The sequence below is a fragment of the Pseudomonas sp. S2_A10 genome (genome assembly GCF_054668465.1).
On sequence record NZ_CP162773.1, the window covers coordinates 2,057,501 to 2,115,171 of the forward strand.

The window sequence follows — 57,671 nt, forward strand, 5'->3', positions numbered from 1 at the left end:
AGGCTGAGATCTTAGGTAAATCCGGGATCTTAAGGCCGAGAGCTGATGACGAGTTACCCTTTGGGTGACGAAGTGGTTGATGCCATGCTTCCAAGAAAAGCTTCTAAGCTTCAGGTAACCAGGAACCGTACCCCAAACCGACACAGGTGGTTGGGTAGAGAATACCAAGGCGCTTGAGAGAACTCGGGTGAAGGAACTAGGCAAAATGGCACCGTAACTTCGGGAGAAGGTGCGCCGGTGAGGGTGAAGGACTTGCTCCGTAAGCTCATGCCGGTCGAAGATACCAGGCCGCTGCGACTGTTTATTAAAAACACAGCACTCTGCAAACACGAAAGTGGACGTATAGGGTGTGACGCCTGCCCGGTGCCGGAAGGTTAATTGATGGGGTTAGCTAACGCGAAGCTCTTGATCGAAGCCCCGGTAAACGGCGGCCGTAACTATAACGGTCCTAAGGTAGCGAAATTCCTTGTCGGGTAAGTTCCGACCTGCACGAATGGCGTAACGATGGCGGCGCTGTCTCCACCCGAGACTCAGTGAAATTGAAATCGCTGTGAAGATGCAGTGTATCCGCGGCTAGACGGAAAGACCCCGTGAACCTTTACTATAGCTTTGCACTGGACTTTGAATTTGCTTGTGTAGGATAGGTGGGAGGCTTTGAAGCGTGGACGCCAGTTCGCGTGGAGCCATCCTTGAAATACCACCCTGGCAACTTTGAGGTTCTAACTCAGGTCCGTTATCCGGATCGAGGACAGTGTATGGTGGGTAGTTTGACTGGGGCGGTCTCCTCCTAAAGAGTAACGGAGGAGTACGAAGGTGCGCTCAGACCGGTCGGAAATCGGTCGTAGAGTATAAAGGCAAAAGCGCGCTTGACTGCGAGACAGACACGTCGAGCAGGTACGAAAGTAGGTCTTAGTGATCCGGTGGTTCTGTATGGAAGGGCCATCGCTCAACGGATAAAAGGTACTCCGGGGATAACAGGCTGATACCGCCCAAGAGTTCATATCGACGGCGGTGTTTGGCACCTCGATGTCGGCTCATCACATCCTGGGGCTGAAGCCGGTCCCAAGGGTATGGCTGTTCGCCATTTAAAGTGGTACGCGAGCTGGGTTTAGAACGTCGTGAGACAGTTCGGTCCCTATCTGCCGTGGACGTTTGAGATTTGAGAGGGGCTGCTCCTAGTACGAGAGGACCGGAGTGGACGAACCTCTGGTGTTCCGGTTGTCACGCCAGTGGCATTGCCGGGTAGCTATGTTCGGGAAAGATAACCGCTGAAAGCATCTAAGCGGGAAACTTGCCTCAAGATGAGATCTCACTGGAACCTTGAGTTCCCTGAAGGGCCGTCGAAGACTACGACGTTGATAGGTTGGGTGTGTAAGCGCTGTGAGGCGTTGAGCTAACCAATACTAATTGCCCGTGAGGCTTGACCATATAACACCCAAGCAATTTGCTGACCTGAAAAGGCACCAGATTGCGGTGTGTGAAGACGAAACGAACCGAAAGTTCGAAATTCACAAACACCTAGCTGTCACATACCCAATTTGCTGAAGCGAGGCCGTCTGGTCCCGAGTCAGTACCCGAATTTCTTGACGACCATAGAGCGTTGGAACCACCTGATCCCATCCCGAACTCAGCAGTGAAACGATGCATCGCCGATGGTAGTGTGGGGTTTCCCCATGTGAGAGTAGGTCATCGTCAAGATTAAATTCCGAAACCCCAATTGCGAAAGCAGTTGGGGTTTTGTTTTAGTAGAAGTTCCTGTTTTTGCTGGCTTGTTACCGTGTTGACGGGCCAGATAAAGAATTTCTTGACGACCATAGAACATTGGAACCACCTGATCCCATCCCGAACTCAGAAGTGAAACGATGTATCGCCGATGGTAGTGTGGGGTTTCCCCATGTGAGAGTAGGTCATCGTCAAGATTGAATTCCGAAACCCCTGTCTGCTAACGCAGACAGGGGTTTTGTCATTAAAACGTGTACGAAAGATCATGCCGTTCTGCGAGTCTTGCTGTTGCGTCTTGCCTGCCACTTGCGCCACCAGATATAAACCCCCGTCCCTGACAACCCCGCAATCAACACACCCAGTACCGCGATCATTACCTGCCCTGTTACCCCGATGATCCGTCCCCCATGTATGGGCAACTGGAGTCGATAGAACTGCTCTCCAAGCGTGCCCTGTCCCGCGACCTCCTGTCCCAATAATCGGCCATCGGTACCGTGAAAGAACAACCAGGATTTACCGTGAGCGTCCGTATCGTGCTGTCCAAATCCTGCGCCGTAGAAGTTGTACTCAAAGCTGTAATACAACTCGCCGATCGCGGCCGTCAGTCCTAATCGTTCCCCTTCCTGCAATGCCCTTTCGTACGCCTGTTGATAGCTCAACTGTGTCGTCCCCAGTTGATTGGCGGGCATTCGTCCTCTGGCTTCATAAACGCTCGGCTCGATGGGCGAAAACAAAGAAACCGCAGGCTTGAACACTTGGCTCGGCAAGTTCATTGCTACGCTGCTGACGGCGATCGGTAACAGCAGTAGCCACAACCACAATCCTCCGGCGCGATGCAGGTCGAAGTTCAAGCGGTAGGCATGCCCGCCTTTGACCTTCCAAGCAGTCGCCCACTTCTTCCAGAAGGGCTTGCCGCGCGGCAAGGTCAGGAACAATGCGACAAAGCAGTCGATCACCCACGCGATCGCCACCCCACCCATCAACAGCAATCCCCAGTTACCCGGCAATGTCAGGTTGTAGTGAAACTCCAGAATGAACGGGATGAAGTTCTCCCGCTGAAAACAGCATTCACCCCAGTAGCGCGCGCCTTTTTGCTCCGCGCTGATCGGGTCCAGATAGAACACCTGATTGCGCTCATCGAACGGCTGGCCCGTCGCCGGATCTTTACGCGGAACGGCCGCCAGCAGCGCCGTATGCCCCGCCTCCTGCGGATACTCCATGTACCAGACTTGCAGTTTCGGATGTGCAGTTTGCACCGCCTCTACCAACGCGCCGGGCGGCAGGCGCTCACCCACTGACGTCGCTTTATAGAATTGCGGATTCAGCCATTCATCCAGTTCATGATTGAACGCCAGCACACTGCCTGTAAGGCCCGCCAGCAATAGAAACACCGCAATGGCCAGGCCGATATATCGATGCAATAAAACCAGAAACGCACGCATACAGAACACCCCCGAAGAAACGACAAAGCCAGCCCCTGATATCAGGGGCTGGCTTTTTTATGCACAGGACACGGCTTTAGAACTGATAGCTGACGGTCGCCGCTACGTTGCGTTCTTCGCCCATGTAGCAGAAGTTCAGACTGGCGCAGGACGCGACATAGGATTCATTGGTCAGGTTGTTCGCATTGAGCCGTACATCCACTCCTTTCAAGCCGACCTTGCCCAAGTCATAACCAATCGAGGCATCGAACAGCGTGTAAGACGGCACCTTCATTGTGTTCTCCGCATCGGCCCAGCTGTAGCCGACATAGCGCACCCCACCACCCAGGCGAAGACCATCAAGTGCGGCGCTGTCGAATTTGTAGTCAGCCCATAGCGAGGCCATGTGGCGCGGCGCTTGAGTCGGCGAGTTGCCCTTGTTCTCGATGACATCGGTCGGCGTGCTCAAGGTGCTGATCATCGATTTGGAATATTCGATGTCGGTGAAGGTGTAACTGCCGAGCACTTTCAAGTTATCGGTCAGTTGCATGTGCGCTTCCAGCTCCAGACCTTGCGAGCGTACGGCACCGACCGCGCGATAGAAGTTTTCCTGCGGCAGTTTGGTCGCGAGGTTTTCCTGGTCGATGCGGAACAGCGAGGCGGTGAACAGATTATCGGTGCCCGGCGGCTGGTACTTCAAACCGACTTCCCACTGTTTGCCATCGGTAGGAGCCAGTGGGTTGCCGGCGCTGTCGGCATAGGAGTTCGGGTTGAAAGACTCGGAGTAGCTGATGTATGGCGCCAGACCGTTATCGAACAGGTATAGCGCGCCGGCGCGGCCAGTGAGTTTCGTGCGTTGATCATTGATCTCTGTGCCAACAGGACGCCCTGCTTCAGCAATGCGGTTTTCATCGGATGTCTCGACCCAGTCCTGACGCAGGCCCAGCGAGAAGCGCCACTTGTCCATCTCGATCAGGTCTTGCAGGTACACACCGGTCTGTTCGAGGCGACGCAGATAGCTGGTGTCGCCATACATTTCGATCGCCGAGTTGCCGTATACCGGATTGAACGCATTGATCGGCGCCAGTCCACCACTGGTCCAGTCGACCACGGTTTTGCGCCGTTGATAATCCGCGCCCATCAGGACTGTGTGCTTGGTCGCGCCGGTGAAGAATTCGGCCTGCAGCATGTTGTCGACGATAAACGCATGCAGGCGCTCATCACCGCCGGTGTAATAACGGTTCAGTTCATTGCTGGTCGGAGTGGTCCAGCCATAGGCGTAGACCTGATCCATGTTCACTTTGGAATCGAGATAACGGAAATTCTGCCGCGCCGTGAAGACATCGTTGAAGCGATGTTCGAACTGATAGCCAAACGACTGCTGGTCACGGGAGTAGCCATCGATCCCCGGCTCGCCCTCGAAGAAGCGCGGTGAGATGCGCTCGCCATTGTGCTGATGGATTGTGCCGTCCGCCGGAACGCCGCCGTGATAGCCGCCGTCCGGATCGTGCTGCAGATAGGCTTGCAGAGTCAGCGAGGTGTCTTCGCTGAAATCGATGCTCAACGTCGGCGCAAGGGCGAAGCGTTTTTCCTTGTTATGGTCGAATTGCGTGTCGGACTGATCGCTTAGTCCGGTCAGACGATAGGCAATGCGCTTGTCGTCATCGACCGGACCGCTGAAGTCAAAACCAACCCCACGCTGGCCTTGCGTCCCCACCGTGGCTTGCACCTGATGGTAGGCCTCATACAACGGCTTTTTGCTGGTCAATGCGACCAGGCCTCCGGGCGAACTGCGGCCGTACAGCACGGACGACGGGCCTTTGAGAATGTCCACACGCTCAAGGAAATACGGATCGACCTGCATGGTGCTGTAGGTGCCGCTGTCGCCCATCGACTTGAGGCCGTCGAGGTAGATGTTGTCCACCGAGCCGTCGTTGAAACCGCGCATCGCCACGTAGTCGTAACGGTGCGTAGCGCCATACGGGTTGGTCAGCACGCCCGGGGCGTAGCGCATCGCTTGCGAGACGGTCTGCGAGCCTTGGTCATCCATTTGCTCGCGCGTGACCACCGATACGCTTTGCGAGGTTTCCAGCAATGCGGTACTGGTCTTGGTGGCGATCTGGCTGTGCGTGGCGTTGTAGCCGGCCATGCTGCCCAGCGCGTTGCCGAGGGCAAAACCTTTGATATCAGTGGTCGGCAAGGCCAGAGCTTCGCTTTCAGCGAGTGGGCGCAGAATGTAGCTGCTGCCGTCCTGGCTGACGGCTTCCAACCCTGAGCTGCCGAGCAAATGGCTCAAGGCCTGGTCGGTCGAATATTCACCCTGCACGCCGGGTGATTGCTGACCTTGAGTCTGTTGCGGTGTCATCGCCAGGGTGATACCGGCCTGCCGGGCAAACTGATTCAACGCCTCGCCCAATGGCCCGGCAGCAATGTTGTAGCGGTGGCTGATCTCGGTGCCGGTGTTGGCGGCCAGACTCAGGCTCGGTAACACGCTGACGCCCAGCGCGGTGGTCAGCAGTGCGGCCCGAACCGCATGGCGCAGCAGTGTCGATTCTGCAGTGAAATTCAGAGGGTTCTTACAAGTGGCGCGGACAGTCATTGTGGATTTCCGTAGGCAGTCGCGGGGGCTGAGTTGAAGTGCTTACTGACTAAGCCGGACTGCCTGCGAAAACCCGCCAAAAAATGTTCAGGCCGCACGCTCCAGAGTCACCCACCAACGGGTGCGATAACGCAATTGCACCGGCAGCGTCTGCGGCAGGACCGCCAGCAGCCTGTCGGTGTCCTCCAGACGGAACACCCCAGAGAGGCGCAAGTCTGCGATATCCGCCGCGCAACTCAGAAACCCCGGGCGATAACGGGCGACTTCAGCAAGAAAATCACCCAGGCGCATATTGCGCGTGACGATCAAACCGTCGAGCCAGGCGCCCGCATCCATATCCGGCGTAGGCGCTGCGCGCAAACCGCTTTGGTTGACCAGAAAACTTTGCCCGGCGAGCGCTTCGAGGGAATGACCGCCAGCGCGAACCAACACTCGGCCGCGGGTAACGCTGAGCCGCGTGCACTGATCGTCCTGACGCAAAATGAAACGCGCGTCGAACGGTTCATAACTCCCGTGGCGATTCTGTACGCGCAGCGGTCGATCGGATGCCGCGCCTTCGTCAGAGCCGCCGCAGGTAACGATGATTTCGCCACGGGTCAGTTTGATCAGGCGCTGCTGCGCGGTGTAATCCAGGTCCACGGCGCTGGCGGTATTGAGTTCGATGCGCGTGCCGTCGGGCAACTGGAAACCGCGCCGTTCGCCGGTCGCCGTCGCGTAGTCGGCGCTCCATTGCTGCCAAGCGGCGCTGTCCTTGGCCAGCCACGCGGCGGAGCCCATCAACAGCGCGCCCGACAACAACTTCAAGGCCTGGCGTCGGCCCAGCCCCTGCGCACTGTTTTCCAAGGTATTGAAAGCGACCTGCGCACCCGGCACGGCGCGCAGACTGGAGCTCAATTCGGCTTGCAGCGACTGTACCCGCTGCCAGGCGATTTCATGTTCGTGATGCTCGGCGCGCCACTGCTCGCATTGGCGAGTCAGCCGCGAATTGCCGTGGTTATTGCGCAGCCGCAGCAGCCAGTGAATCGCTTGCTTGACCACGTGTTGACGCGGCTCGACGCGGCGACCGAGTGAGAGATTATCCACAGGCATCAGCTTTCATATCGCAACACATAGCAGTGATACAGCGCATCGGCGACGTAGCGTTCCACTGAACGTACCGACACGCCCAACTGCTCGGCGATCTGTTTGTGAGTCAAACCTTCGCACTGCGCCAGGAGAAACGCCTGACGCACTTTCGGCTTCAAACCCTCAAGCATGCGCGCAATGCTTTCCAGCAGTTCCAGCACCAACGCGCGCGATTCGGCGTCAGGTACTTCGCCTTCAGGCAAATGAGCAATGGTTTCCAGATAGGCCCGCTCGATTTCCTCGCGACGCCAATGATCGATCACCAGGCCGCGCGCGATGGTCCGCAGGAAAGCGCGAGGCGCTTTGAGTTCGAGGCGTTCGGTGCGTTGCAGCAGGCGCAGGAAAGTGTCCTGAGCCAGATCCGCCGCATCCGCTGCGTTGCCCAGCCGCGCGCGCAGCCAAGCGTTGAGCCAGCCGTGATGACTACCGTAAAGCGCCTGTACGACCAACTCAGGTGAAGACATGACCACGCCAGCCCGAACGTCACAAATGATAATTAGTCGCATTGTCATCAAGGGTTACAGATTTTGCAACCGTCGTCCCTATGGCGGTTGTGAAAAATTCCCTCGCAGCCGCTCTGGCACGCCGTTCGGCGGGAATCCTGTCCTAAAACCGTCCATTTCTCACGCGGCCCTAAGATTTCTCCGCCGTTGGCCGACAGACTGGTGAGAAATGCGTGCACCAAAGTAGAGCGGCCAGAAGAACGCTGCCTGCGCTGTACATGGAATGTTGCAACCGGAACGCATCCCCACTTTTGGCATAAGAAGTCCCATGAAATGAATCTCAAGTTCAGCCATAAAATCCTCCTGGCCGCTTCGGGCGTCGTCGTCCTGGCGTTCGCGTTGTTCACGCTCTACAACGATTACTTGCAGCGAAACACCATTCGCCAGAATCTGCAGTCCTCTGTGCAGCAGGCCGGTGACCTCACCGCCAGCAGCGTGCAGAACTGGATGAGCGGACGGATTCTGGTGCTGGAAAACCTCGCGCAGAACGTTGCCCATCAAGGCAGGAATGCCGACTTGCCGGGCCTTGTCGATCAACCGGCCTTCACTTCGAACTTCCAGTTCACTTACGTCGGCCAGGCCAACGGTGTCTTCACCCAACGCCCCGATGCGAAGATGCCGGACGGTTACGATCCGCGTCAGCGGCCTTGGTACAAGCAGGCCGTGGCCGCCGACAAAACCATGCTGACCCCGCCGTACATGGCGGCAGTCGGTGGCCTGGTGGTGACCATCGCCATGCCGGTGAAGAAGGACGGTGAATTGCTCGGTGTGGTCGGTGGTGACCTGAGCCTGGAAACCCTGGTCAAGATCATCAACTCGGTGGACTTCGGTGGCCTCGGCCATGCGTTTCTGGTCAGTGCTGACGGTCAGGTGATCGTCAGCCCGGACAAAGATCAGGTAATGAAAAACCTCAAGGACATCTACCCGAACACCAGCGTGCGCATCGAGAAGGGCAACCAGAACGTCGTGCTCAACGGTCAGGAGCGCATTCTTTCGTTCACCCCGGTCAGCGATCTGCCGAATGCGCAGTGGTACATCGGTCTGTCGATCGATCGCGACAAGGCCTATACCGCCCTCAGCCAATTCCGCACCTCAGCGCTGATCGCGATGTTTGTCGCGGTCGCGGCGATTGCGTTGCTGTTGAGCCTGTTGATCAATGTGTTGATGCGTCCGCTGACCACCATGGGCCGCGCGATGAAAGACATTGCCCAGGGCGAGGGCGATCTGACCCGGCGTCTGGTGGTCGAGAGCAAAGACGAGTTCGGTGAACTGGGCAGCGCGTTCAACCAGTTCGTCGAGCGCATTCACGCTTCGATTTCCGAAGTGTCGTCGGCGACTCGTCACGTTCACGACTTGTCGCAACGGGTGATGGCGTCGTCCAACGCTTCGATCGTCGGTTCCGACGAGCAAAGTGCGCGCACCAACAGCGTGGCGGCGGCGATCAATCAGCTGGGCGCCGCTACTCAGGAGATCGCGCGCAACGCGGCGGATGCTTCGCAGCACGCCAGTGGCGCCAGCGAGCAAGCTGACGACGGTCGTCAGGTGGTCGAGCAAACCATTCAGGCGATGACCGAGCTGTCGCAGAAAATCAGCCTGTCGTGCACACAGATCGAAACCCTGAACGCCAGCACCGACAACATTGGCCACATTCTCGATGTGATCAAAGGCATCTCGCAGCAGACCAACCTGCTGGCGCTCAATGCTGCCATCGAAGCCGCACGTGCCGGTGAAGCCGGGCGCGGTTTTGCCGTGGTCGCCGATGAGGTGCGCAACCTTGCGCATCGCACCCAGGAATCGGCGGAAGAGATCCACAAGATGATCACCTCGCTGCAGGTCGGCTCGCGTGAGGCGGTGAGCACGATGAACGCCAGTCAGGCGTCCAGCGAGCAAAGCGTGGAAGTGGCGAATCAGGCCGGCCTGCGTCTGGTCAGCGTGACTCAGCGTATCGGCGAAATCGACGGTATGAACCAGTCGGTGGCCGCTGCGACTGAAGAGCAGACTGCGGTGGTGGAAACTCTCAACGTCGACGTCAACCAGATCAACCTGTTGAACCAGCAGAGCGTGGCCAACCTCAACGAAACGTTGAAGGATTGTGATGCGTTGTCGCAGCAGGCGAACCGGTTGAAGCAGTTGGTCGACAGCTTCAAGATCTGATTCACAGATCGCAGACCGCGTTATCGTTCTTCGCGAGCAGGCTCGCTCCCACAGGGAAAATGCATTCCAAATGTGGGAGCGAGCCTGCTCGCGAAAGCGGCGGTTCAATCACCGCCAAACCGATGCCTTAAACAAACAACTTCAAGACATTGCCCATCGCATCATCGGCAAACCCCTGCACGAAATCCCTGAATCCCGGCAACGCCTCTTCTCCGCCGGAAGCTGGTTCAGCAATGATCGTCCAGGTCGCTCGCGACTTCCCTTCGCTCAGCGATTCCACCTGCATTGCCGCCCACAGATTCGCCACCCCCAGGGTGTTGTAAATCGTCGTCCAGGTCATGCGCTGTGCCTGTTCATCGCGCGAGTTGAGTTGTTCGACCACGACGTTGCCGTCCTTGAAGATTTTCTTGCGCAGCGAAGACACGCCCTCGCCGGTCATTTCGGTGTGTGACAGCGCCGGAATGAATCGATCGAAGCCAGCGAAATCGCCAACGACCGCCCAGACTTGTGCCGCGTTCGCCGGCACTTCCTTCGACGACACAACGTGGCAGCCTTGCGGGTTTTTGATCAGGGTGTCGGGTTGCAGATTGCTCATGGTGTTGCTCCTTTTGGATGAGTCAGATGAAGTTGATTTCTTTCAGGTAGTCGCAGCCGCGACGCAGCAGCGCGGGGGATTTCTGCGGGTAGTGCGCGCCCATCTGCTGCACGCCGGCCTCGGCGTTGGCGTGGCCGATCAGCGAGATGTCGCCGATGTCTTCTTCAAAGCCGTTGAGGTAGAAACCGAGCACGCCGAACAGCGCGTTGTCGGCGTCGACCCGGTTCAGTTGCTGCTGCCAATCGGCGACGCTGACCAGCGCAAACTCGCTGCCGGTTTCGCGGAACGACGCGACGTAGGCATCCCAGCTCAGCGGCTCGGGATTGTGCAGATTGAACACCGCGCGATCAGCTGAATAACGGCTGGCATGGAAGGCGATGAAGCGGGCGAGAAAGTCCACCGGCATCAGGTCGAAATTCAGCGCAAAGGCCGGAACCTGACCGAGCTGGATCGAGCCCTTGAGCATCAGCATCAAACGGTTCTTGTGAGGCTGGCAAACGCCGCTGAGGCTGTTGAAGCTGATGTTGCCGGGGCGATACAGATTGACCCGTACACCCCGCTCGCGCGCCCGCTCAAGGATGCGTTCGCCGACCCACTTCGACAGGTTGTAGCCGTTGCGAATGTAGATCGGCGGCGTCGCGGCGGCGGGCAGTTCCAGCACCCGACCGGCATCATCCACGGTGCTGGATGCCGACAGGGTCGAGACGAAGTTGAAGACCTTCTTACTGCGCCCATCGCACAGCTTCAGCAGGGCGAAGATCGGCTCGACGTTGTCCGCCGCCAGGGACTCGTAATCGAGTACGTGGTTGACGTTGGCGGCGTTGTGTACCAGCGCACCGAACTCGCGGTCCAGGCGCTGATAATCCTCATCGCCCAGGCCCAGTTGCGGGCGACTGATATCAGCTGCGTAAACCCGCACACGGCTGAGATCGAGGTGCTCCAGACGGTTTTCGCTCAGTGCCTGAGCGAAGCGTTGCGTCGCCGTTTGCCCGGCGCTATCACGTACCAGACAGGCGACCTCGCTGGCGCCCCAACCGAGCAGCGCTTCGACGATGTGCACGCCGACAAAACTGTTGGCACCGGTGACGATGACCTTGTGCACATCGCCCATGCGGCTGATCGGCAGCGGTTCGATATCCAGAGCGCGCTCGGCGTCGGCCATGGCTTGGGCGCTGAGTACCGCGCTGTCGTCGGTGCCGCGCACCAGCGTCGCCAGTTTGCTGATGGTCGGCTGTTCGATGAAGCGATTGATCGAAATGCTTCGGCCGAATTCCTCACGCAAGCGCAGCAACATCCGCGACAGCAGAATCGAATGACCGCCGAGATTGAAGAAGCTTTCGTCAGTGGAAATGTCGCTGGTCGGCAGTTCCAGCAATTCGGCCCAGATATCCAGAAGCAGCGCTTCGTCAGCATTGGCCGGCAGGCATTTCGCAGCGCTGTCCTGCACCGTCACCGGCAATGCCAACAGCGCCTTGCGATCGACTTTGCCGTTACTGGCGAACGGCATCTGCGCCAGTTCGGTCCACGCTCCCGGTTGCATGTAGTCCGGCAGAAACTGCCGGGCGTGAGCCTTCAATTCGTCGCGGGCAGCCTCGGTTTGTGGCTGGGCGAGGAACGCCAGAATGCGCCGCTGATTGTCGATGACCACGGCAATCTGCCGATACAAGCGGCTCTCGCGCAGGCAGCGCTCGATCTCTTCCGGCTCGACGCGAAAGCCACGGATTTTCACCTGATTGTCGCGCCGCCCGCACAGCTCGATACCGTGCTCGCCCCACTTGGCCATGTCGCCGCTGCGGTAGGCGCGCAAGGTCTCGCCGCCGGGCAGCGACAGGGTCAGATAGCGCTCGGCGGTCTGTTGCGGATTGTTCAGGTAACCGAGGCAGACACCGGGGCCGACGATGAACAGCTCACCGACGGTTTGATCGGGCACCGGTTGCAGATCGTCGTCGAGAATCAGCACCCGACTGTTGGCGATTGGCCCTCCCAGCGTGCGGTTGCTGTCGCCCGGTTTGAGCTGGCGCGCGGTGATCAGCACGGTGGCTTCGGTCGGGCCATACAGGTTGTGCAGGGTGCCTTGGCGGGTCAGTTGCTCGATGACGTACGGCTCGCAGACATCACCGCCGGTCATCACCTGCACGCCCTCCAGTTGCTCCAGCGCCAGGATGCTCAACAATGCCGGCGGCAGGAAGGCGTGGGTCAGTTGCCGTCGGCGAATCAGCGCAACCAGCTGCAATGGATCGCGGCGCTGGGTGTCGTCGGGCACGACCAGTTCTGCCCCTGCGAGCAGGCTGGGGAAGATGTCGATCAGCGATGAATCGAAACTCAGCGATGAGAACTGCAACACCCGACTCTCGGCGTGCAACTGCACGTAGTCGGCGTACCACGCGGTGAAGTGGGCGAGATTGGCCTGGCTGAGCAGCACGCCTTTCGGATGCCCGGTGGTACCCGAGGTGTAGAGCGCCATGCACGGCGCATCGAGCTCCGGGCGGTGCTGCATCAGCGGCCGGTCGAGAGCGGCGTCCATTGCCCCGATGTCACTGACATCGAGCCCCGCTATCGATTCGCTGAGCGCCTGCTGTCCATCGTGAAGCAACAGCACCGCGCCGGCGTTTTCCAGGATGTATTGCTGGCGCGGCAAAGGATGGCTCGGCTCCAGCGGCAAGTACACCGCGCCGCTGCCGAGAGTCGCCAGAATCGAGGCGAACAGTGCCGGGCTTTTGCCTTGGCAGACAGCGACCACCCACGGCTGCGGATGTTGCTCGAGCAAGGGCAGCAACCGCCGTTGAATCGCCAGGCTGTGGGCGTGCAACTGGCGGTAGCTGATGGACTGTCCGCCGAGGTGCAGGGCAGGTCGTTCGGCATGCTCGATCAGGCTCTGTTGCAGGCGCTCGATCAGCGGGATTTGCGCCTGCTCCAGCAGCGCCGGGTTTGCCGTGTCATTGAGACGGTGGACATACGCCAGTTTGTCGAGGAACAGCAGGTCTTCCAGGCGTTCGAAATCCGGCGCGATCAGCGCAGGAGCATGGCGGAAATAATCGGCATCGCGGGAAAAGCGGCTGACCAGCAACGCCACCTCATCGACCACATGGGCAAGCGCTCGTTGGCGTAGCGACTGACCGTTGCCGGACGGCTCATCGCCAATCGGCACACGGCTGATCAGCGACGAGCCGAGAAAGCACAGCAAGTCGAGGGTCGGCAGGCCGCCATGCTCTTGCGCGGCGATACCCAGGCGCAGGTGCAGATGCGGGATCGCGCAGAAGTCGCCGGCAGCGATAAAGCCATCGTCGATGATCAGATCCACCGCCGTTTGAGCCACGCCGCTGCGGGTCACAGCATGGCCATGCTGTTCGAGCTCCCGGGCCAGATCGGTCATGGCCTGGCTGGCGCCGGTGAGCAAAATGTCGAGACGTTTCATGTCAGCCTCCTCAAACCAGATAGTCGCGCAGCGCGTGCTGCACGCACGGTGTGGCGAGCAGCGAGCTGTTGTGGAAAAACCTGACGATGTTGCCCACCAACGGGTGGTGGCGGTTGATCGGGAAGGCGAATCCAGCGATTTCCTCGCGCAGTGAGCACCGCGTGGTTTCGCTGACCGGCAGCGCATCGATCAGGCGCAAATCGAAGGATTTCTGGATATCATTGGTCAGGTAATGGCCGATGAACACCGGCAGAATCTGAGCGATGGTTTCGCGATCCGCGTCGCTGGCGGTGTGCCAATAGATGCGCACCATGCGCGCCCAGAAACTCGAGTGGCGACCCTCGTCGAGCAAGTGGTCGGCCATCAGGCCCTTGATTGATGGCTTGACCGAATCGTCGCGGGCGAACGCCGCGACATCACCGGTCACGGTGTTTTCGGCGATCGCCACGCAGATCAATTCCACCGCGCTGCGCAGGTGTTCCGGCGCCAGCGCAACAGCGGCGGGAATCGCCCGGCTCAGTTCGATTTCATCGGGCAACGGAATCGGTTCGATACCGGTCAGTGCCACCGTTTGCTGCATGAAATCCATGGCCACCAGCGCGTGGTAATCCTCATCGACCACCACGGTCATCGCGTCGTAACGACAGGCGAACGGGAATGCCACGGCGAAGCGATTCTTGGCAATGCTGCGGGCGGTCTTGTCGACGATTTCAGTCTCGAAAATCACTACGTCGTTTATGAATTTGTACAACGTCTGCACCAGGGCGAAATCACGTTGTTGCGGGCATTCACGCAGGAAGGTTTCGCTGAGCACCAGCGGCTGGCGGCTGAGTGGATAGATCAAGCGCTGATCGTCTTCGAGCAACCGCCGTGGACGGGTGCGGATGGTCGCGCGGCTTTCCCAGGCCTCGGCGAAGGATTGATAGTCGGCAGCGTTCATTGGGCCACCTCGGCAACTTCCACGCCCATGCTCAAGCGCAGCCCGTCCCACAAGGCGATGCGGCTTTCCACGGCAGCGATGGCGCTGGCGTAAACCTCGGCTGCGCGCTGCGGATCGCCATCGACCAGACGCTCCAGCAACTGTTCGGCGGCGGGGCCATGGTCTTCGGAATCGACTTCGATATGCCGTTGCAGGTAGTAGCGGAAGGTCGGCGCCTGTTCGATGCCGATGCCCCAGTCATCGAGGATGCGCTGGAACATTGTCGGAATGACGCTCTCGCGACCATGCAGGAACGCGGCGGCAACGCTGTGTCCCGGCGCCTCCAGGGCAATGCGCAAGGTATCGCGGACAAACTGCGCGGCCGCCGGGTCGACGTCGACGCTCTGCAACGCGACGTCATAACTCACGCCTTCGCGCTGCAACGCGACGAAGCGCTCCACCGCCGAGGTGCTCGCGCCGATTTCGCGCATCGCATCCAGGTACAACTCGAAGTGGCTGTAGTGGCCGGCATCGAGGCGATCGTCCGATTCCTCGCCCAGCACGATCTCGTTGATCAACCGAGCGGCGTGGGGATCGCGCGGCGGCAACCAGGGTAAACGCGTACAGGTCAGTTCCTGTTGCAGGCGCTTGGTCAGCGACATGAAGTCCCATACGGCAAATACATGAGTTTCCATGAAACGACGTAATACCGATAACGAAGTAATCTCGGAAAAGATCGGGTGAATACTCAGTTCGGCTTTCTTCAGGGCGAGTTGCTGCTTAGTAGGCATCATGATGTCCTTTATCAGTGATATGAAGTGCACGGTTATTTGCCATTGCTTTAAACGGTCGAGCAAGTTGGATGGGAACTTGTCCGGGCAATAGCTTGATTGCGGTGTAACGCCGTTGCGGCGCCACGGTTGCTACATCTGCTGCGTAAGTTATGCCGCGCTGAACGGCGACGTTCAAACCTGGCGAGAGAAAAACTAATACAGGGCAAATGCATTTAACAAGTTTATTTTTAATTATTTTAAGTTGGCTGTTTTTTGAATATGAGAGTGGCCGATAAAACTTTCGGATCAAGTTTTATTTGGGCGTAGTTACTCCTTTCGGCTAATAACGGCCAAAATCGATAACAAGAGTGAATGCCTCACTCGAAGCAACTTTTTAAACAAGGGAAGTTTATGAATTCAAAGGGGGCGAAAGTTGGCCGGGACCGGCGCCATGACTTCCTGTTTCCCGTGACAAGGCTCCTTCCGTAGGTTCCTGTTGCGGGGACTGTGCCGTCAGGGCGGCGCGTCCCCGTTCTGTAGGGGTGGCGCTGGAAGAGTGCGGGTAAATTGCCGTCAGGGCTATTACCGATTGGTCATCGGCGGGCAGCGGAAACGCGTCGGCAGGGTCGGGGCGGTCGCCAGCGGGCACGCCGATCCGCTGCCAGACCCGGCAGCAGAGCGGTCGCGAAGATTTGTAAGGGGATTATTCGACGTACGAGATATCAGCGTGCGGTGTGGCGCTTCTGTGCGGCGGGAGTCGCGAGGTAGCGGGTGATGACCTCGACGCCACGGTTGAGGTGCTGCTCCAGCATTTCGAGCGAGCGCGGGATGTCCCGCTCGATCACGGCCTGGAGCATGGCGCGATGGTCATCCTGGGACAGCTTGCCCAGGCCCATGGCTTCCAGATTGAAACGCAGAAAACGTTCTTCTTCATTCAGACCGTCTTCCACCAGACGCAGCAGTCGCTGATTGGGCGCCTTGCTGTACAGGGCCATGTGGAACAGACGGTTGAGGCGGCCGATCTCGTTGTAGTCGTGCTGCGCTTCCAGTTCTTCGATGTAGCCGGCGGCGAGTTGATGCTCGGCCTCAGTCAGCAGCGGAATGGACTGCCGCAATGCCTCGGATTCGAGCAAAATGCGCAACTCGTAGGTTTCAGCGGCATCGCCCTGGATCAGCGGTGCGACTACGGCGCCTTTGTGCGTGGTGACGCTGAGCAGCTCTTGCGCTTCGAGCTGACGCAAGGCTTCGCGCACCGGCATGCGGCTGACCCCGAACAGATCGGCCAGATCCTGCTGGCGCAGCGCAGTGCCACAGGGCAGGCGGCCATCGAGAATGGCCGAGCGCAGGGTTTCTTCAATCACCGACCGGGCCAGATGCGCAGGAATCGGTCCTTCGACTTTGATGCTGTGCAGCGGTTTGGGCTTCTGAGTCACGACAACACACCCTGTAGGTCGCAATATTTGGATCCAAATGACACTAGTGATTGCTCTACAGGTTGTCAAACCTTGTAAAACGTTGCGCGGCAATCTCAAGTCTAGCGGGTCTTCGATGATCTCACGGTGCCATTGTTTTTTGCCGGGCTAAGCTTCACCATCAAACGCTTCCTTTCTGTCCTTCTGGAAACCTGCAGTGGCGGTACGTTTCGCGATCCCTCGGACCTTGCGCTGGCTTGGCTGCGCATTGCTGCTGGCCGGCGTCATGCTGGGCGGTCTGCACGCCGATTGGGATTTTTCCGCGATCAGCCGCAAGGCCACTGCTCTTTATGGGCCACTGGGCGCCGGGCAGCAGCGCATCGATGCCTGGCAGAATCTGCTGGCGACGCAGAAGCAGGCCAGTGAGATGGACAAGCTCAAAGTGGTGAACCTGTTCTTCAACAAGCAGGTGCGTTACGTCGAAGACATCGATCTGTGGCGCGAAGTGGATTACTGGGAAACCCCGATCGAAGCGCTGTGGAAGGGCGCCGGCGACTGTGAAGACTATGCCATCGCCAAGTATTTCAGCCTGCGCCATCTCGGCGTTTCCAGTGACAAGCTGCGCATCACCTACGTCAAGGCGCTGCGGCAGAACCGCGCGCACATGGTGTTGACGTACTATGCGACCCCCGATGCCATGCCGCTGGTGCTCGACAGCCTGATCGATCCGATCCAGCCGGCTGCGCAGCGGACCGATTTGCTGCCGGTCTACTCTTTCAATGCCGAAGGCCTGTATTTGCCCGGCGCCAAGGGCAACAAAAAGGTCGGCGACACCAAACGCCTGTCGCGCTGGCAGGATGTGCTGAAAAAAATGCAGGCCGAAGGTTTCCCGGTCGAGACGACTAACTAGGAGCACGCGCTCAGATGTCTTTGTTCAAACAGCTGTTGATCGCTATCTGTCTGTTCCTGGTCGTGGCCTTCACCGGCAGCTTCATGGTCAGCCTGGAGAGCTCGCGCACCCAGTACGTCAACCAGTTGCGCTCCCACGCACAGGACGCGGCGACGGCGCTGGCGTTGTCGCTGACGCCGAATATCGACGACCCGGCGATGGTCGAGTTGCTGGTCAGTTCGATTTTCGACAGCGGTTATTATGCGAGCATCCGCGTGGTCGACGTGAAGACCGAGCAGACCATTGTCGAGCGTAGCGGTACCCCGGCGGTGAGCAACGTGCCGGACTGGTTCGTCAAATTGATCGGCCTCGAACCGGCTGGTGGCGATGCACTGGTCAGTCGTGGCTGGGAGCAGGCGGCGCGGGTCGAAGTCGTCAGCCATCCGATGTTCGCCGTGGCCAAGCTGTGGCAGAGCGCACTGGGCAGCCTTGGCTGGTTGCTGATCTGCGGTGCATTGAGTGCGGTGCTCGGCGCGCTGTTGCTGCGTCGGCAGTTGAAGCCGCTCGATTACATGGTTCAGCAGTCCCATGCGATTGCCCGCCGCGAGTTTCTCAGCCTGCCGGATCTGCCGCGCACGCCTGAATTGCGTCGCGTGGTGCAGGCGATGAATCAGATGGTCGAGAAGCTCAAGACGCTGTTTCAGGAGCAGGCCGAGCGCAGTGAAAAACTGCGTACCGAGTCCTATCAGGACAACCTCACCGGCCTGGCCAACCGTCGTTATTTCGAGATGCAACTGAACAACCGCGTGAGCAACCCGGAGCAGGCCAGTTCCGGTTATTTGCTGCTGTTGCGGGTCAAGGATCTGGCCGGGCTCAACCAGCGTCTCGGCGGCCAGCGTACCGACCAATTGCTCAAGGCTGTCGGTGAGCAACTGACCCGCGAGTGCGCCAGATATCCACAAACCCAGGACTTGGTCACGCGTATTCGCGGCGGTGAATTCGCCGTGCTGGCGCCGGGGCTGGTGCGTGAGGAAGCGCTGCAGTTGGCGCAGAATCTCGACAATGCCCTGAGCAGCCTGCATGCCACTGGCGCGACCGATGTGCCGGCGGTGGCTTCGATCGGGCTGGCGCCCTTCGCTCACGGCGACTCCCCGCAAGCGGTGCTGACACTGGGCGATCAGGCGCTCGCACAGGCCGAAGGGCAGGGCGAGCAGAATTGGGCGTGCATCGATCAGAGTCTGGTGGCGGAGGTCGGTGACGACCATCACGCTTGGCATCGACTGCTGGATCAGGCCTTGAGTCAGCAGCGTTTCGAGTTGTATTTCCAGCCGGTGGTCGCCGCGCAGGACACGCAACTGGTGCTGCATTACAAGGTCCTGTCGCGCCTGCTCGACGAGCAGGGCCAGACCATTCCCGCCGGGCGCTTCCTGCCGTGGCTGGAGCGCTTCGGCTGGACCGCGCGGCTCGATCGGCTGATGCTCGAACGCGTGCTCGAGCAGATGAAGGGGCACGAGGATTCGCTGGCGCTGAACCTGTCCTCGGCGACCCTGGCTGACCCGCAGGCGCTGAACAAGGTCTTCGAGATTCTGCGCGCGCATTCCAATCTCGGCGCGCGTCTTACTCTGGAAATCGGCGAGGAGCAATTGCCTGAACAGGCGGTGCTGGAGCAGTTGACCCGACGCCTGCGCGAGCTTGGCTTCTCGCTGAGCCTGCAGCGCTTCGGCGGGCGCTTCAGCATGATCGGCAACCTGGCGCGGTTGGGTCTGGCGTATTTGAAGATCGATGGCAGCTACATTCGGGCGATCGATCAGGAGAGCGACAAGCGCCTGTTCATCGAAGCGATCCAGCGCGCGGCGCACAGCATCGACCTGCCGCTGATTGCCGAGCGGGTCGAGACTGAAGGGGAGTTGTCAGTGATTCGCGAGATGGGCTTGTATGGCGTGCAGGGGCAGTTGCTCGGTGAGCCGAAGCCTTGGGGGTGAGCCAATAAGCGCCCTCACCCTAACCCTCTCCCAGAGGGAGAGGGGACTGACCGTGGGATATTTACGAGATACGCCGACGTGCAAGAGCTCCACTGAATCCAGAATCGACTCGATCTCTCAGGTCGATGGATAGCGCAAGACACCTCGATCGGCCCCCTCTCCCTCCGGGAGAGGGCTGGGGTGAGGGTAAGCTTTGGATCCTGGGAGGATCAGATCAACCCGCCCTCATCCTCATCGATCAACTGGCTCAACCCGCCCAGCGCTTCACGTGCCTGGGTACGGTCCATCAGTTTGGCCTGGGCCGCCGCTGGCAGGTCGGTGACGCGGATCACGCCTTTCTGGGTCAGCACCTGAATCAGGTCGTCGAGTACCCGAATCATTTCAAAGTCGCTCTGCTTGAGCTGTTTGAGGCTGTTTTCCACGGCTTCGTTGGCGTACCACGCCTGAATTTCATGGTTATCGGCGGGCAGCGTTTCCGTGGCCTCGGCGTACGCCGCAGCTTCCACGCGAATCAACTGGCCCTGCGCATCGCGTTGCACGTAAAACATTGAGCATCCCTCACAAATGAACAGCGTCATGCTGTCAGCAGCATAGCCAACTGCGCGCCAGTATGCGGGGCGACGATCAAATCGTCACCGCTGCATTGCCCGCAAACGCGACGGCCGCCCCACAGGAGGCGGCCGTCGTTGTTTCAGCCTCAGCTGTTGTTGTGATCGACCTTGATGGTCGGGTCGCTGCCGGCAATCAGGTTGTGCAGGTTGGCGCTCGCCCAGTTGTTGCCTTCCAGTTTGATCGTCACGTCCGGCGTGGCCGCAGCGGCATCGCCCGAGTTGAATTTGCCCGCCGAGCTGACTTGCAGCGACGACGTGCCATCCACTGTGGTGATCTTCAGGAAGTTGTCGATCGTGCTGCCGGTCTCGCCCTGCAACAGGTCGCGCAGGTCGATGCGGTCGCCTTCGCTGGCTTTGAAATCCTTGATCACATCGCTACCGGTGTCGCCCGATTTCCAGACGAAGGTGTCGCCACCGGAACCGCCAATCAGGATGTCATTGCCCTGACCGCCGATCAGCGTGTCGTTACCGGTGCCGCCGAGCAGGATGTCATTGCCTTTGCCGCCGTCGAGCAGGTCGTTGCCGCCCGAGCCGAACAGGATGTCATTGCCCGCGCCACCGAGCAGCGTGTCGTTGCCATCGTGCGCGCCGGATACATCGAACGCCTGATAGTGCTCGGTGATGTACTGGTGCACGTTGCTGGTGCTGACTTTGCTGACGTCGACGCCGGTTTCTTTGGCGACGAACGCCTGCATCGCCTGGTAACCCTCGCCGGCAATGCCGTTGAAGCTGACCAGATCGCCGAACAGGATGTCGTTGCCTTCGCCACCGTTGACGGTGTCGTTACCCGGCATCGTCGCTTCGGTATGGCCGATGATCGAGTTGGCCAGATCCTTCGGATCGATGTTGGTTTGCGGCGTTTTGTCCGAATCGTACGGCTTGAGGTCGTTGAGGCTGACGTCGTTGTTCAGACCAATGGCTTCGACGCTCGACAATCCGCTCAACAAAGCGAAGCCGCTGGTCGAATTGCTGGTCGTCGACGAGTTGGTGCTGTTGCCGGTACCCGCGAGGTTCGACAATTCATAAGTACCGTCGCCCTGCGCATGAATCGTGCCCAGGGTTTCGCTGCTCCAGCCCCACCACGAGTTGTAGGTTTGCAGCACAACGCTGCCAGCACTGTTGATGGTCAGGTAGTGCGAGTTGTCGATGTAGGTGCTGAACGTGTCGCCCTGCTTGTAGTTGCTGGTGTTCACCACGCTGTCGAGTTTCACGTTGCCATACAGCGTCGGGTTGGTCTGCTCGCCGGTCTGGTAGTAAGTCGGCTGGCCGTCGGTGATGAAGTACGTGAGGTTCTTCGCCCCGGTGTTGGCCACTGCGTCGGCGCTCTGGAACCAGTTGGCCGTGGTCTTGAACACGTCCTCATAGTTGGTACCGCCGCCGGAGCCCATCGAGTTGAGTACGGCTTTGAGCAAGGTCAGCGCATTCGGGTCGTTGAGATTCACCGACACCGATTTGTTGACCTGGGTATCGAAGTCCACCAGGAAGATGTTCACCGTGCCCGAGTTGCTGCCGCCCAGGCTTTGCTTGAGGCTGTTGAACACCGAGGTCAGCGAGTCTTTCGCGGCGTTCAGCGACGAAGTGCTCATGCTGCCCGAGCTGTCGACCATGAACGCAATGTTGTAGTTGGTGCCCGGCACCACGGTCAGGCCGCCGATGTCAGCGACGATGATGTCGTTGGCGTCGGTGCCGATGACGTTGTCATCACCCGAGGTGGCGGTGACCGCGTTGTACACCGCAGGCACTACCGTGACCGGAATGGTCGCGGTGCTGCTTGCCGAGCCGCCGACCTGTTCGGTGGACGTCGAGGTCACGGTCAGGTTGAACTGGCCGTTGTAGTAGGTCGGCGGAGTCACGGTCAGAGAGCCGAGGTTCCAGCCGGTGACGTTGGCTTCGCCATTGCTCGCGGTAACGGTGAAGGTATGCCCCGCGCCATCGCTGAGCACCGAACCGACCGGTGCGCCGCTGATCTTCACGCTCAGGGTTTCCGAGCCGTCGGTGTCGGTCAGCGCGGTGCTGATTGCCGACAGTTTCACCGTGGTGCCTTCAGCGCCGGTGTTGAGCTTGTAGCCGTCGTAATAACCTTCGCCGTTGGTGCCGTGCAGATCGGAGACGGTCACGCCCGAGTTGATCAGATCCTGCACACCGGTGTAGATCGGCACGCCGGCGTTGCTCAGATCGATTGGCGTGCCGCCGTTGACCGACAGGTTGACGTCGTAGCTGCCCGGGCCGCTCTGATTGTGGTGGTAGATGTCGAGCGTGTAGTAACCGCTGGTGGTCGGGGTGAACGAGCCGTTGATCGCACCGCCCGCGCCCCAGGTACCCGACGCCACGTTCTTGCCGCCGATGGTGATCAGCAGGCTGTCATCGGCCACGCCGCTGAAGCTGTAGGTCTTGCCGGCTTCCAGGTAGATCAGGCCCGAGGTCTTCGACGCCGTACCGGCGGCGACACTGCCGTCAGACTGCACGTTGGTGACGTTGGCGCTGGAGTTCGGTTTGCCGGCGGCGTCGATCACGTTTTTCAGGGTGGTCGAGTTCGCGCCGCTGCCGTCAGTGCCCAGCCCCGAGAGACCGGTCCAGACTTCCTTGATCAGGCCAGTGGATTTCACGCTGTTGTCAGCCACGGCTACGGTCGGCGCATCCGCCACTGGCGTGATGTCGATCTTCACCGTGCCGGTGCTGCCCAGCGTCTGGCCATCGGTAGGCTGGAACTTGATCTGTGCGTAGTCCGCCTGATTGTTGCCCAGACCGGTGCCGCCGTAACCGTTGGTGCCCGACTCGTTGGCATCCGGCAGGAAGCGCAGCTTGCCGGCGTCGATGTCGGCCTTGCTGAAGGTCTGGTTGTTGGCAACATCCTTCCAGGTCGAGCCGTCCAGATACTGCAGTTTGCCCTCGCCCGGCAGCTGCGTGATCTTGATACCGAGGCTGCTCGCCGGGCTGTCGACATCGCTGACGCCGAAGGTCGACCAGCCGAGTACCAGCGGCGTGTCTTCGTTGCCGGTGACATTGCTCGGCGCAGCAACCGGTGCATCGTTGACCGCCACCACGTTGACCGTGGTCGTCGCCGTGTTCGAGTAGTTGCCGCCATCGGTCACCGTCACGGTGATGACGCGCGGCACAATGCTCGGGTTTTCGCTGCTGTTGGTGAAGCTGATGTTCTTGATGGCCTGCATGTAGTCGGCCAGGGTCGCGTTACCCGAGAGGGTCAGGGTTACCGTGCCGTTGGTGCTGTTGGCATTGATGGTGATGCCGTTGACGCTATTGCCCAGATTCAGCGCATCGCCGTCCTGACGGTTGGTCAGCACCACAGTGGCGCCGGTCAGCATCGTGCTGTCCGGGTCGGTGATGCTGATGTCGGTGTCAGCGATCGACACGCCGGCGCCCGGGGTGTTCTCGGTGAACGTCACTTTGTAATCGGCACCGGTCGCACCGCTGGAGTTGTTGGCATCCAGATCCAGCACCGGTGGCGCATCGTTGTCGATGATCGAGGTGCTGACGCTGCCATTGGTGCTGCTGACCGCGAGGTTCTCGAAGTTGCCGCCGGTAGCCGAATCGATCTTGACCACGAAGTTCTCGGTGCCTTCGGTGATCTTGTCATCAAGGGTGGCGACGTTGAACTGCGCGCTGCTGGCGCCCGCCGGGATCTTCACGGTGTACACGCCGGTGAAGTCCGAACCGTCGGCAGCAGTGCCGCTGTAGACGATTTTCAGGGTCACTTCGGTCTGCGCCGGGTGATTGAGGCTGACGGTGTAGCTGGCGGTCTGGCCTTCGGTCACCGAGCTGCTGCCAGTGATGCTGACGGTGGTGGTGTCGACGGTGTCGGTGACGCTGGTCACTGCTGGCGTGGTGCTCGGTACCAGTTTTTCGAAGCTGCCTCCGGTGGCGCTGCTGATGGTCGCCTGCACGGTACCGGCGTCTTTGTAGACGTCGTCAGCTGGCGCTGGAACGTTCACGGTGCCGGTGGTTTCGCCCGCTTTGATGGTGATCACGGCACCGTTCGACAGGGTCACGGTCACTGGCGAGCCTGCGGCGTTGGTCAATGTCGCGGTGTACGTAATCTGGCCACCTTCTGCCACCGAGTTACTGGCGCTGAGCGACAGATTGGTGGTGTCGACGGTGTCGGTCACGGTGGTGCTGACCGGAGTCTTGTCGGCGACGAGGTTTTCGAAATTGCCGCCGCTGACGTTGGTAATCGAGTTGGTCAGCGGAGCGTTGCCGGTCAACGCATCGTTCGGTGCGACGGCAGTTACGGTGCCGGTAGTCTGGCCGACCGCGATGGTGATGTTCTGGCCGTTGGCCAAAGTGACCACCACTGGCGAACCGGTGACTGGCGCGCCGACGGTCGCGGTGTAGACGACGTTGCCGCCTTCTGCCGCTGTGGCGGTTGCGCTCAGTTTTACGGTGGTGGTATCGATGGTGTCGGTGACGCTGGTCACTGCTGGCGTGGTGCTCGGTACCAGGTTTTCGAAGTTGCCACCGGTAGCTTTGCTGATGGTCGCCTGCACGGAGCCGGCGTCTTTATAGACGTCATCGGAAGGTGCCGGAACGGTCACATTACCGCTGGTTTCGCCAGCCTTGATGGTGATCACAGCGCCATTCGACAGGGTCACGGTTACAGGCGAGCCTGCGGCGTTGGTCAGGGTCGCGGTGTACGTGATCTGGCCACCTTCGGCCACCGAGTTGGTGGCGCTCAAGGACAGATTGGTGGTGTCGACGGTGTCGGTCACGGTGGTGCTGACCGGGGTCTTGTCGGCGACGAGATTCTCGAAATTGCCGCCGCTGACGTTGGTGATCGCATTGGTGATCGGCGCATGGCCGGTCAGCGCATCGTTCGCAGCAACAGCAGTTGCAGTGCCAGTGGTCTGGCCGACGCCGATGGTGATGGTCTGACCGTTGGCCAGAGTCACGACCACAGGCGAGCCGGTGACTGGCGCGCCGACGGTGGCGGTGTAAGTCACGGTGCCGCCTTCAGCCACCGATGTATCGGCGGTCAATTTGACGGTCGACGTATCGATGGTGTCGGTGACTGTCGTCACGGCCGGAGCAGTGCTCGGTACCAGGTTCTCGAAGTTACCGCCGGTAGCGCTTGTGATCGTCGCCTGCACCGAACCGGCATCTTTGTAGACGTCGTCGGACGGTGCAGGAACAGTTGCGGTGCCGGTGGTTTCGCCAGCCTTGATGGTGATCACAGCGCCGTTCGACAAGGTCACGGTCACTGGCGAACCAGCGGCGTTGGTCAAGGTCGCGGTGTAAGTGATCTGGCCACCTTCGGCTACCGAACCGGTCGCACTCAGCGACAGGTTGGTGGTGTCGGTAACGTCCGTGACAGAAGTCGAAACTGGAGTTTTGTCCGCCACCAGATCTTCGAAGTTGCCACCGGTTACGCCAGTGATCGAGTTGGTGATCGGGGCGTTGCCGGTCAGCGCATCGTTCGCAGCAACAGCGGTTGCAGTGCCAGTAGTCTGGCCGACACCGATGGTGATGGTCTGGCCGTTGGCCAGAGTTACCACAACTGGCGAGCCGGTGACCGGAGCGCCGACTGTGGCGGTGTAGGTCACGGTGCCGCCTTCAGCCACCGAAGTGTCGGCGGTCAGTTTGACTGTCGAGGTATCGATGGTGTCAGTGACAGTCGTCACGGCCGGAGCTGTGCTTGGTACCAAGTTCTCGAAGTTGCCACCGGTAGCGCTAGTGATCGTTGCCTGCACAGAGCCGGCATCTTTGTAGACGTCATCAGACGGTGCAGGAACTGTTGCGGTGCCGCTGGTTTCACCAGCCTTGATGGTGATCACAGCGCCGTTCGACAAGGTCACGGTCACTGGCGAGCCAGCGGCGTTGGTCAATGTCGCGGTGTAAGTGATCTGGCCACCTTCGGCTACCGAACCGGTCGCACTCAGCGACAGATTGGTAGTGTCGGAAACGTCGGTGACAGTGGTCGAAACCGGTGTTTTATCCGCCACCAGATCTTCGAAATTGCCGCCGCTCACGCCAGTGATCGAGTTGGTGATCGGAGCATTACCGGCCAACGCATCGTTCGCAGCAACAGCAGTTGCAGTGCCAGTGGTCTGGCCGACGCCGATGGTGATGGTCTGACCGTTGGCCAGAGTTACCACAACTGGCGAACCGGTAACTGGCGCACCGACGGTGGCGGTGTAAGTCACGGTGCCGCCTTCGGCCACCGACGTATCGGCGGTCAGTTTGACGGTCGACGTATCGATGGTGTCGGTGACTGTCGTCACGGCCGGAGCAGTGCTCGGTACCAGGTTCTCGAAGTTACCGCCGGTAGCGCTTGTGATCGTCGCCTGCACCGAACCGGCGTCTTTGTAAACGTCATCAGACGGGGCCGGAACAGTTGCGGTGCCGGTGGTTTCGCCAGCCTTGATGGTGATCACAGCGCCGTTCGACAGGGTCACGGTTACAGGCGAGCCTGCGGCGTTGGTCAGCGTAGCGGTGTAAACGATCGAGCCACCTTCGGCCACGGAACCGGTCGCACTCAGCGACAGGTTGGTGGTGTCGGTAACGTCCGTGACAGAAGTCGAAACCGGAGTTTTGTCCGCCACCAGATCTTCGAAGTTGCCACCGGTTACGCCAGTGATCGAGTTGGTGATCGGAGCGTTGCCGGTCAGCGCATCGTTCGCAGCAACAGCAGTTGCAGTGCCAGTAGTCTGGCCGACGCCGATGGTGATGGTCTGGCCGTTGGCCAGAGTTACCACAACTGGCGAGCCGGTGACCGGAGCGCCGACGGTGGCGGTGTAAGTCACGGTGCCGCCTTCGGCGACCGAAGTATCGGCGGTCAGTTTGACGGTCGAAGTGTCGATGGTGTCGGTGACCTGGGTGATCGCAGGCGTTGTGCTCGGAACGAGGTTCTCGAAGTTACCGCCGGTAGCGCTTGTGATCGTCGCCTGGACGGAACCGGCGTCTTTGTAAACGTCATCGGACGGTGCCGGAACGGTCACATTACCGCTGGTTTCGCCAGCCTTGATGGTGATCACAGCACCGTTCGACAGGGTCACGGTCACTGGCGAGCCAGCGGCGTTGGTCAGCGTAGCGGTGTAAACGATCGAGCCACCTTCGGCTACCGAACCGGTCGCACTCAGCGACAGGTTGGTGGTGTCGGTAACGTCCGTGACAGAAGTTGAAACTGGAGTTTTGTCCGCCACCAGATCTTCGAAGTTGCCACCGGTCACGCCAGTGATCGAGTTGATGATCGGAGCATTACCAGCCAACGCATCGTTCGCAGCAACAGCGGTTGCGGTGCCAGTAGTCTGGCCGACGCCGATGGTGATGGTCTGACCATTGGCCAGAGTCACAACCACTGGCGAGCCGGTGACTGGCGCGCCGACGGTGGCGGTGTAAGTCACGGTGCCGCCTTCGGCTACCGAAGTATCGGCGGTCAGTTTGACGGTCGAGGTATCGATGGTGTCGGTGACAGTCGTCACGGCTGGAGCAGTGCTCGGTACCAGGTTCTCGAAGTTGCCACCGGTAGCGCTAGTGATCGTTGCCTGGACGGAACCGGCATCTTTGTAGACGTCATCGGACGGTGCCGGAACGGTCGCGGTGCCGGTGGTTTCGCCAGCCTTGATGGTGATCACAGCGCCGTTCGACAAGGTCACGGTCACTGGCGAGCCAGCGGCGTTGGTCAGGGTCGCGGTGTACGTGATCTGGCCACCTTCCGCCACCGAATTGCTGGCGCTCAAGGACAGATTTGTAGTGTCGGTAACGTCGGTGACAGAAGTTGAAACTGGAGTTTTGTCCGCCACCAGATCTTCGAAATTGCCGCCAGTTACGCCAGTGATCGAGTTGGTGATCGGAGCATTACCGGCCAACGCATCGTTCGCAGCAACAGCGGTTGCGGTGCCGGTAGTCTGGCCGACGCCGATGGTGATGGTCTGACCGTTGGCCAGAGTCACGACCACAGGCGAGCCGGTGACTGGCGCGCCGACGGTGGCGGTGTAAGTCACGGTGCCGCCTTCAGCCACCGAAGTATCGGCGGTCAATTTGACGGTCGACGTGTCGATGGTGTCGGTGACTGTCGTCACGGCCGGAGCAGTGCTCGGCACCAGGTTTTCGAAGTTGCCACCGGTAGCACTGGTGATCGTCGCCTGGACGGAACCGGCGTCTTTGTAGACGTCATCGGACGGGGCCGGAACGGTTGCGGTGCCGGTGGTTTCGCCAGCCTTGATGGTGATGACAGCACCGTTCGACAGGGTCACGGTCACTGGCGAGCCAGCGGCGTTGGTCAGTGTCGCGGTGTAAACGATCGAGCCACCTTCGGCCACGGAGCCGGTCGCGCTCAGCGACAGATTGGTGGTGTCGGAAACGTCGGTGACAGTGGTCGAAACCGGTGTTTTATCCGCCACCAGATCTTCGAAATTGCCGCCAGTTACGCCAGTGATCGAGTTGGTGATCGGGGCGTTGCCGGTCAGCGCATCGTTCGCAGCAACAGCGGTTGCGGTGCCAGTGGTCTGGCCGACGCCGATGGTGATGGTCTGGCCGTTGGCCAGAGTCACGACCACAGGCGAGCCAGTAACTGGTGCACCAACCGTGGCGGTGTAAGTCACGGTGCCGCCTTCAGCGACCGAAGTATCGGCGGTCAGTTTGACGGTCGAGGTATCGATGGTGTCGGTGACTGTCGTCACGGCCGGAGCAGTGCTTGGTACCAGGTTTTCGAAGTTGCCGCCGGTGGCGCTGGTGATCGTCGCCTGGACGGAACCGGCGTCTTTGTAAACGTCATCGGACGGTGCCGCAACGGTCACATTGCCGGTGGTTTCGCCTGCTTTGATGGTGATGACAGCGCCGTTCGACAAGGTCACGGTCACTGGCGAGCCAGCGGCGTTGGTCAGCGTAGCGGTGTAAACGATCGAGCCACCTTCGGCCACGGAACCGGTCGCACTCAGCGACAGGTTGGTGGTGTCGGTAACGTCCGTGACAGAAGTCGAAACTGGAGTTTTGTCTGCAACCAGATCTTCGAAATTGCCGCCAGTTACGCCAGTGATCGAGTTGGTGATCGGGGCGTTGCCGGTCAGCGCATCGTTCGCAGCAACAGCGGTTGCAGTGCCAGTAGTCTGGCCGACACCGATGGTGATGGTCTGGCCGTTGGCCAGAGTCACGACCACAGGCGAGCCGGTGACCGGAGCACCCACAGTGGCGGTGTAGGTGACCGTGCCGCCTTCAGCGACCGAGGTATCGGCGGTCAGTTTGACCGTCGAAGTGTCGATGGTATCGGTGACATTCGTCACCGCTGGAACCGCGCTTGGCACCAGGTTCTCGAAGTTGCCGCCGGTCGCACCCTCGATGGTCACTTCGACTTTGCCGGCATCTTTATAGACGTCATCTTTAGGTGCGTCGACGGTCACGGTGCCGGTGGTTTTGCCTGCATCGATAGTGATGGTGGCGCCGTTCGACAGGGTCACGGTCACCGGTGTGCCGGCCGGGTTGGTCAGGGTTGCGGTGTAGGTGATCTGGCCGCCTTCGGCGACCGAGTCGCTGGCGCTCAGGTTCAGATTGGTGGTGTCGGTAGTGTCGGAAACCACGGTGTCTGCGGACTTGCCGTCGACCACCAGTTTTTCGTAATTGCCACCCGTGGCGCCATCAATGGTCACGCTCAACGAGCTGCCGCCCGCCAGCGGGCTGTTCGGCGCGACGTAGTTGACGCTGCCGGTGGTTTCGCCAACGGCGATGGTGATGGTCTGGCCGTTGGACAGGCTGACGGTGACCGGCGAACCGGTCACTGGCGCGCCCACGGTCGCGGTGTAGACCACGGTTTCGCCTTCAGCGACGTTCGCAGTGGCGCTCAGCGACACGGTGGTGGTGTCGATGGTGTCGTTGACCGTGGTCACCGCCGGCGCTGTGCTGGTGACGAGGTTTTCGAAGTTGCCGCCGGTTGCGCTCTGGATGGTCGCTTCAACGCTGCCGGCGTCTTTGTAGACGTCGTCTTTCGGTGCATCGACGGTCACGGTGCCGGTGGTTTTGCCGGCCTCGATGAGGATAGTCGCACCGTTCGACAGGGTCACGGTGACCGGTGTGCCGGCGGCGTTGCTCAGGGTTGCGGTGTAGGTAATCTGGCCGCCTTCGTTCACCGCGCCGGTCGCGCTGAGCGACAGGTTGGTGGTGTCGACAGTGTCGGTCACGGTGGTGGTGACCGGGGTCTGGTCGGCGACAAGATTTTCGAAATTACCGCCGCTGACGTTGGTGATCGAGTTGGTCAGCGGCGCGTGGCCGGCGAGGACGTCGTTCGGCGCGGTGGTGCTCACGCTGCCGCTGGTCTTGCCGACTTCGATAGTGATGTTCTGACCATTGGCCAGGGTGACGACCACAGGCGAACCGGTGACCGGCGCGCCGACGGTGGCGGTGTAGGTGACGGTGCCACCTTCGGCCGCGGTTTCGGTGGCGGTCAGTTTGACCGTCGAGGTGTCGACGGTGTCGGTGACATCGGTGACCGCTGGCGTGGTGCTTGGCACCAGGTTTTCGAAGTTGCCGCCGGTGGCGTCCTTGATCGTGACTTCAACTTTGCCAGCGTCTTTATAGACGTCGTCGGCAGGTGCCGGAACGGTGACGGTGCCGGTGGATTTGCCGGCCTCGATGGTGATCACCGCGCCGTTGCTCAGATTAACGGTCACCGGGGTACCGGCCGGGTTGCTCAGGGTCGCGGTGTAGACAATCGAACCGCCCTCGGCCACGGAGCCGGTCGCGGACAGCGACAGGTTGGTGGTGTCGGCGACGTCGGTTACCGAGGTCACCGCCGGGGTTTGGTCGGCGACGAGATTTTCGTAATTGCCACCGCTGGCGCCGTCGATTTTCACACTCAGGGTGTTGCCGCCGGCCTGTGCGTCGTTCGGCGCGGTGAAGTTGACGCTGGCGCTGCTGGCGCCGACCGGAATGGTGATGGTCTGGCCGTTGGACAGGGTCACCAGCACTGGCGAACCGGTGACCGGGGCGGTCACGGACGCGGTGTAGACAACCACACCGCCTTCTACCGCGCTGGCGCTGGCGGTCAGCGAAACCGTGCTGTTGTCGATGGTGTCGGTGACATCAGTTACCGCAGGCGTCTTGTCGATCACCAGGTTTTCAAAGTTGCCGCCGCTGGTCTTGGTGATGCTCGCATCGACCTTGCCGGCGTCCTTGTACACGTCATCGGCGGGGGCGGCGACGGTTGCGCTGCCGGTGCTCGCGCCTTTGGCAATGTTGATCACCGCGCCGTTGCTCAGGGTCACGCTCATGGCGGTGCCGGCCGGATTGCTCAGGGTGGCGGTGTAGACGATCGAGCCGCCCTCGGCAACGCTGCCGGTGGCGCTCAGGCTGATGTTGGTGGTGTCGACGGCGTCGGTGACTTTGGTCACCACAGCCGAACGATCGGCCTCAACGCGCTCGAAATTGCCGCCGCTGTGGCTGGCGATCGCCGTCCGCACGTTGCTGCCATCGATGTACGGGGTGTTGGCGGGCGCCGGGAAATTCACCGAGCCGCTGGTCGCGCCAGCGGCAATGTTGATCACCGCGCCGTTGGCCAGGGTCACGGTCATCGCAGTGCCGGCCGGATTGCTCAGGGTCGCGGTGTAGGTGATCTGGCCACCTTCGCTGACGGTATCGCTGGCAGTCAGGGTCAGTGCGGTTGTGTCGACGGTGTCGTTGACCGTGGTGCTGACCGGGGTCTTGCTGACGTCGAGTTTCTCGAAGTTGCCGCCGCTGGCATCGGTCATGGTTACGGTGAGCTTGCTGAAGTCCTTGTAGACGTCATCGCTCGGTGCGGCAATCGTCACCGAACCGCTGGTCTTGCCGGCTTCGATGGTGATGGTCTGGCCATTGCTCAGGTTGACGGTCACCGGCGTCTGCGCGGCGTTGGTCAGCGTTGCGGTGTAAGTGATCGAAGAGCCTTCGAGCACATAGCTTTCTGCGCTGAGGGTCAGGTGCGTGGTGTTGACCGTGTCGGCAACATTGGTCACCGCAGGCGTAGTGCTCGGCACCAGATTTTCGAAGTTGCCACCGGTGGCGTCCTTGATGGTCACTTCGACTTTGCCGGCGTCTTTGTAGACGTCGTCGGCAGGTGCCGGAACGGTCACGGTGCCGGTGGTCTTGCCGGCTTCAATGGTGATGACCGAACCGTTGCTCAGATTGACGGTTACCGGCGTGCCGGCCGGGTTGCTCAGCGTCGCGGTGTAGGTGATCTGCCCACCTTCGTTGACGTTGCCGGTGGCAGTCAGCGCGACGCTGGTGGTGTCGACGGTGTCGGTCACGGTGGTGCTGACCGGGGTCTTGTCGGCGACCAGATTCTCGTAGTTGCCACCGCTGACGTTGGTGATCGAGTTGGTCAGCGGTGCGTGACCGATCTGCACGTCATTCGATACCGGGGCGGTAACACTGCCGGTGGTCTGGCCGACGGCGATGGTGATGTTCTGGCCGTTGGCCAGGGTCACGACAACTGGCGAGCCGGTGACGGGCGCGCCGACAGTGGCGGTGTAGGTGACGGTGCCGCCTTCAGCGACCGAGGTGTCGGCGGTCAATTTGACCGTCGAGGTATCGATGGTGTCGGTGACTTGAGTGACCGCTGGCGTGGTACTCGGAACGAGGTTCTCGAAGTCGCCGCCGGTGGCGCTGGTGATGGTGGCCTGCACGGAGCCGGCGTCTTTGTAGACGTCGTCGGACGGAGCCGGGAAGCTCACATTACCGCTGGTTTCGCCTGCCTTGATGGTGATGACGGCGCCGTTCGACAAGGTCACGGTCACTGGCGAGCCAGCAGCATTGGTCAAGGTTGCGGTGTAAGTGATCTGGCCGCCTTCAGCCACGGAAGCGGTCGCGCTCAGCGACAGATTGGTGGTGTCGGCCACGTCGGTGACGGTGGTCGAAACTGGAGTTTTGTCCGCCACCAGATTTTCGTAGTTGCCACCGGTTACGCCAGTGATCGAATTGGTCAGCGGAGCGTTGCCGGTCAAGGCATCGTTCGGTGCAGTGTAGGTGATGGAGCCAGTGGTCTGGCCGACGGCAATGGTGATGTTCTGACCATTGGCCAACGTCACGACCACAGGCGAGCCGGTGACTGGCGCGCCGACGGTGGCGGTGTAAGTCACGGTGCCGCCTTCGGCAACCGAGGTGTCTGCGGTCAGCTTCACCGTCGAGGTATCGACGGTGTCAGTGATTTCGGTCACTGCCGGCGTAGTGTTCGGCACCAGATTTTCGAAGTTGCCGCCGGTGGCGTCCTTGATGCTGACTTCGACCTGGCCGGCGTCTTTGTAGACGTCATCGGCCGGCGCTGGAACGGTAACGGTGCCCGTGGTTTTGCCGGCATCAATGGTGATCACCGAGCCGTTGCTCAGGGTCACGGTTACCGGGGTGCCGGCCGGATTCGTCAGCGTGGCGGTGTAGGTGATCTGGCCACCCTCGGCCACAGAACCGGTGGCGCTGAGGCTCAGGCCAGTGTCATCCACCGAGTCGGTAATCGTGGTCACCGCTGGCGTGTTGCTTGGCACCAGGTTTTCAAAGTTGCCGCCGGTAGCGCCAGTAATGGTGGTGCTGACGGTGCTGCCATTGTTGTAGACGTCGTTGGCCGCAGTCGGCACGTTGACGGTGCCGACGGTTTCGCCAGCCGCGATGGTGATGGTCGAGCCGTTGGACAGCGTGACGGTAACCGGCGTCTGCGCTGGATTAGTCAGCGTGGCGGTGTAAGTGATCTGACCGCCTTCAACGATGTTGTTGGTCGCGGTGAGAGTCAGGCCGGTGTCATCAACCGAATCAGTGATCGTGGTAACGGCTGGCGTGGTGTTTGGCACCAGATTTTCGAAATTGCCACCGGTAGCGCCAGTGATCGTGGTGCTGACGGTGCTGCCATTGTTGTAGACGTCGTTGGCCGCAGTCGGCACGTTGACGGTGCCCACGGTTTCGCCAGCCGCGATGGTGATGGTCGAGCCGTTGGACAGCGTGACGGTAACCGGCGTCTGCGCTGGATTAGTCAGCGTGGCGGTGTAAGTGATCTGACCGCCTTCAACGATGTTGTTGGTCGCGGTCAGGGTCAGGCCGGTGTTATCAACCGAATCAGTGATGGTGGTAACGGCTGGCGTCGGATTCGGCACCAGATTTTCGAAATTGCCACCGGTAGCGCCGGTGATCGTGGTCGTAACGGTGCTGCCATTGTTGTACACGTCGTTGGCCGCAGTCGGCACGTTCACGGTGCCAACGCTTTCGCCCGCAGCAATGGTGATGGTCGAACCGTTCGACAGAGTGACGGTTACCGGTGTTTGTGCCGGGTTGGTCAGGGTCGCGGTGTAGGTGATCTGTCCGCCTTCAACGACGTTGTTGGTCGCGGTCAGGGTCAGGCCGGTGTTGTCGACAGAATCGGTGATCGTGGTGACCGCAGGCGTGTTGCTTGGCACCAGGTTTTCGAAATTGCCACCGGTAGCGCCAGTGATCGTGGTGCTGACGGTGCTGCCATTGTTGTAAACGTCATTGGCCGCCGTCGGCACGTTGACGGTGCCGACGGTTTCGCCAGCCGCGATGGTGATGGTCGAACCGTTGGACAGAGTGACGGTTACCGGCGTCTGCGCTGGATTAGTCAGCGTCGCGGTGTAGGTGATCTGGCCGCCTTCGACGATGTTGTTGGTCGCGGTCAGCGTGAGGCCGGTGTTATCAACCGAGTCTGTGATGGTCGTAACGGCTGGTGTCGGGTTCGGCACCAGATTTTCGAAGTTGCCGCCGGTAGCCCCGGTGATCGTGGTCGTAACGGTGCTGCCATTGTTGTAAACGTCATTGGCTGGGGTCGGCACGTTGACGGTGCCGGTAGTCTGGCCAGCGCCAATGGTAATGGTCGAGCCGTTCGACAGTGTGACGGTTACCGGTGTCTGCGCCGGGTTGGTCAAAGTCGCCGTATAGGTAATCTGACCGCCTTCGGTCACGCTCGAACCAGCCGTCAACGTGACGGTAGTGGTATCGACGGTGTCGGTCACTTGCGTGGTCGCCGGGACAGTCGGCGGGGTCACGGTGATGCCGTTGCCGCCGCTGGTGCCAGTGACGGTCACGTCGATCTGGGTCGGGTCGTTGTAGACCGTGTCGTTCGGCGCCAGCGGCACGTTGACGGTGCCGGTGGTGGCGCCGGCGGGAATGACGATGACTGCGCCGTTGGACAGGGTGATGGTCAGGTCGGTCAGCGGCGCCTGGGTCAGGGTCGCGGTGTACACCAGCACGCCGCCGGCTTCGGTGATGGTCGGCGTGGCGCTGAGGCTCAGGGTCGAGTCACGCAGTGCGTTGGTGGTGGTGTCGGTGGTCAGGCCGCCCGTGGTGTCCTGCGCGACTTGCCCGGCAGAATTGATGCCCGCCGTGGGGAAGCCAATGGTCGGATCGACGCGGCCAGCGGTGGCGTCGAGCATGACGAAGCTGTGACCGCCGCCGGCAGCACCACCGGTACCTGCGGCGGTCGGGCCGGCCGCGGTGGACTCGAGTGCGGTGGTCGGGTCGACACCGGCGGCGATGGCTTGCTGCAGTTCTTCTACAGAAGGCGCGGCCTGCGCCGTGGCTTCGGCCAGGTCAGTGCTGGAGTCAGGCGAGCTGGCGCTCCACTGGGTGTCACGGCCCAGATCGAGCATGCGGCCATCGGCCAGTTCCAGCGACACCGCGCCGGACAGACCGGTATCGATCTGGTCGCCGACATACAGGCGATCGCCTTCAACGAGTACGCGACGCACGCCCTCTGGGGACACCACGAAAACCTGACCGACAATGCTTTTGACGACGGCAACAACACTGCTCATTGAAGACTCTCCGGGGTGTCACATTCAGTTGACTTCCATGGACCTGACGGGCGTCGGCGCCACTTCAGTCTGGACGTACTTTCTATAAATGGATAACTTATTGACGCTGTATTTCCGTCAATAATCTGGCTATAAATTATCGCGATTAACTTTATGCCAAACTATTGACCTTCTGGGAGCCATCCTAAACAATCGCCCCACTAATGTCACATTGATATTTCCGCGGCGACCTGTCCTTCAGCCTGTCATCCAGTTCCTGTTTTGAACTTTCCGACATACGGTCTTTCGGGTTGCCATCATCCGACGCAGCACCACGTTTCTGCTGTGATTCAAGACAAGAAGTTCCGGGATAATTCCAACCATGCGTTCGCTTTTGATCCTTGCCGCTCCCTTCGCTCTCGCCGCCTCTTTTGTACAAGCACAATCCTTACCAGAAGCCATGCAACAGGCGCTGGATGTCCATCCGGAGATTCAGGCGGGGGTCAACAGTCGATTGGCGGCGGATTATCAGTTAAAGGCTGCGAAAGGGGGATACCTGCCCAAGGTCGATCTGCTGGGCGGTTATGGCCGTGAAGGCACTGACAGTGTGACCACGCGAGCGAACGGTGGAAGCAATCACTGGGAGACGTTGAACCGCAGCGAGTCAAGTTTACGTCTCTCGCAAATGGTTTTTGACGGTTTCGCGACGTCCAACGAAGTTGCGCGTCAACAAGCCAACGTCAGCTCCCGTGCTTACTCACTGCTGGGCACTTCCGAGCGTACTGCACTGACTGTCGCCCAGGTGTATCTGGACGTGCTGACCCGTCGCGAATTCGTCCGTCTGGCCGAGGAAAACCTCAAGAGCCACCAGCGCATCTACGATCAGATCCAGCTGCGCACCCAGCGCGGTGTCGGCAGCGGTGCCGACCTTGATCAGGCCGAAGCCCGTATGGCCCAGGCCCGCAACAATCTGATCACCGAACAGACCAACCTCGCCGATGCGGAAACCAACTTCCTCAGCGCCGTCGGCCAGATGCCCGACCAGCTCGAGCGCCCGGCGCCGTTCATGGCGATGATGCCCGCCAACCTCAATGAAGCCCGCGCGCAGATGTTGGAAAACAGCCCGATCCTGCGTTCCGCCGAGTCGGATATTGCCGCTGCCGAGAAGCAGTTCGCCACCGCCAAATCGACCTTTTACCCGCGCTTCGACGCCGAACTGGGCCGTACCGCCGATAACGATATCGACGGCCAGAACGGCCACAACAATGAATGGCAGGCCATGCTGCGCATGCGCTTCAACCTGTATTCCGGTGGCAGCAACAAGGCTGATCTGGAGTCCAAGTCGTACCTGGCCAACCAGGCGCTGGACATCCGCAACAACGCCCTGCGTCAGTTGAATGAAGAGCTCGGCCTCGCCTGGAACGCGCTGAACAATGCCAACGCCCAAGTGCCGATCGCTCAGCAGTACGTCGATCGCAGCACCTCGGTGCGTACCGCCTACCAGCGTCAATTCAGCCTCGGCGAACGCACCCTGCTGGACTTGCTCGACAGCGAGAACGAGCTGTTCACCGCCTCGCGGCGTCTGGCGGAAATCAAGAACATTCAGTTATTTACTCAGTACCGAATCAAGGCGACCATGGGCCAATTGCTCAAAAGCCAGGGAGTGGTCGCGCCGTTGGCATCCGTTGTGCAGAACGACGTGAAGCCCAAGGTCCAGCTGCCTGGGATGAACTGAGTTATCCCTTCCAACTGTTAAAGAGTGTCGAGCGTGGAATCAGAAGTCAGTCGAGTTCAACTCAGCCATGATCCACGCGCGTTGCATGACGATCCGTTGCTGGATGGTCTGCTCGCCCTGTGCATGCTGCACCAGAAGCCTGCCAGCGCGGCGATGCTGACCACCGGCCTGCCGCTGCCCAAACAACGTTTGAGTGTCGAGTTGCTGCCGCGCGCAGCGGCCCGCGCCGGGCTGCAGGGGCGGGTATTGCAGCGCAAGCTCGAAGAAATTCCGGCGATCGCCATGCCCGCGCTTTTGCTGCTCAAGGATGGCCGCAGCGCCGTCCTGCTCGGCTGGCAGGGCGACAACGAAGCACGCGTGCTGCTGAGCGAAAGCGATGGCGGCGAATCGGTGGTCAGCCGCGAACTGCTGAGCGACGATTACACCGGCAAAGTGTTCTTCGCCCAGCCGCAGCACAAGTTCGACGTCAACCACGGCACGCTGATCCCGCGCGCACGCTCGTGGTTTCGCGACACCCTCAAGCGTTCGCGCTGGCTGTATGCCGATGCGATCGCCGCCAGTTTCCTGATCAACATCATCGCCATGGCCGCGCCGCTGTTCGTGATGAACGTCTACGACCGCGTAGTGCCGAACCAGGCCGAAGCAACCCTTTGGGTGCTGGCGCTGGGCATCACCGGCGCTTACATCTTCGACTTGATCCTCAAGAGCCTGCGCAGCCTGTGCCTGGATCTGGCCGGGAAGAAAACCGACCTGATCATCTCCGCCACGCTGTTCGAGCGCATTGTCGGCATGGCGATGAAATACCGCCCGGCGCGGGTCGGCAGCTTTGCCCAGAACATCCATGAGTTTCAGAGCCTGCGCGACTTTCTCGCGTCGCTGACCCTGACCAGCCTGATCGACCTGCCGTTCACCATCCTGATTTTCATCGTCATCGCCATTCTCGGCGGGCATCTGGTGTGGATTCCGGTGCTGGCTTTCCCGATTGCCCTGCTGATCGGCTACGCCTTGCAGAAGCCGTTGATCGCGACCATGGAACGGACCATGGCGCTGGGCGCCGAGCGCCAGTCGAGCCTGATCGAAACCCTCGCCGGTCTGGACGCGGTCAAGGTCAACAACGCCGAAAGCGAGCGCCAGTATCAGTGGGAGCAGACCATCGGCACCCTCAGCCGCCTAGAGCTGCGAGTGAAAATGCTCTCCGGTCTGGCGATGAACATCACCTTGCTGATCCAGCAACTGGCCGGGGTGATCATGATCGTCTTCGGCGTGTACCAGATCATCGCCGGCAACCTGAGCATGGGCGGGCTGATTGCCTGCTACATGCTCAGTGGTCGTGCGCTGAGCCCGCTGGCGTCGCTGTCCGGCCTTCTCACGCGCTATCAACAGGCGCGGGTGACCATGACTTCGGTCGACCAGATGATGGAGCTGCCGCAGGAGCGCAATTTCGAAGAGCGTCCGCTAAGCCGCAAGGTTTTGCAGGGTGCGATCGAATGCCGTCAGCTCAGCTTCACCTATCCGGACCAGCAGAACCCTGCGCTGAAGAACATCAACCTGGTCATCCGTCCCGGCGAGAAGATCGGCATCATCGGCCGCAGCGGCTCGGGCAAGAGTTCGCTGGCGAAACTGCTGGTGGGCCTGTACCAACCGGACGACGGTGCCTTGCTGGTCGACGGCGTGGACATCCGCCAGATCGACGTCAGCGAACTGCGCTACAACATCGGCTACGTACCGCAGGACATCCAGCTGCTGTCCGGCACCCTGCGTGACAACCTGGTGTCCGGCGCGCGTTACGTCGAAGACGAGCTGGTGCTGCAAGCCGCCGAACTGGCCGGCGTCCACGAATTCGCCCGTCTGCACCCGCAAGGCTACGAGCTGCAAGTCGGCGAGCGCGGGCAGAACCTCTCCGGCGGCCAACGACAGAACGTCGCCCTGGCCCGGGCGCTGTTGCTCAATCCACCGATTCTGCTGATGGATGAGCCAACCAGTGCGATGGACAACACCGGCGAAGAGCGCCTCAAGCAACGCCTCGCAGCAGTGATTGAAAACAAGACCGTGGTGCTGGTCACGCACCGGGCATCACTGTTGTCGCTGGTCGATCGCCTACTGGTGATCGATCGCGGGCAGATTCTCGCCGACGGCCCGAAAGCCGCCGTGATGGAAGCGTTGAAGAAGGGGCAGATCAGTGTTGCTTAAGTCCGGTGTCAAGGAGTCGATCCGTCGCTACTTCAAGGGCTCTGCCTCGCTGCAGGGCCAGCCGCTGCCAGAGGTCAACAAGGCGCTGATCGAAGACGCCCCGCGCGTCGTGCGCCTGACCATCTGGGCGATCATCGGCTTTTTCGTGTTCCTCATGCTCTGGGCCAACTTCGCCGTGATCGACGAGGTGACCAAGGGCGACGGCAAGGCGATTCCGTCGTCGAAGATCCAGAAAATCCAGAACCTGGAGGGCGGTATCGTCTCCGAGCTGTTCGTCAAGGAAGGCCAGATCGTCGAGGCCGGCGCGCCGCTGATTCGTCTCGACGACACACGTTTTGCCTCCAACGTCGGCGAAACCGAGGCCGATCGCCTGTCGATGCTGCTGCGGGTCGAGCGTCTGAGCGCGGAAGTCGATGATCGTCCGCTGAATTTCCCCGAGGACGTACTCAAAGCCGTGCCGGGTCAGGCGAAAAGCGAAGAGTCGCTGTACATCAGCCGCCGTCAGCAATTACACGATGAAATCGGCGGCTTGCAGGAGCAGTTGATCCAGCGTCAGCAGGAACTGCGTGAGTTCAGCTCCAAGCAGGCGCAGTACCGTCAGCAACTCGGTTTGCAGCGTCAGGAAATCAACATGTCCGAGCCGCTGGTGGCGCAGGGCGCGGTCTCGCCGGTGGAAGTGTTGCGCCTCAAGCGTGCCGAAGTGGAAACCCGTGGCCAGCTCGACGCGACCACGCTGGCCATCCCGCGCGCGGAATCGGCGATCAAGGAAGTGCAGCGCAAGATCGACGAAACCCGCGGCAAATTCCGCAGCGAAGCGCTGACCCAACTCAACGAAGCCCGCACCGATCTGAACAAGGCCCAGGCCACCGGCAAGGCGCTGGAAGACCGCGTCAGCCGTACGCTGGTTACCTCACCCGTGCGGGGCATCGTCAACAAGTTGCTGGTCAACACTATCGGCGGTGTGATCCAGCCGGGCAGCGACATGGTCGAAATCGTGCCGCTGGATGACACCCTGCTGGTCGAAGCCAAGATCCGCCCGCAGGACATCGCGTTCCTGCATCCGGGTCAGGAAGCGATCGTCAAATTCACCGCCTATGACTACACGATTTACGGCGGCCTGAAGGCACAGCTGGAGCAGATCGGTGCGGATACCATCACCGACGAAGACAAGAAAACCACTTATTACGTGATCAAGGTGCGTACCGAGCGCAGCCACTTGGGCACGGATGAAAAGCCTTTGCTGATCATTCCCGGGATGGTCGCTTCGGTGGATATCATCACTGGCAAGAAGTCGGTGTTGAGCTATTTGCTCAAGCCGATCATTCGGGCGCGGGCTGAGGCGTTGCACGAGCGCTAGATCTTCGGCGCTGGTGACGGCCTATTCGCGAGCAGGCTCGCTCCCACAGGAGATTGCATTCCAACTGTGGGAGCGAGCCTGCTCGCGAAGGCGTCCTCCGAAGCGCTACATATCCGTCGGTAAGTGACACAAATGGTCACCCACCCCCTCACCATTCGCCATATCGTTATTCATTAACGGTATTTAATTTCCAGTTTTTATAGCTATAAAGTCACCCACCTGCGTACCTGCCGACCAATCGGCGCGCCGCACGACCTGAACCGACACGCAATCCAGCGTGAGTGTCTGATCGACGAGCGCGTCCACGAGCGCGCCGTGCGTGGGAGATGATTGATGTCCGCCGCTACTGCCACCGAAAGCGCCGCAACTGCCGCGCCGCAAATCTTCGAAATTCGCCCCTTCAGCGGTGCCGTCGGCGCCGAGATCGTTGGCCTCGACCTGCGCCGGCCGGTCAATGATCAGGACTTCGCGCGCATTCACCGCGCGCACCTGGATCACCACGTCGTGGTCTTTCGCGATCAGCAGATCACCCCGCAACAGCAAATCGATTTCAGCCGTCGCTTCGGCGTGTTGCAGATCCATGTGCTCAAGCAGTTCCTGCTGGCCAATCACCCGGAAATCCTCATCGTTTCCAACATTATCGAGAACGGCCAGAACATCGGTCTCGGTGACGCCGGCAAGTTCTGGCATTCCGATCTTTCCTATAAAGAGCTGCCAAGTCTCGGCTCGATGCTGCACGCTCAAGAGCTGCCCGCCGAGGGCGGCGACACGCTGTTTGCCGACATGCACAAAGCCTGGGACAACCTGCCGGCTGCGTTGCGCAATGCGGTTGAAGGGCGCTTTGCCGCGCATTCCTACACGGCGCGCTACAGCGAGACAAAATTCGAGGGCAACTGGCGCCCGACCCTGACCCCAGAGCAACTGGCCCAAGTCGCCGAAGTGGTGCACCCAGTGGTGCGCACCCATCCGGAAAACGGCCGCAAAGCCTTGTTCGTCAGCGAAGGCTTCACCACGCGCATCGTCGGTCTGCCGGAAGACGAAAGTCGTCAGCTGCTCGGCGAACTCTTCGCTCACAGCGTGCTGCCGCAAAACATCTACCGCCATCAATGGGAGCCGCATGATCTGGTGTTCTGGGACAACCGCTCGCTGATTCACCTCGCCGCCGGCTGCCCCGCGCATCTGCGCCGCAAGCTGTATCGCACGACTATCCAGGGCGACGCGCCTTTCTGATTTGCCGGAGATCGACCATGAACGCCCCTTTGCCAGGCCACGCGGCCAGCAACCCGATCGCCCACAGCGAAGCGTTGCTGGCCGTCGATCACGTCAGCCTCGAATACCGCACGCCGCAACGCGTGGTGCGCGCCACCCACCAAGTCAGTTTCGCCGTCGACCCGGCTGATCGGTTCGTCCTGCTCGGCCCGTCCGGTTGCGGGAAATCGACCTTGCTCAAAGCGGTCGCCGGATTCATCCAGCCCTGCGAAGGAGAGATCCGCCTGCAAGGCCAGCGCGTCGATGCGCCGGGGCCGGACCGCATTGTGGTGTTTCAGGAATTCGACCAGTTGCCGCCGTGGAAAACCGTGAAGCAGAACGTGATGTTCCCGCTGCTGGCCTCGCGCACCTTGAGCAAGAAAGACGCCGAAGAACGCGCGCTGCACTACCTGGAAAAGGTCGGCCTGGCGGCGTTTGCCGACGCCTATCCACACACCTTGTCCGGCGGCATGAAAGCGCGGGTAGCGATCGCTCGGGCGTTGGCCATGCAACCGAAAATTCTTTTGATGGACGAACCCTTCGCTGCACTCGATGCGTTGACCCGCCGCAAGATGCAGGAGGAGTTGCTGCTGCTCTGGGAAGAGGTGCGCTTCACCTTGTTGTTCGTCACCCATTCGATTGAAGAAGCCCTGGTGGTGGGCAATCGCATCCTCTTGTTGTCGCCACATCCGGGCCGGGTGCGCGCCGAAGTGCACAGCCATCAATACGATCTGCACAGCCTCGGCGGCGTGGCGTTTCAGGCGTCGGCGCGGCGCATTCATCGTCTGCTGTTCGATGAGGGCCAGGCGCCGGAGACCGAATGTGATCACGACTTCAACGATGTTCGCATCGCCTATTGAGCGGCCAGGAGGACTACCCGATGAGCCATTCATCATCCGTGCGTGAAGAATTCGAAACCGTGCTCGAGCCGCTGACCGCAGTGCCGGTCGAGCGCGAGTTGCCGCTTGGCACGCGCCTGTGGCAACAGGGCTGGTTGCGCAAAAGCCTGATCCTGATTGTGCTGGCGATCATCTGGGAGGTGGTCGCGCGGATTCAGAACAATGACCTGATGCTGCCGAGTTTTCTGCAAACCGCGCAGGCCCTGTTCGACGGGCTGCTCAGTGGCGAGCTGCTGGCCAAGGTGTGGATCTCGCTGGTGGTGCTGATCAAGGGCTACCTGATCGGCATCGTCCTCGCGTTCGCCCTGACGACATTGGCGGTCTCGACCCAGTTGGGACGTGATCTGCTCAGCACCATGACTTCGATGTTCAACCCGTTGCCGGCGATTGCCCTGCTGCCGCTGGCGCTGCTCTGGTTCGGATTGGGGCAGAACAGTCTGATTTTCGTGCTGGTGCATTCAGTGTTGTGGGCGCTGGCGCTGAACACCTATGCCGGATTTCTCGGTGTGTCCGAGACGCTGCGCATGGCCGGGCGCAACTATGGCCTCAAGGGTTTGCGCCTTGTGTTGTTCATCCTGATCCCGGCGGCACTCCCGTCGATTCTCGCCGGTTTGAAGATTGGCTGGGCGTTTGCCTGGCGTACGTTGATCGCGGCCGAACTGGTGTTTGGCGCGACCAGCGGCAAGGGCGGGCTGGGCTGGTACATCTTCCAGAATCGCAATGAGCTGTACACCGACAAGGTGTTTGCCGGGTTGGCGGTGGTGATCCTGATTGGTCTGCTGGTGGAAAATCTGGTGTTTGCCACCCTCGAGCGCGTGACCGTCAAGCGCTGGGGTATGCAGCGCTGAGGTCTTCGTTGGCTGGGCCGGCCTCTTCGCGAGCAGGCTCGCTCCCACATGAGAACGCATTCCAAGGTGGGAGCGAGCCTGCTCGCGAAGAGGCCAGCGCTGGCATCGTCACTCTTTAGGGATGTTTGCTAGCATTGCGCCTGGATTAATCCAGATCAGCCAAGAGTGCTCAGCATGCAACTCCCGGACATGAACCTTCTGGTCGCCCTCGATGCCTTGCTCGACGAGGGCAGTGTGGTCGGCGCGGCGCGGCGGATGAACCTCAGCCCGGCGGCCATGAGCCGCACGCTGACGCGGATTCGCGAAGCCATCGGCGATCCGATTCTGGTGCGCGCCGGGCGTGGCCTGGTGCCGACCCCCAAAGCCCTCGAACTGCGCGAACAGGTGCGCGACGTGGTCGAGCAGGCGGCGCTGTTGTTTCGCTCCGCCGACAGCGTCGAGCTGGGCACCTTGCGCCGGCGCTTCAGCATTCGCGCCAATGATTTCTTCGTCGGCGTTTACGGCGGCAAGCTGTTCGACACCCTCGACCAGCTCGCCCCGCATTGCGAATTGCGCTTCGTCCCGGAAGGCGATGGCGACGATGAGGCGCTGCGCGAAGGACGCATCGATCTGAGCGTCAGCAACACCCGTCCGCTCACGCCGGAGGTTAAGGTACAGAACCTGTTCTCCACGCATTTCGTCGGCTTGGTGCGCGAGAACCATCCTTTGCTCGACGGCGAAATCACGGCCGAGCGCTACGCCGGTTTTTCCCACATCAGCATGTCGCGGCGTGGCATCGCTCGCGGCCCGATCGACACGGCGTTGAATGCGTTGGGGCTGGAGCGCCGGGTGGCGGTGATCGCGCCGAGCTTCCACGCGGCGATGTTTGCCTTGCCCGACTCCGACCTGATCCTGCCGGTGCCCAAAGAAGCCCTGCTCAGCGTGCGGCGGCTGGGCCTGAAACTGCGTTCATTCGACCTGCCGATTCCGCTGCCAATGCTGATGCTGACCCAAGCCTGGCACCCGCGCTTCGACAAGGACCCGGCCCACCGCTGGCTGCGCGAAACCCTCAAGACCTGCTGCGATGAAACGTGGCTGGCGGCACAGCCGTAAATCATCAGGCACCATCGAATCCCTGTGGGAGCGAGCCTGCTCGCGAAGGCGTCGAGTCAGTCACCTCAATGGCGGCTGGTCCACCGCTTTCGCGAGCAGGCTCGCTCCCACATAGGCATTCACCGTTGTGTCTGATGCACTTATAACCTGCCAATAAGTCAATTTTCGTCAGCATCAAGCCCCACTAAAATGCTCCGGTATTTCACCCCCGGAGCTTTTCATTCATGACATTCCTGACGGTCTCGGCGCCTCTCGCCGCGACCAGCCCGGCGACGGCGGCTGCGCCACCGGTGTTCGGGGCGCGGATCATCATTGGTCTGGTCGGCGTGCTGTTGGCCGTGCTGGTCTCGGGCCTCAACGAGATGGTCACCAAAGTCGCACTCGCCGATATTCGCGGCGCGCTGCACATCGGCTACGACGAAGGCACCTGGCTGGTCGCCAGCTACACCGCCACGTCGGTCGCGGCCATGGCCTTTGCGCCGTGGTGCTCGGTGACCTTCTCGCTGCGTCGCTTCACCCTCTGCGTCATCGGTCTGTTTACCGTGCTCGGCGTGCTGTGCCCGTTCGCCCCGAACTACGAAAGTCTGCTGCTGATGCGCATCCTCCAAGGTCTCGCCGGCGGTGCATTGCCGCCGATGCTGATGACCGTCGCGCTGCGCTTTCTCCCGGCGAACATCAAACTTTACGGACTGGCCGGCTACGCACTGACCGCGACTTTCGGCCCGGGACTCGGCACGCCGTTGGCCGGGCTGTGGACCGAATACGTCGGCTGGCAATGGACCTTCTGGCAGATCATCGTGCCGTGCCTGATCGCCATGGCTGCCGTGGCCTACGGCTTGCCGCAGGATCCGCTGCGGCTGGAGCGGCTCAAGTCATTCAACTGGAAAGGCCTGCTGCTGGGCTTTCCAGCGATCTGCATGTTGGTCATCGGTCTGTTGCAGGGCAATCGGCTGGACTGGTTCGAGTCGAATCTGATCTGTGGATTACTCGGTGCCGGTTCGCTGCTGCTGGTGGCTTTTATGATCAATGAGTGGTCGCAGCCGATTCCGTTTTTCAAGCTGCAGATGCTCGGCATCCGCAACCTGCTGTTCGCCCTGATCACCCTCGCCGGGGTGCTGATCGTGCTGCTGGCGGTGGTGTTGATTCCGTCGAGTTATCTGGCCCAGGTGCAGGGTTATCGTCCGGCGCAAACCGCGCCGATCATGCTCATTGCCGCGCTGCCGCAGTTGATCGCGCTGCCATTGGTGGCGGCGCTATGCAACTTGCGCTGGGTCGATTGCCGCTGGGTGCTTGGCATTGGTCTGAGCATGCTCGCGCTGTCTTGCCTCGGTGGTTCGCACCTGACTTCGGCGTGGATTCGCGATGACTTCTACGTCCTGCAATGGCTGCAGATTTTCGGCCAGCCGATGGCGGTGTTGCCACTGCTGATGTTGTCGACCGGCAGTATCACGCCGATGGAAGGGCCGTTCGCGTCGGCGTGGTTCAACACCGTCAAAGGTCTCGCCGCAGTGGTCGCCACCGGCGTGATCGAAGCGCTGACCACCGCGCGCCTGCATTTCCATTCGACCATGTTGGTCGACAGCCTGGGCAATTCGCCGCTGGCCGATCACAGCGATTCGGGCCTCGCTCACCGCGTGCACGAGCAGGCGGTGGTGCTGACTTCGTCCGATTTGTACCTGTGCATGGCCGGCGTCGCCGTGGCTTTGATCCTGCTGATTTTCTGGCTGCCGACGCGGATTTATCCGCCGCGCGCGCCGACCTGATCGCTGTACTGAAACTGAAGGTTTTTTATGACTCAATCCAAGCAAAAACTCGCGGTGGCCGTGGCTGCCGCGCTGGCGGTGGGCGTGCTGGTGTACCTGGCGATGCCCGGGCTGTTCGGCCAACGCACCGAGCAAACCACCAATGACGCCTTCGTCTCCGCCGACTACACGCTGGTGGTGCCGCGCGTGGCCGGGTTCATCAAGCAGGTGCTGGTCGAAGACAACCAGCAGGTCAAGGCCGGGCAATTGTTGGCGCTGATCGATGACCGTGATTTGCGCGCAGCGGCGGAAGCGGCGGACGCGCAAACCCTGGTCGCGCGGGCGCAATTGCAGAACGCCAATGCGACCCTTGAGCGGCAGGCGTCGCTGATCGCTCAGGCGCAGGCCACCGTGGTCTCGGCCAAAGCGCAAATGGCTTTTGCGCAGCAGGAACTGAACCGCTACAACCATCTCGCCGGTGTCGGCGCTGGCACCGTGCAGAACGCGCAGCAGGCGCGCACGCGCATCGATCAGGCCTCGGCGCGCCTTGACACTGCGACGGCGAAACTGGCGGCCGAACGCAAACAAGTCGAAATCCTCACTGCCCAGCGCAACGCCGCTGAAGGCAATCTGAAACACGCGCAGGCGGCACTGGAAATCGCCAGTTTCAACCTCTCTTACACGCGCATTACCGCGCCGCAGGACGGCATGATCGGCGAGCGCGCGGTGCGTGTCGGTGCCTACGTCACCCCGGGCAGCAAACTGCTGGCGGTGGTGCCGTTGCAGCAGGCTTATGTGGTCGCCAATTTTCAGGAAACCCAGTTGACCGACGTGCAGCCGGGTCAGGATGTGCAAGTGCGGGTCGACAGCTTGGGCGGCGAAGCCCTGACCGGCCGCGTCGAGAGCATTGCGCCGGCAACTGGCGTGACCTTTGCGGCGGTGAAGCCGGATAACGCGACGGGCAACTTCACCAAGGTTGTGCAGCGGATTCCGGTGAAGATCATGCTGGAACCGGGCCAGCCACTGGCCGAGCGCTTGCGGGTGGGAATGTCGGTGGAGGCGAGTATTGATACCGCCAGCTCGAAGGCGTCCGGGCGCGAGGTGACGCAACGATGATCGGTGTTGAATCGGTTGGCCTCATCGCTGGCAAGCCAGCTCCCACAGGGGTCATTGGCAGGCTGAACCATTTTGCACAACCTGCACAATCCTTGTGGGAGCTGGCTTGCCAGCGATGGGGGCATAGGCAGCAGCTCACCCTGAGTGCCTTGCTTGCAGTCAGCCTCAGCGCCTGCACCGTCGGCCCGGACTTTCAGAAACCCGAAACCAGGCAGCCTGCCGACTGGGCCAAACCGAGCCAATCCGCCCCGAGCCAGGCCGTCAGCGAACCCCTGAACGAACGCTGGTGGGAAACCTTCCACGACCCGCAACTTTCCGCGCTCACCCAGCGCGCGCTGAACAGCAACCTCGACCTGCAACTGGCCAGCAGCCGCCTGCAACAAAGCCGCGCCGCGCGCCAGGTGATCACCGCCGAGCGTTATCCGAACAGCGCCGCCACCGGCAGCTACGCACGTAAACGCAACAGTGGCAAAGGCTTGAACGATCCATCGGGAAATAACGGCGATGAGGCTTTCAACCTGTGGGATGCCGGCTTCTCGGCGTCATGGGAACTGGACTTCTGGGGCCGCGTGCGCCGTGAAACCGAAGCCGCTGATGCCAATCTCGAAGTGGCAGAAAACGACCGTCGTGACGTACTGCTGACCGTGCTCGCCGACACCGCGCAAAACTACATTCAGCTGCGCGGCGTGCAGAACACCCGCGCCGTCACCGAGCAGAACCTCGACGTCGCTCGCCACAGCCTGAAACTCTCGCAGCTGCGGCTGGCCGATGGCGTGGCGACCGACCTGGACGTCGCCGAAGCCGCCGCGCAAGTCGCCGCCATCGAGGCACGGCTGCCGGCGCTCGAGCAGCGTCAGGCGCAACTGATCAACGCGATCAGTCTGTTGATGGGCGAGCCACCGCAAGCTCTCGCTCAAACGTTATCCACAGACGCGGCAGTACCGCAGTCACCACTGCAAGTCGCCATCGGCCTGCCGTCGCAATTGGCCGAACGCCGCCCCGATATCCGCCAGGCCGAAGCGCGTCTGCACGCCGCCACCGCCAACATCGGCGTAGCCAAGGGCGATTTCTATCCGCGCATCACCCTGTCCGGCAACCTCGGTTCCCAGGCCATGCAGCTGAGCGATTTCGGTTCATGGGGCTCGCGTGCCTTTGCCATCGGCCCGCAATTCAGCTTGCCGTTGTTCGACGGCGGTCGCCTTCGCGGCATGCTGCAACTGCGCGAAGCCCAGCAACAAGAAGCGGCCATCGCCTACCAGCAGACTGTGCTGCGTGCCTGGCATGAAATCGACGACCAGCTGACCGCCTACAACGCCAGCCAGCGCCGGCGCGACAGCCTCGCCGAAGCCGTGCGCCAGAACCAGATCGCCCTGCGCACCGCGCAACAGCAATACGTCGAAGGCGTGGTCGATTTCGTCAACGTCCTCACCGTGCAGAGCGCCTTGCTCGCCACGCAGGAGCAATGGGTGGAAAGCTCGACCGGCGTTTCCCTGGCGATGGTCGGTTTGTACAAGGCGTTGGGCGGCGGATGGCAATCGGTCTATCCGTCAGCGCAACTGGCCGCAGGCTCGCCTGACGTCGCCAGACCCTGAACCCGCAGCGCCAGCTATGATCAACTCCATTGCAGCAAACGGCGCAACGCCGGACCTGAATTGCAGAGGAGTTGCATCATGGAAAATCCGCAGCACAGCCTACCGGCCCTGTTCAAACAACTCGGCCTCGATGACGATCCGACCGGCATCGAACAATTCATCGCCAGCCATTCACCGCTCAAACCGGAATTGCATCTGGCTGACGCGTTTTTCTGGACGGAAAGTCAGGCGCAGTTTCTGCGCGAGGAGATTCTCGACGATGCGGATTGGGCGGAGGTGGTGGATCAGTTGAATGTGATGTTGCGCAAGGGGCGGGTGGGGTGATCATCGCGAAGTTGTATCCTCGTTGAACGCCACAGTTGTCCACATGGCATAAATAGACCAAAATCACGTCCTAATTTGAGGTTCTTATTATGCAAAGCGTTCTCGCTGATATGGCTGTCAGTGTCTCTGAACTGAAGAAAAATCCTACTGCCGTGTTGAACGGTGCACATGGGGGGGCCGTCGCTGTCCTCAACCACAATCGCGTCATGGGCTATATGGTGCCGGCCGAAGTTTACGAAGCGATGATGGAGCGGCTTGATGATCTTGAACTGGCTGACATTGTTCGTTCGCGTCTCCACGAAACGCCCATTTCGGTAAGCCTGGATGACTTATAAGCTTGAGTTTCTGCCGTCTGCACACAAAGAGTGGAACAAGCTGGGTCATACATTGCGTGAGCAATTCAAAAAGAAGCTAGGTGAGAGGCTGAAGCTTCCCAGAATCCCGGCTGACGCACTCCACGGCATGCCCGACTGCTACAAAATCAAACTCAAAGCCTCGGGGTATCGATTGGTTTACCAAGTCATCGACGAACGAGTCGTGGTTTCCGTGCTAGCGGTTGGCAAGCGCGAACGCAGCAGCGTTTACGATGCTGCCAGGAACCGTTGAACGAGCCCCCGCTTTATTCAAGTGGCCGATGTTTGTCGATGAGATTCTTGAGTGACCGGACTGGGGCCACCAAAGTGCGGGATCAGTTGATGTATCGTCTGGCATGAGGCGCAGCATGTAAAAAAAATTGCGCGAAAAGGCTCAGATGTAAAAAAAACCTCCTTACTGTAAAAAAATTTCGTTTTGTCCGTCGCATTAGATTTTTTCTTCGAAAAATTACAAATCCAACTCGTGGTACGCCTCGGCCAAGCGTAGGGAGATTTGTTTCAAAACTTGACTGAAATTCCCCTCCAGTGCGATATTGATAGTTAGCAAACTAACAGTGTCCGTTATCCCGTGTCCGATTCCCTCGACAGTCTCCAGATGAACATCAGCAGCGCCATGGTGGTGGCCGCCCGGCATTGGCGGAAGATCTGCCAGACCACGCTGGTCAACTATGGAATTTCCGAAGCCTGCGCCGTGCCCTTGTTGATGATCGGGCGTTTGGGCGAGGGCGTGCGTCAGGTGCAAGTCGCCCAGGCTGCGGGGATGGAGAGTCCTTCGCTGGTGCGTTTGCTCGATCAGCTGTGCCACGCCGGTTACGTCTGTCGCACCGAAGATGCCCAGGATCGCCGGGCCAAGTGCCTGAGCCTGACCGATACCGGTCGCGAGCTGGTACAGGCGGTGGAGGCTGAGCTGGTGCGCCTGCGCCACGAAGTGCTGGAAGGCATCGAGCGCAGTGATCTGGAAGCTACGCTTCGGGTACTGAGGGCTTTTGAGGCGGCGAGTTCGCCTGTGGTGGTCAATTCTTGAACGGTTTTTTCACTGGCATGCCGCCGGCCCGTGACTGGTTTTACGGGGTCCGTACCTTTGCAGCGTCGATGATTGCGCTGTACATCGCCTTGCTCATGCAAATGCCGCGTCCGTATTGGGCGATGGCCACGGTGTATATCGTCTCCAGCCCGTTTCTCGGCCCGACCAGCTCCAAAGCGCTGTACCGCGCGGCCGGTACATTTCTCGGCGCAGCGGCGGCGGTGCTGTTCGTGCCGATGTTCGTGCAGAGCCCGTACGTGCTGGTGGTGGTGATCGCTTTGTGGACCGGCATTCTGCTGTTCATGTCCCTGCATCTGCGCACCGCCAACAGTTATGCGCTGATGCTGGCCGGTTACACCTTGCCGCTGATTGCCCTGCCGGTGGTCGATAATCCGCTGGCGGTGTGGGACGTGGCCGAGGCGCGTACCGAAGAGATTTTCCTTGGCATCGCCGTCGCTGCGGTGGTCGGTGCGATGTTCTGGCCGCGACGCCTGGCGCCGGTGTTCAATGATGCCGTGAGCAAATGGTTCGCCGATGCGACGAGCTACAGCCTGAAGTTTCTCAGCCGCGATGTGCAGCCGGAAGAGGTCACCGCGCTGCGCATGGCCATGGTCGCCAATTTCAACAGCCTCGAGTTGATGATCGGCCAGTTGCCCCACGAAGGCGCGCGGCCACAAACCGTGCGTAACACCAAGGAACTGCGCGGCCGGATGATTCACCTGTTGCCAGTGATCGATGCCCTAGAGGATTCGCTGTACGCCCTCGAACGCCGCACCCCGGAACTGGTGGAGAAATTCCAGCCATTGCTGACTGCGACCCGGGAATGGCTGGACCACGCAGACGCCAATCTCGAGCGCTGGCAAGCACTGAGAGATCAACTCGACGCGTTGCAACCGAGCGCCGAAGCGCTGGAGGAGCGCAAACAGTTGCTGTTCTCCAATGCGATTTACCGCCTCGGTGAATTCATCGATCTGTGGCAGGACTGCCGCAGCCTGCAGGATGCGATTCTTTGCGAGCGCCAGGACAGCTGGCGCGCGGTGTACCGGCACTGGCGCCTGGGCCGGTTGACGCCGTTCATCGATCGCGGGCTGATGCTCTACTCGGTGACCTCGACCATTCTGGCGATCATCGTTGCTTCGGTGCTGTGGATCTTGCTCGGCTGGCCTGACGGCGGCAGCGCGGTGATCCTGGCAGCGGTGGCGTGCAGCTTCTTTGCCTCGATGGACGATCCGGCGCCGCAGATTTACCGGTTCTTTTTCTGGACCGGGATGTCGGTGCTGTTCGCCAGTCTTTATCTGTTCCTGATTCTGCCCAACTTGCACGATTTCCCGATGCTCGTGCTGGCGTTTGCCGTGCCGTTCATTTGCATCGGTACGCTGACCGTGCAGCCGCGTTTCTACCTCGGCATGCTGCTGACGCTGGTCAATACCTCGTCGTTCATCAGTATTCAGGGTGCCTACGACGCGGACTTTTTCGCCTTCGCCAACTCCAATCTGGCTGGACCGCTGGGGCTGTTGTTCGCCTTCATCTGGACGCTGGTGGCGCGGCCATTCGGTGCCGAACTGGCGGCCAAGCGTCTGACCCGATTCAGCTGGAAAGACATCGTCAGCATGACCGAGCCGGCCAGCCTCGCCGAGCATCGGCAGTTGGGCGTGCAGCTGCTCGATCGGCTGATGCAGCACCTGCCGCGTCTGGCCCTGACAGGTCAGGACACCGGCATCGCCATGCGCGAAGTGCGTGTCGGTCTGAATATGCTCGATCTGCTTGCCTACACCCCGCGCGTCACCGGCGTGCCAAATGCCCTGCTGCGACAAGTGGTGGGCGAGGTTGGCGAATATTTCCGTGCCTGCCTCAAAGCCGACGAACGCCTGCCGGCGCCAAGCGGTCTGCTGATGACCCTCGATCGCACGCGCCGAGCGCTGAACGGCCAGGGTGACGATGAAACCCGTCTGCACCTGTTGCACGCCTTGAGCGGTCTGCGTCTGGCCTTGCTGCCCGGCGTCGAGTTCGTCTCCAGCGCCGAGCCCGAAGAACCGCTGCCCGATGGAGCGCCCCTATGATCGGTGATCTGGATATCAGCGGCATCTTCCTGCCGACCCTGCTGGTGCTGATGGGCATCACTTACGTGCTGTTTTTGTTGGTGCATGGCGTGCTGCAACGCCTGCACTTTTACCGTCTGGTCTGGCACCGGGCATTGTTCAACGTGGCGCTCTATGCCGTGCTGCTGTACGGCGTGGACTCACTCAGTCGATACCTGATGACATGAAAAAACCGTTTCTGACCATCGGTCGCGTGGTTCTGACCCTGCTGATCGTGACTTTTGCCGTTGTCCTCGTCTGGCGCATGGTGATGTATTACATGTTCGCGCCGTGGACCCGCGACGGCCACATTCGTGCCGACATCATCCAGATCGCTCCGGACGTGTCCGGGCTGATCCAGCAGGTCGAGGTAAAGGACAACCAGTTGATCAAGCGCGGTCAGGTGCTGTTCAGCATCGACCAGGATCGCTTCAAACTGGCCCTGCGCCAGGCCAAGGCCGCCGTTGCCGATCGCGAAGAAACCCTCGCCCAGGCGCAGCGTGAAGCCAAGCGTAACCGTGGCCTCGGCAACCTGGTGCCGGCCGAACAACTGGAAGAAAGCCAGTCGCGCGTCGCCCGTGCGCAGTCGGCATTGGCCGAAGCCTTGGTGGCGGTCGACAGTGCGCAGCTCAACCTCGATCGCTCGGTGATCCGTAGCCCGGTCGATGGTTACGTCAACGACCGCGCGCCGCGTCCGCAGGAATTCGTCACCGCCGGGCGCCCGGTGTTGTCGGTGGTCGACAGCAACTCCTTTCACATCGACGGCTATTTTGAAGAAACCAAACTCGACGGCATCCACGTCGGGCAATCGGTGGATATCCGCGTGATCGGCGACCGCGCCAGGTTGCGCGGGCATGTCGAAAGTATCGTCGCCGGCATCGAAGACCGCGACCGCACCAGCGGCAGCAACCTGCTGCCCAACGTCAACCCGGCGTTCAGTTGGGTGCGCCTGGCACAGCGGATTCCGGTGCGCATCGCATTCGATGATGTACCGGCCGACTTCCGCATGATTGCCGGGCGTACCGCCACCGTGTCGATCATCGACGACCAGCATGAGGAGCGGCAGCCATGAGCAGGGCCTGGTTGATCGCCGGGTTGGGCGTGATGCTCTCGGCCTGTCAGATGGTCGGCCCGGATTATCAGGTGCCCGCCGACGCGGCGGTGCAGCGCAAGGATATTCAGGGTGAGCTGGCAGTCGCCGGCAAACCGGTGGTCTCGGCGCCGGTGCCAGCGGACTGGTGGCGGCTGTATAAAGACCCGCGCCTCGATCAACTGGTACAGCAGGCCATGGCTTCCAACACCGACCTGCGCGTGGCGGCGGCGAACCTGTCGCGGGCACGCGCTCAGGTGGATGAAGCCGAGGCCGCTGGCGGCTGGAGCGGCGGGGTGAAAATGGGTGCGCAACGTTTGCAGGAGTCCGGTCAGGCGTTCCTGCTGCCGGAAAAAGTCCCGGTGGCCAACATCGCCGATATCGGTATCAGCGCTTCGTACCAGTTCGACCTGTGGGGCACCTTGCAGCGCGGTATCGAAGCGGCCAAAGCCAATGCCGATGCGACTCAGGCCGCAGCCGACACTGCGCGTATCACCTTGGTGGCGGACGTGGTTCGCGCCTATACGCAAGTCTGCGCAGCCAATGAAGAGCGGGAAATCGCCGAGCATTCTCTCGACCTGCAATCGCAAAGCACCACGCTGATCCAGCGTCTGCGCGATGCCGGGCGTGGCGACGAGACCCAGGTCACCCGTTCGCAGACCCAATTCAAATCCCTGCGCGCCGACTTGCCGCGTTATGAAGCGGCGCGTCAGGCCGGGCTGTTCCGTCTGTCGATGCTGCTGGCCAAACCGGTCGAGCAGTTGCCGGCAGGTACAGCCAGTTGCGCCGAGTTGCCGAAGATCGCGCAACTGGTGCCGGTCGGTGACGGCGCTGCGCTGCTCAAGCGCCGTCCCGACATTCGTCAGGCTGAACGGCGCCTCGCGGCGGCAACCGCCGGCATCGGCATTGCCACCGGCGAGCTGTACCCGGACATCAGCATCGGCGCGACCATCGGCACCGTCGGCATCATTGATGACCTCGGCGACCCGTCGACCAACCGCTGGGGCTTCGGCCCGTCGTTGAGCTGGAAAGTACCGACCAACGGCGCCCGCGCGCGCATCCGTGAAGCCGAGGCCAACACTCAAGGCGCGCTAGCGCATTTCGACGGCGTGGTGCTCAACGCCATCCGCGAGACCCAGACCGGTCTGGCCCAGTACAGCGCGCTGCTGCAACGCCGCGATGCGCTGGCCGAAGCCGAGCAGTCGGCGAAGCTCGCCGCCGAGCAGACGCACCGCTTCTTCCAGGCCGGCCGCGAGTCGTTCCTCGCCGACCTGCAAGCAACCCGCACCTACACCGATGTCACCGCGCAACTGGCCGGCGCCAACACCCAGGTCGCAATGAGCCAGATCGATTTGTTCCTCGCCCTGGGCGGTGGCTGGGAAAGCGGACGAACGAACACCTCGAGCGCCAGCAAACCCTGAGGCCGTTGCTATGCTTTGAAGTGTTGGAGGGGCGCCCCATGCCAAGCGCTCCTGCAATGCACATTGCTCGTGCTGGCCCAGGGGAAACCAATAATGAAAAACCCTTACGCTCTCGGCTTCTGGTGCGCTCTGGTGGCGCTGGTGCTGCTCTCGGCCACGTATTTCTACGGGATCATGCTGGCCCACCAGATCGACACGGCAATGGTTTTCCTCGACAGCGCCGTTGCGTTGATCGCGGTGATGGCGATCGTCGTCGTCGCGTGGACCTCGATTCAGCTGCAACGGGTCAAGAAGCGCCAGCTCGAGCGCGGCAAGATGCTCGTGCTGATCTGGGACACCAAAGTCGCCCTGCGCCGGGTTGAAACCGTGTTCGACCGCTACTTCTGGGGCAGTTACTGGCAGCCCGGGCGAACCTTCGCCGAGGTCATGGGCGAGCTCACCGGCACGCCGCTGGAAAAAAGCCTCGAAGGGCTGAAGAAGCAATGCCTGGAACTCGACAAGCAGATCGCCGATGACGGCTGGCACTGGCTGAGCAACGCCCGCGAGCTGTCCGACGTCGCCACGGCCATGGCTCGTGAACGCTATCAGCTGGATTTCTGCGATGTGCGGGCGGATACCACCGGCGGAGCGGTGATCGATCGTGACTTCGAAGTGCTGGTGTATACCTGGACCGCGCGGCTGAAGAGCTTTGATCATCAGCTGGATGAAATCGAGGTTCAGTATTCCTGAAATCAAAAGATCGCAGCCTTCGGCAGCTCCTACAGGACAATCGGATTGCAAATGTAGGAGCTGCCGAAGGCTGCGATCTTTTTGCTCTCCCAAGTGTCCATAGACACTCTTTAACCTTTAAACATTGGGCCGTCGTCCGCGCCCGGTGCTAATCTCCACCGCTTAATTGCGCACAGTCGAGCCGCGACCCGATCCCGGGTTCAAGGAAGACGACTTCATCCACAGCCACGGAAACCGATCAGGTCATTCATGAATAAATCAGCAGGCGTGCTTCTCGGAATTGTTGTTGCCATCGGCGCGATCAGCGCAGGCGGGGCCTGGTACACCGGGACCAAGATCGAAGGCGTACTGAACAACGCCGTCAGCAACGCCAACAAAGAGCTGCAGACCGCCATGGCCGGCTCCAACGGCACCGCGTCGCTGGAACTGGTGTCGCTGGAACGCCACACCTTCACCAGCACCGCGCACTATCGCCTCAAGGGCGAGGGCGAGATGTTCGGCGATGCCCCGGTCGAGTTGCTGTTCGTCGACCACATCGAACACGGCCCGCTGCCGTTCTCGCGTCTGGTCTCGCTGAAGTGGCTGCCGGTCATGGCCACCAGCAACTACGAGCTGGAAAAGAGCCCGTCCACGGAAAAATGGTTCGCCGCCACCAACGGCGCCGCGCCGCTCAAGGGCGTGACCAACATCGGCTACGACGAATCGACCACCAGCACCCTCAACCTGGTGCCGTTCGAAACCGCGCTGGATGAGCAGTCGAGCCTGAAGTTTTCCGGTCTGAGCATGGACATCGCCGCCAGCGCCCAGGCGCAGAAGGTCAAGGCCGACGGCTACATGGACAACCTGAAACTGGTCACCGTGTCGCAAGACCAGGCGCCGGTGCAGGTCGAGCTCAACGGTCTGACCCTGGCGAGCAACCTCGCCAAGAGCAGCTACGGCTACTACACCGGGGAAAACACCCTGGAAGTGACCGGCAGCAAAACCACCT

Annotated in this window: 34 protein-coding genes, 3 rRNA genes and 1 pseudogene (2 of these 38 running past the window's edge); 27 read left to right on the forward strand and 11 right to left on the reverse strand. The window is 60.8% G+C overall.

The annotated features are described in order from the left end of the window. The 3 genes from AB4N41_RS09510 to rrf (AB4N41_RS09520) all read left to right on the forward strand — a co-directional run. Nucleotides 1-1,428, forward strand: a 23S ribosomal RNA gene (locus AB4N41_RS09510); it begins 1,466 nt to the left of the window's first position. Nucleotides 1,429-1,582: 154 nt separating this feature from the next. Next, a 5S ribosomal RNA gene (rrf, locus tag AB4N41_RS09515) occupies nucleotides 1,583-1,698 on the forward strand. Between the two features lie 105 nt (nucleotides 1,699-1,803). Further along, nucleotides 1,804-1,919: ribosomal RNA gene (rrf, locus tag AB4N41_RS09520) — 5S ribosomal RNA — on the forward strand. 66 nt (nucleotides 1,920-1,985) lie between these two features. Here rrf (AB4N41_RS09520) and AB4N41_RS09525 read toward each other — a convergent pair. From AB4N41_RS09525 to AB4N41_RS09540, 4 genes are all read right to left on the reverse strand, one after another. Further along, the gene (locus AB4N41_RS09525; protein WP_252877205.1) at nucleotides 1,986-3,164 is read right to left on the reverse strand and encodes a PepSY-associated TM helix domain-containing protein; all 1,179 of its coding nucleotides are present in this window, start codon (nucleotides 3,162-3,164) and stop codon (nucleotides 1,986-1,988) included. A 76-nt stretch (nucleotides 3,165-3,240) separates the two neighbouring features. Continuing rightward, a complete protein-coding gene (locus AB4N41_RS09530; RefSeq protein ID WP_252877206.1) occupies nucleotides 3,241-5,742 on the reverse strand; it encodes a TonB-dependent siderophore receptor in 2,502 nt (833 codons plus the stop codon). Nucleotides 5,743-5,829: 87 nt separating this feature from the next. Further along, nucleotides 5,830-6,831: a FecR domain-containing protein gene (locus AB4N41_RS09535; RefSeq protein ID WP_252877207.1), complete on the reverse strand. Its 1,002-nt coding sequence runs from the start codon at nucleotides 6,829-6,831 to the stop codon at nucleotides 5,830-5,832. Next, on the reverse strand, nucleotides 6,831-7,331 hold the full coding sequence (locus AB4N41_RS09540; protein ID WP_041479723.1) for a sigma-70 family RNA polymerase sigma factor: 501 nt from the start codon (nucleotides 7,329-7,331) through the stop codon (nucleotides 6,831-6,833). Before AB4N41_RS09540 ends, AB4N41_RS09535 begins: the two co-directional genes overlap by 1 nt. Before the next feature lie 312 nt (nucleotides 7,332-7,643). Here AB4N41_RS09540 and AB4N41_RS09545 point away from each other — a divergent pair. Further along, a pseudogene (locus AB4N41_RS09545) lies at nucleotides 7,644-8,621 on the forward strand (cache domain-containing protein); the annotation flags it as partial. A 117-nt stretch (nucleotides 8,622-8,738) separates the two neighbouring features. Next, complete coding sequence (locus AB4N41_RS09550; protein WP_370593577.1) at nucleotides 8,739-9,524, forward strand: methyl-accepting chemotaxis protein; 786 nt, start codon at nucleotides 8,739-8,741, stop codon at nucleotides 9,522-9,524. Nucleotides 9,525-9,651: 127 nt separating this feature from the next. Here the strand turns inward: AB4N41_RS09550 and AB4N41_RS09555 are convergent, their stop codons facing one another. The 5 genes from AB4N41_RS09555 to AB4N41_RS09575 form a co-directional block, all read right to left on the reverse strand. Then, on the reverse strand, nucleotides 9,652-10,119 hold the full coding sequence (locus AB4N41_RS09555; RefSeq protein ID WP_150637824.1) for an SRPBCC family protein: 468 nt from the start codon (nucleotides 10,117-10,119) through the stop codon (nucleotides 9,652-9,654). Between the two features lie 22 nt (nucleotides 10,120-10,141). Beyond that, the gene (locus AB4N41_RS09560; protein WP_252877208.1) at nucleotides 10,142-13,534 is read right to left on the reverse strand and encodes a non-ribosomal peptide synthetase; all 3,393 of its coding nucleotides are present in this window, start codon (nucleotides 13,532-13,534) and stop codon (nucleotides 10,142-10,144) included. 10 nt (nucleotides 13,535-13,544) lie between these two features. Further along, the gene (locus AB4N41_RS09565; protein WP_252877209.1) at nucleotides 13,545-14,474 is read right to left on the reverse strand and encodes a diiron oxygenase; all 930 of its coding nucleotides are present in this window, start codon (nucleotides 14,472-14,474) and stop codon (nucleotides 13,545-13,547) included. Then, on the reverse strand, nucleotides 14,471-15,247 hold the full coding sequence (locus AB4N41_RS09570) for a DUF3050 domain-containing protein (protein WP_236169884.1): 777 nt from the start codon (nucleotides 15,245-15,247) through the stop codon (nucleotides 14,471-14,473). Before AB4N41_RS09570 ends, AB4N41_RS09565 begins: the two co-directional genes overlap by 4 nt. Before the next feature lie 701 nt (nucleotides 15,248-15,948). Continuing rightward, nucleotides 15,949-16,659: a GntR family transcriptional regulator gene (locus AB4N41_RS09575; protein WP_056786898.1), complete on the reverse strand. Its 711-nt coding sequence runs from the start codon at nucleotides 16,657-16,659 to the stop codon at nucleotides 15,949-15,951. Between the two features lie 196 nt (nucleotides 16,660-16,855). Here AB4N41_RS09575 and lapG point away from each other — a divergent pair, with 196 nt between their 5' ends. After that, nucleotides 16,856-17,548, forward strand: a complete 693-nt coding sequence (gene lapG, locus AB4N41_RS09580; RefSeq protein ID WP_056786901.1) for a cysteine protease LapG — start codon at nucleotides 16,856-16,858, stop codon at nucleotides 17,546-17,548. A 14-nt stretch (nucleotides 17,549-17,562) separates the two neighbouring features. Continuing rightward, nucleotides 17,563-19,509 carry a cyclic di-GMP receptor LapD gene (lapD, locus tag AB4N41_RS09585; protein ID WP_056786903.1) on the forward strand — a complete coding sequence of 649 codons (1,947 nt, stop codon included), beginning with the start codon at nucleotides 17,563-17,565 and terminating at the stop codon, nucleotides 19,507-19,509. A gap of 209 nt (nucleotides 19,510-19,718) precedes the next feature. On the opposite strand, the gene AB4N41_RS09590 is transcribed toward lapD, so the two are convergent. After that, nucleotides 19,719-20,057: a hypothetical protein gene (locus tag AB4N41_RS09590; protein ID WP_016772279.1), complete on the reverse strand. Its 339-nt coding sequence runs from the start codon at nucleotides 20,055-20,057 to the stop codon at nucleotides 19,719-19,721. Between the two features lie 149 nt (nucleotides 20,058-20,206). Continuing rightward, nucleotides 20,207-35,845, reverse strand: coding sequence for a LapA family giant adhesin (locus tag AB4N41_RS09595; protein ID WP_252877211.1), 15,639 nt, complete (start codon nucleotides 35,843-35,845; stop codon nucleotides 20,207-20,209). 361 nt (nucleotides 35,846-36,206) lie between these two features. Here AB4N41_RS09595 and AB4N41_RS09600 point away from each other — a divergent pair, with 361 nt between their 5' ends. The 20 genes from AB4N41_RS09600 to AB4N41_RS09695 form a co-directional block, all read left to right on the forward strand. Further along, the gene (locus tag AB4N41_RS09600) at nucleotides 36,207-37,559 is read left to right on the forward strand and encodes a TolC family outer membrane protein (RefSeq protein ID WP_056786922.1); all 1,353 of its coding nucleotides are present in this window, start codon (nucleotides 36,207-36,209) and stop codon (nucleotides 37,557-37,559) included. A gap of 33 nt (nucleotides 37,560-37,592) precedes the next feature. Then, nucleotides 37,593-39,749: a type I secretion system permease/ATPase gene (locus tag AB4N41_RS09605; RefSeq protein WP_051600365.1), complete on the forward strand. Its 2,157-nt coding sequence runs from the start codon at nucleotides 37,593-37,595 to the stop codon at nucleotides 39,747-39,749. After that, nucleotides 39,739-41,106: an HlyD family type I secretion periplasmic adaptor subunit gene (locus AB4N41_RS09610; protein WP_024011116.1), complete on the forward strand. Its 1,368-nt coding sequence runs from the start codon at nucleotides 39,739-39,741 to the stop codon at nucleotides 41,104-41,106. The genes AB4N41_RS09605 and AB4N41_RS09610 overlap by 11 nt, the downstream gene beginning before the upstream one ends. Before the next feature lie 333 nt (nucleotides 41,107-41,439). Next, nucleotides 41,440-42,336, forward strand: a complete 897-nt coding sequence (locus AB4N41_RS09615) for a TauD/TfdA dioxygenase family protein (protein ID WP_150637834.1) — start codon at nucleotides 41,440-41,442, stop codon at nucleotides 42,334-42,336. A gap of 17 nt (nucleotides 42,337-42,353) precedes the next feature. After that, a complete protein-coding gene (locus tag AB4N41_RS09620) occupies nucleotides 42,354-43,214 on the forward strand; it encodes an ABC transporter ATP-binding protein (protein WP_236168265.1) in 861 nt (286 codons plus the stop codon). Nucleotides 43,215-43,234: 20 nt separating this feature from the next. Continuing rightward, complete coding sequence (locus tag AB4N41_RS09625; RefSeq protein WP_041477414.1) at nucleotides 43,235-44,101, forward strand: ABC transporter permease; 867 nt, start codon at nucleotides 43,235-43,237, stop codon at nucleotides 44,099-44,101. Nucleotides 44,102-44,275: 174 nt separating this feature from the next. Next, nucleotides 44,276-45,193, forward strand: coding sequence for a LysR family transcriptional regulator (locus AB4N41_RS09630; protein ID WP_016772273.1), 918 nt, complete (start codon nucleotides 44,276-44,278; stop codon nucleotides 45,191-45,193). Between the two features lie 224 nt (nucleotides 45,194-45,417). Continuing rightward, on the forward strand, nucleotides 45,418-46,956 hold the full coding sequence (locus tag AB4N41_RS09635) for an MFS transporter (RefSeq protein WP_252877212.1): 1,539 nt from the start codon (nucleotides 45,418-45,420) through the stop codon (nucleotides 46,954-46,956). Nucleotides 46,957-46,983: 27 nt separating this feature from the next. After that, nucleotides 46,984-48,051, forward strand: a complete 1,068-nt coding sequence (locus AB4N41_RS09640) for an HlyD family secretion protein (protein WP_150637840.1) — start codon at nucleotides 46,984-46,986, stop codon at nucleotides 48,049-48,051. Further along, a complete protein-coding gene (locus AB4N41_RS09645; protein WP_252877213.1) occupies nucleotides 48,048-49,643 on the forward strand; it encodes an efflux transporter outer membrane subunit in 1,596 nt (531 codons plus the stop codon). The genes AB4N41_RS09640 and AB4N41_RS09645 overlap by 4 nt, the downstream gene beginning before the upstream one ends. 78 nt (nucleotides 49,644-49,721) lie before the next feature. Further along, entirely contained in the window at nucleotides 49,722-49,967 is a 246-nt protein-coding gene (locus tag AB4N41_RS09650; protein WP_252868578.1) for a DUF2789 domain-containing protein, read from the forward strand. An 89-nt stretch (nucleotides 49,968-50,056) separates the two neighbouring features. Further along, nucleotides 50,057-50,302, forward strand: coding sequence for a type II toxin-antitoxin system Phd/YefM family antitoxin (locus AB4N41_RS09655; RefSeq protein ID WP_041477418.1), 246 nt, complete (start codon nucleotides 50,057-50,059; stop codon nucleotides 50,300-50,302). Next, on the forward strand, nucleotides 50,292-50,573 hold the full coding sequence (locus AB4N41_RS09660; protein ID WP_252877214.1) for a type II toxin-antitoxin system RelE family toxin: 282 nt from the start codon (nucleotides 50,292-50,294) through the stop codon (nucleotides 50,571-50,573). The genes AB4N41_RS09655 and AB4N41_RS09660 overlap by 11 nt, the downstream gene beginning before the upstream one ends. Before the next feature lie 363 nt (nucleotides 50,574-50,936). After that, nucleotides 50,937-51,365, forward strand: a complete 429-nt coding sequence (locus AB4N41_RS09665; protein WP_016772266.1) for a MarR family winged helix-turn-helix transcriptional regulator — start codon at nucleotides 50,937-50,939, stop codon at nucleotides 51,363-51,365. Then, the gene (locus AB4N41_RS09670; RefSeq protein WP_150637842.1) at nucleotides 51,362-53,425 is read left to right on the forward strand and encodes an FUSC family protein; all 2,064 of its coding nucleotides are present in this window, start codon (nucleotides 51,362-51,364) and stop codon (nucleotides 53,423-53,425) included. The genes AB4N41_RS09665 and AB4N41_RS09670 overlap by 4 nt, the downstream gene beginning before the upstream one ends. Further along, nucleotides 53,422-53,631, forward strand: coding sequence for a DUF1656 domain-containing protein (locus AB4N41_RS09675; protein ID WP_016772264.1), 210 nt, complete (start codon nucleotides 53,422-53,424; stop codon nucleotides 53,629-53,631). The genes AB4N41_RS09670 and AB4N41_RS09675 overlap by 4 nt, the downstream gene beginning before the upstream one ends. Further along, nucleotides 53,628-54,515, forward strand: coding sequence for an efflux RND transporter periplasmic adaptor subunit (locus AB4N41_RS09680; protein WP_252877215.1), 888 nt, complete (start codon nucleotides 53,628-53,630; stop codon nucleotides 54,513-54,515). Before AB4N41_RS09675 ends, AB4N41_RS09680 begins: the two co-directional genes overlap by 4 nt. Further along, the gene (locus tag AB4N41_RS09685) at nucleotides 54,512-55,954 is read left to right on the forward strand and encodes an efflux transporter outer membrane subunit (protein ID WP_056786958.1); all 1,443 of its coding nucleotides are present in this window, start codon (nucleotides 54,512-54,514) and stop codon (nucleotides 55,952-55,954) included. Before AB4N41_RS09680 ends, AB4N41_RS09685 begins: the two co-directional genes overlap by 4 nt. Before the next feature lie 93 nt (nucleotides 55,955-56,047). Next, nucleotides 56,048-56,683, forward strand: coding sequence for an NADH:ubiquinone oxidoreductase subunit N (locus AB4N41_RS09690; RefSeq protein ID WP_150742987.1), 636 nt, complete (start codon nucleotides 56,048-56,050; stop codon nucleotides 56,681-56,683). Between the two features lie 249 nt (nucleotides 56,684-56,932). Then, nucleotides 56,933-57,671 carry the 5' end (the start) of a YdgA family protein gene (locus tag AB4N41_RS09695; protein ID WP_252877216.1) on the forward strand. 767 nt of this gene lie beyond the right edge of the window, so only the first 739 of its 1,506 coding nucleotides appear in the window; the start codon lies at nucleotides 56,933-56,935; the stop codon falls past the right edge of the window.

Coding starts and splice junctions, on each gene's coding strand:
- AB4N41_RS09525 (WP_252877205.1), bottom strand. CDS start 3,164: ATGCGTGCGTTTCTGGTTTTATTGCATCGATATATCGGCCTGGCCATT.
- AB4N41_RS09530 (WP_252877206.1), bottom strand. CDS start 5,742: ATGACTGTCCGCGCCACTTGTAAGAACCCTCTGAATTTCACTGCAGAA.
- AB4N41_RS09535 (WP_252877207.1), bottom strand. CDS start 6,831: ATGCCTGTGGATAATCTCTCACTCGGTCGCCGCGTCGAGCCGCGTCAA.
- AB4N41_RS09540 (WP_041479723.1), bottom strand. CDS start 7,331: ATGTCTTCACCTGAGTTGGTCGTACAGGCGCTTTACGGTAGTCATCAC.
- AB4N41_RS09550 (WP_370593577.1), top strand. CDS start 8,739: ATGGCGTCGTCCAACGCTTCGATCGTCGGTTCCGACGAGCAAAGTGCG.
- AB4N41_RS09555 (WP_150637824.1), bottom strand. CDS start 10,119: ATGAGCAATCTGCAACCCGACACCCTGATCAAAAACCCGCAAGGCTGC.
- AB4N41_RS09560 (WP_252877208.1), bottom strand. CDS start 13,534: ATGAAACGTCTCGACATTTTGCTCACCGGCGCCAGCCAGGCCATGACC.
- AB4N41_RS09565 (WP_252877209.1), bottom strand. CDS start 14,474: ATGAACGCTGCCGACTATCAATCCTTCGCCGAGGCCTGGGAAAGCCGC.
- AB4N41_RS09570 (WP_236169884.1), bottom strand. CDS start 15,247: ATGATGCCTACTAAGCAGCAACTCGCCCTGAAGAAAGCCGAACTGAGT.
- lapD (WP_056786903.1), top strand. CDS start 17,563: ATGTCTTTGTTCAAACAGCTGTTGATCGCTATCTGTCTGTTCCTGGTC.
- AB4N41_RS09590 (WP_016772279.1), bottom strand. CDS start 20,057: ATGTTTTACGTGCAACGCGATGCGCAGGGCCAGTTGATTCGCGTGGAA.
- AB4N41_RS09595 (WP_252877211.1), bottom strand. CDS start 35,845: ATGAGCAGTGTTGTTGCCGTCGTCAAAAGCATTGTCGGTCAGGTTTTC.
- AB4N41_RS09600 (WP_056786922.1), top strand. CDS start 36,207: ATGCGTTCGCTTTTGATCCTTGCCGCTCCCTTCGCTCTCGCCGCCTCT.
- AB4N41_RS09615 (WP_150637834.1), top strand. CDS start 41,440: ATGTCCGCCGCTACTGCCACCGAAAGCGCCGCAACTGCCGCGCCGCAA.
- AB4N41_RS09620 (WP_236168265.1), top strand. CDS start 42,354: ATGAACGCCCCTTTGCCAGGCCACGCGGCCAGCAACCCGATCGCCCAC.
- AB4N41_RS09625 (WP_041477414.1), top strand. CDS start 43,235: ATGAGCCATTCATCATCCGTGCGTGAAGAATTCGAAACCGTGCTCGAG.
- AB4N41_RS09630 (WP_016772273.1), top strand. CDS start 44,276: ATGCAACTCCCGGACATGAACCTTCTGGTCGCCCTCGATGCCTTGCTC.
- AB4N41_RS09635 (WP_252877212.1), top strand. CDS start 45,418: ATGACATTCCTGACGGTCTCGGCGCCTCTCGCCGCGACCAGCCCGGCG.
- AB4N41_RS09640 (WP_150637840.1), top strand. CDS start 46,984: ATGACTCAATCCAAGCAAAAACTCGCGGTGGCCGTGGCTGCCGCGCTG.
- AB4N41_RS09645 (WP_252877213.1), top strand. CDS start 48,048: ATGATCGGTGTTGAATCGGTTGGCCTCATCGCTGGCAAGCCAGCTCCC.
- AB4N41_RS09650 (WP_252868578.1), top strand. CDS start 49,722: ATGGAAAATCCGCAGCACAGCCTACCGGCCCTGTTCAAACAACTCGGC.
- AB4N41_RS09655 (WP_041477418.1), top strand. CDS start 50,057: ATGCAAAGCGTTCTCGCTGATATGGCTGTCAGTGTCTCTGAACTGAAG.
- AB4N41_RS09660 (WP_252877214.1), top strand. CDS start 50,292: ATGACTTATAAGCTTGAGTTTCTGCCGTCTGCACACAAAGAGTGGAAC.
- AB4N41_RS09665 (WP_016772266.1), top strand. CDS start 50,937: ATGAACATCAGCAGCGCCATGGTGGTGGCCGCCCGGCATTGGCGGAAG.
- AB4N41_RS09675 (WP_016772264.1), top strand. CDS start 53,422: ATGATCGGTGATCTGGATATCAGCGGCATCTTCCTGCCGACCCTGCTG.
- AB4N41_RS09680 (WP_252877215.1), top strand. CDS start 53,628: ATGAAAAAACCGTTTCTGACCATCGGTCGCGTGGTTCTGACCCTGCTG.
- AB4N41_RS09685 (WP_056786958.1), top strand. CDS start 54,512: ATGAGCAGGGCCTGGTTGATCGCCGGGTTGGGCGTGATGCTCTCGGCC.
- AB4N41_RS09690 (WP_150742987.1), top strand. CDS start 56,048: ATGAAAAACCCTTACGCTCTCGGCTTCTGGTGCGCTCTGGTGGCGCTG.